35 protein-coding genes and 1 riboswitch are annotated in these 43,432 nt (G+C 39.1%); of the genes, 28 read left to right on the top strand and 7 right to left on the bottom strand.

The window, feature by feature from the left end; all coding sequences use genetic code 11:
* Positions 1–34: 34 nt before the first annotated feature.
* A riboswitch (cyclic di-AMP (ydaO/yuaA leader) is annotated at positions 35–177 on the top strand.
* A gap of 113 nt (positions 178–290) precedes the next feature.
* The 7 genes from WYK_RS15525 (at position 291) to WYK_RS15495 (ending at position 14,495) form a co-directional block, all read left to right on the top strand.
* Positions 291–2,117, top strand: a complete 1,827-nt coding sequence (locus tag WYK_RS15525; protein WP_040375377.1) for an APC family permease — start codon at positions 291–293, stop codon at positions 2,115–2,117.
* Between the two features lie 679 nt (positions 2,118–2,796).
* Complete coding sequence (locus tag WYK_RS15520) at positions 2,797–4,032, top strand: NAD(P)/FAD-dependent oxidoreductase (RefSeq protein WP_235782530.1); 1,236 nt, start codon at positions 2,797–2,799, stop codon at positions 4,030–4,032.
* A gap of 162 nt (positions 4,033–4,194) precedes the next feature.
* A complete protein-coding gene (gene yicI / locus WYK_RS15515) occupies positions 4,195–6,504 on the top strand; it encodes an alpha-xylosidase (RefSeq protein ID WP_040375375.1) in 2,310 nt (769 codons plus the stop codon).
* A gap of 45 nt (positions 6,505–6,549) precedes the next feature.
* Positions 6,550–8,583, top strand: coding sequence for a beta-galactosidase (locus WYK_RS15510; protein ID WP_040375374.1), 2,034 nt, complete (start codon positions 6,550–6,552; stop codon positions 8,581–8,583).
* 22 nt (positions 8,584–8,605) lie between these two features.
* Positions 8,606–10,903, top strand: coding sequence for a glycosyl hydrolase family 95 catalytic domain-containing protein (locus WYK_RS15505; RefSeq protein ID WP_051387562.1), 2,298 nt, complete (start codon positions 8,606–8,608; stop codon positions 10,901–10,903).
* Positions 10,904–10,934: 31 nt separating this feature from the next.
* Entirely contained in the window at positions 10,935–11,642 is a 708-nt protein-coding gene (locus WYK_RS15500) for a YesL family protein (RefSeq protein WP_040375373.1), read from the top strand.
* A 57-nt stretch (positions 11,643–11,699) separates the two neighbouring features.
* A complete protein-coding gene (locus WYK_RS15495) occupies positions 11,700–14,495 on the top strand; it encodes a glycoside hydrolase family 3 protein (RefSeq protein ID WP_040375372.1) in 2,796 nt (931 codons plus the stop codon).
* Positions 14,496–14,548: 53 nt separating this feature from the next.
* Here WYK_RS15495 and WYK_RS15490 read toward each other — a convergent pair whose 3' ends face one another.
* Genes WYK_RS15490 through WYK_RS15480 form a run of 3 tightly spaced genes read right to left on the bottom strand, consistent with a single transcriptional unit; the run spans position 14,549 to position 17,109 of the window.
* Positions 14,549–15,070: an NAD(P)H-dependent oxidoreductase gene (locus tag WYK_RS15490; protein ID WP_040375371.1), complete on the bottom strand. Its 522-nt coding sequence runs from the start codon at positions 15,068–15,070 to the stop codon at positions 14,549–14,551.
* 37 nt (positions 15,071–15,107) lie between these two features.
* Positions 15,108–16,610, bottom strand: a complete 1,503-nt coding sequence (locus tag WYK_RS15485; protein ID WP_040375370.1) for an ABC transporter permease — start codon at positions 16,608–16,610, stop codon at positions 15,108–15,110.
* 49 nt (positions 16,611–16,659) lie between these two features.
* Positions 16,660–17,109, bottom strand: coding sequence for a MarR family winged helix-turn-helix transcriptional regulator (locus tag WYK_RS15480; RefSeq protein ID WP_051387561.1), 450 nt, complete (start codon positions 17,107–17,109; stop codon positions 16,660–16,662).
* Between the two features lie 679 nt (positions 17,110–17,788).
* Between WYK_RS15480 and WYK_RS25735 the strand changes: the two genes are divergently transcribed.
* From WYK_RS25735 to pulA, 9 genes are all read left to right on the top strand, one after another.
* Positions 17,789–18,232 (top strand): cache domain-containing protein, encoded by a 444-nt coding sequence (locus tag WYK_RS25735; protein ID WP_051387560.1) that lies wholly within the window; start codon positions 17,789–17,791, stop codon positions 18,230–18,232.
* 17 nt (positions 18,233–18,249) lie between these two features.
* Positions 18,250–19,317, top strand: a complete 1,068-nt coding sequence (locus tag WYK_RS25730) for a sensor histidine kinase (protein WP_235782529.1) — start codon at positions 18,250–18,252, stop codon at positions 19,315–19,317.
* A complete protein-coding gene (locus tag WYK_RS15470) occupies positions 19,305–20,849 on the top strand; it encodes a response regulator transcription factor (RefSeq protein WP_040375369.1) in 1,545 nt (514 codons plus the stop codon). Before WYK_RS25730 ends, WYK_RS15470 begins: the two co-directional genes overlap by 13 nt.
* A gap of 154 nt (positions 20,850–21,003) precedes the next feature.
* Positions 21,004–21,963, top strand: coding sequence for an ABC transporter permease (locus WYK_RS15465; RefSeq protein WP_040375368.1), 960 nt, complete (start codon positions 21,004–21,006; stop codon positions 21,961–21,963).
* 14 nt (positions 21,964–21,977) lie between these two features.
* Positions 21,978–22,871 (top strand): carbohydrate ABC transporter permease, encoded by an 894-nt coding sequence (locus tag WYK_RS15460; RefSeq protein ID WP_040375367.1) that lies wholly within the window; start codon positions 21,978–21,980, stop codon positions 22,869–22,871.
* A gap of 29 nt (positions 22,872–22,900) precedes the next feature.
* Positions 22,901–24,568 carry an ABC transporter substrate-binding protein gene (locus WYK_RS15455; protein WP_040375366.1) on the top strand — a complete coding sequence of 556 codons (1,668 nt, stop codon included), beginning with the start codon at positions 22,901–22,903 and terminating at the stop codon, positions 24,566–24,568.
* Positions 24,569–24,649: 81 nt separating this feature from the next.
* Positions 24,650–25,414 (top strand): sugar phosphate isomerase/epimerase family protein, encoded by a 765-nt coding sequence (locus WYK_RS15450; protein ID WP_040375387.1) that lies wholly within the window; start codon positions 24,650–24,652, stop codon positions 25,412–25,414.
* Between the two features lie 10 nt (positions 25,415–25,424).
* Positions 25,425–26,444, top strand: coding sequence for a Gfo/Idh/MocA family protein (locus WYK_RS15445; protein WP_040375365.1), 1,020 nt, complete (start codon positions 25,425–25,427; stop codon positions 26,442–26,444).
* Between the two features lie 336 nt (positions 26,445–26,780).
* Positions 26,781–29,681 carry a type I pullulanase gene (gene pulA / locus WYK_RS15440; protein ID WP_407951480.1) on the top strand — a complete coding sequence of 967 codons (2,901 nt, stop codon included), beginning with the start codon at positions 26,781–26,783 and terminating at the stop codon, positions 29,679–29,681.
* 33 nt (positions 29,682–29,714) lie between these two features.
* On the opposite strand, the gene WYK_RS24975 is transcribed toward pulA, so the two are convergent.
* On the bottom strand, positions 29,715–29,864 hold the full coding sequence (locus WYK_RS24975; protein ID WP_161629142.1) for a hypothetical protein: 150 nt from the start codon (positions 29,862–29,864) through the stop codon (positions 29,715–29,717).
* 305 nt (positions 29,865–30,169) lie between these two features.
* Here WYK_RS24975 and WYK_RS15435 point away from each other — a divergent pair, with 305 nt between their 5' ends.
* The 5 genes from WYK_RS15435 (at position 30,170) to uvsE (ending at position 33,469) form a co-directional block, all read left to right on the top strand.
* Positions 30,170–30,409: a hypothetical protein gene (locus WYK_RS15435; RefSeq protein ID WP_051387554.1), complete on the top strand. Its 240-nt coding sequence runs from the start codon at positions 30,170–30,172 to the stop codon at positions 30,407–30,409.
* Positions 30,410–30,602: 193 nt separating this feature from the next.
* The gene (locus WYK_RS15430; protein WP_040375364.1) at positions 30,603–31,028 is read left to right on the top strand and encodes a ferritin-like domain-containing protein; all 426 of its coding nucleotides are present in this window, start codon (positions 30,603–30,605) and stop codon (positions 31,026–31,028) included.
* Positions 31,029–31,157: 129 nt separating this feature from the next.
* Entirely contained in the window at positions 31,158–32,186 is a 1,029-nt protein-coding gene (locus tag WYK_RS15425; protein ID WP_040375363.1) for a serine hydrolase domain-containing protein, read from the top strand.
* 76 nt (positions 32,187–32,262) lie between these two features.
* On the top strand, positions 32,263–32,424 hold the full coding sequence (locus WYK_RS24970; RefSeq protein ID WP_161629141.1) for a hypothetical protein: 162 nt from the start codon (positions 32,263–32,265) through the stop codon (positions 32,422–32,424).
* A 73-nt stretch (positions 32,425–32,497) separates the two neighbouring features.
* Complete coding sequence (gene uvsE, locus WYK_RS15420; RefSeq protein WP_040375362.1) at positions 32,498–33,469, top strand: UV DNA damage repair endonuclease UvsE; 972 nt, start codon at positions 32,498–32,500, stop codon at positions 33,467–33,469.
* Between the two features lie 45 nt (positions 33,470–33,514).
* On the opposite strand, the gene WYK_RS15415 is transcribed toward uvsE, so the two are convergent.
* Entirely contained in the window at positions 33,515–34,687 is a 1,173-nt protein-coding gene (locus WYK_RS15415; RefSeq protein ID WP_040375385.1) for an MFS transporter, read from the bottom strand.
* A gap of 348 nt (positions 34,688–35,035) precedes the next feature.
* Here WYK_RS15415 and zupT point away from each other — a divergent pair, with 348 nt between their 5' ends.
* Both zupT and WYK_RS15405 read left to right on the top strand, forming a co-directional pair.
* On the top strand, positions 35,036–35,839 hold the full coding sequence (zupT, locus tag WYK_RS15410; RefSeq protein WP_040375361.1) for a zinc transporter ZupT: 804 nt from the start codon (positions 35,036–35,038) through the stop codon (positions 35,837–35,839).
* A gap of 200 nt (positions 35,840–36,039) precedes the next feature.
* Positions 36,040–38,160 (top strand): ATP-dependent Clp protease ATP-binding subunit, encoded by a 2,121-nt coding sequence (locus WYK_RS15405; RefSeq protein ID WP_040375360.1) that lies wholly within the window; start codon positions 36,040–36,042, stop codon positions 38,158–38,160.
* Positions 38,161–38,212: 52 nt separating this feature from the next.
* Here the strand turns inward: WYK_RS15405 and yppF are convergent, their stop codons facing one another.
* Positions 38,213–38,425: a YppF family protein gene (gene yppF, locus WYK_RS15400; RefSeq protein WP_051387553.1), complete on the bottom strand. Its 213-nt coding sequence runs from the start codon at positions 38,423–38,425 to the stop codon at positions 38,213–38,215.
* 188 nt (positions 38,426–38,613) lie between these two features.
* Positions 38,614–39,375, bottom strand: coding sequence for a class I SAM-dependent methyltransferase (locus tag WYK_RS15395; protein WP_040375359.1), 762 nt, complete (start codon positions 39,373–39,375; stop codon positions 38,614–38,616).
* A gap of 218 nt (positions 39,376–39,593) precedes the next feature.
* Between WYK_RS15395 and WYK_RS15390 the strand changes: the two genes are divergently transcribed.
* The 5 genes from WYK_RS15390 to WYK_RS15370 all read left to right on the top strand — a co-directional run bounded on the left by WYK_RS15390 (position 39,594) and on the right by WYK_RS15370 (position 43,358).
* On the top strand, positions 39,594–39,860 hold the full coding sequence (locus tag WYK_RS15390; protein ID WP_040375358.1) for a hypothetical protein: 267 nt from the start codon (positions 39,594–39,596) through the stop codon (positions 39,858–39,860).
* Positions 39,861–40,123: 263 nt separating this feature from the next.
* Positions 40,124–40,948: an STAS domain-containing protein gene (locus WYK_RS15385; protein ID WP_040375357.1), complete on the top strand. Its 825-nt coding sequence runs from the start codon at positions 40,124–40,126 to the stop codon at positions 40,946–40,948.
* A gap of 121 nt (positions 40,949–41,069) precedes the next feature.
* The gene (locus tag WYK_RS15380) at positions 41,070–42,011 is read left to right on the top strand and encodes a magnesium transporter CorA family protein (protein ID WP_040375356.1); all 942 of its coding nucleotides are present in this window, start codon (positions 41,070–41,072) and stop codon (positions 42,009–42,011) included.
* 147 nt (positions 42,012–42,158) lie between these two features.
* A complete protein-coding gene (locus tag WYK_RS15375; RefSeq protein WP_040375355.1) occupies positions 42,159–42,650 on the top strand; it encodes a CarD family transcriptional regulator in 492 nt (163 codons plus the stop codon).
* Between the two features lie 504 nt (positions 42,651–43,154).
* Positions 43,155–43,358, top strand: a complete 204-nt coding sequence (locus tag WYK_RS15370) for a DUF1657 domain-containing protein (RefSeq protein WP_040375354.1) — start codon at positions 43,155–43,157, stop codon at positions 43,356–43,358.
* Positions 43,359–43,432 lie beyond the last annotated feature (74 nt).

Below are 43,432 nucleotides of genomic sequence, written 5' to 3'. Positions count from 1 at the left end.
TGGATAAGCGGGAGTATGATAATCAACAGTTTCATATTTCTTATCGCTGAATCTTAATAGAACGGAGGACCCATCGAATGCATTAGATTACTGCATGGGGTGAATCCTAATATAGGTAGGGCTCCTCTTATGGCCCGAATCCGACAGCTAACTCCGTAAGCGTAATGAAGAGAGGAAGGGTGAAGCTTGTGAGCTGAAAATAATAAGTCCACAAGGCTATTTACTATGCCTTGCGGGCTTTTTTTATGTCTGAAAACGCAGGTATATTACAGAATGTGGTGGTGTAAGTCATGTATTCCCCTATTAAACGATTTTTAATTGGCCGCCCTTTAAAGTCATCCGAGCTTGGAGAGCAAAAGTTAAATAAATTAAAGGCATTAGCGATTTTATCGTCCGATGCATTATCAAGTGTTGCATATGGTCCGGAGCAAGTATTATTAGTTCTAATGACAATTAGTGCCGTTGCGTTTTGGTTTTCGATCCCTATTGCGATCGGGGTATTGTTTTTACTGGCAGCACTGATTTTATCTTATAGGCAAATCATCTATGCCTATCCGCATGGTGGTGGAGCTTATGTAGTTTCTAAAGAAAACCTTGGAATCAATCCGGGATTAATTGCCGGAGGTTCCCTTTTAGTCGATTATATTCTGACAGTAGCAGTCAGTGTGTCCGCGGGAACGGACGCTATCACTTCTGCACTGCCATTTCTTCATTCCTATAACGTTTTAATTGCCATTTTGCTCGTCATTATCATTACTATTTTAAGTTTACGAGGGATAACAGAATCAGCGTCGATCTTAGCTTATCCCGTTTATTTATTTGTCATTGCTTTAGTCATTTTACTTGGTGCAGGTATAGTCAAGATAGTTACCGGAGATATACCATCTAATCTCCATTCACCCATCGGCACACCAGTTGCTGGTATTTCCTTATTTTTATTGATGCGTGCTTTTGCATCAGGATGTTCAGCATTGACAGGTGTTGAAGCTATCTCGAATGCCATTCCAAGTTTTAAAGATCCAGCACCAAAAAATGCAGCAAAAACCTTGACTATAATGGGAATTTTACTAGCGATTCTTTTTTCAGGTGTCATCTTTCTTGCGTACTATTATGGCGTTTCACCAAAAGAAAATGAAACAATAGTCTCGCAGCTTGCTTCACAAACCTTTGGACGTAGTTATTTGTATTACTTCATTCAGGGAACAACGGCATTGATCTTAATCTTGGCAGCAAATACGGGTTATTCAGCTTTCCCGCTTTTAGCGTTTAATCTGGCAAAGGATAACTATATTGCCCGGATGTTTTCCATTCGAGGAGACCGCTTAGGATACTCGAATGGCATTATCTTTCTTGGTGCGATGTCCATCTTGCTGATTCTAGCTTTTCAAGGAAATACCGAGAAATTAATCCCATTGTATGCGGTCGGGGTATTCATTCCCTTTACGCTGTCACAGACAGGCATGCTCGTTAAGTGGATTCGGGAAAAACCTAGCGGGTGGCAAATCAAATTAACGATTAATCTAGTGGGAGCTTTAATTAGTCTGCTTGTTCTGCTGATTTTTTTAATTACAAAATTTACTCAGGTATGGCCCGTGTTTATCTTCCTTCCGTTAATCGTTACTTGGTTTCACCAAATCAAGAAACACTATGAGTCTGTCGGTGAACAACTGAGAATCAAGGATTGTGCGGAAAGTCTGCCAATCATGGGGAATGTAATGATTATCCCGGTCGCTGGCATTACTCATGTCGTAGAAAATTCACTTGAATATGCGAAATCACTTGGAGTGGATCAAATTATCGCGGTAAATGTTTCATTTGAAAGGGAGGATGAACGGAAATTCGAAGAAAAATGGCAAAAGTGGCAGCCAGAAATCAGGCTGGTCACCTTACATTCTTCCTACCGAAGCATTATTCATCCACTAACTAAATTTATTGATACCATTGAACATAAAGCGAGCGAAATGAATTACAGAGTGACCGTCATGATTCCTCAATTTATACCAAAAAAGAACTGGCATAATATCTTGCATAATCAATCAAGTTTGCTGATCCGCGCGTATTTACTATATAAACGTAATGTCATCGTCACGACTGTACCATATCATTTGAAAAAATAACTGGGAAGATCGACTCTACGAAAAGCCATTTCTTTAGGGAAATGGTTTCAGTTTGTAGACAAAAGAGGTACGGAATGGTTCATTCCGTACCTCTTTTGGCATTTTTAACACATTTCATGGAATTTTCTCTGCTTATCAAGGCAACTAAGTCTCTAATAAGTACTGTTTTCCATCTTTAACATTGTATCTGCTTTCAGGATCACTTGTGTTCTACTTAATAATCTTTGATTCTTCCTGTTCGAACGGATTTGTCGGAAAGAGTTTTCTTCGTAATTCCCCCGATTTGGATTGATCTCCTCCTAAATTTGCTCTTGGGTAGCACGTGTTTCCATTTGAACGTCGGACTAAAATCCAAATTAAATTTAGAAAGACCGTTGATTGGAGTGTTGACGTGAAGACTCCTGCGGGAACAGCGGGACAGGTGAGATCCCGCAGGAGTGTAAGCATTGATGCGGCTCACCGCCCGCGGAAAGCGAAACGCCTTTCACTGCAATCAACAGCCGCATTTTAAAAACTAAAAAAGAAGACTGTAGACAAACTCGATTTCCACCCGAGTTTGTCTACAGTCTGAAGCCATTTCTTTAAGGAAATGGCTTTTTTCTTTGTTCAGCTTTTAGGAAGTTTGACTTAGACCAAAAAGAGGGAATAACGGAAGGTAGCTGAATTTCAGGAGGAATGGATGATGGACTTAAAGACAGGGAAAATGTTTTGGAGTGAAACATATAAGGATGCACCTAACTATCCGGAGCTTACAGAGAATATTGATTGTGATGTCTGTATTGTGGGGAGTGGGTCATCAGGCGCCCATTGTGCGTACTTTCTAGCAGAAACGGGCCTGAATGTCGTACTTGTTGATAAACGAGACATCGGAGCAGGCAGCACAATGGCAAATACGGGATTGCTGCAATATACCAATGATAAAACATTAACGTCATATATACATAGTTTTGGAGAAAAGGCAGGAGTACGTCATGTTCAATTATGTTTAGAGGCTATGAAAGTATTAGAACATACAGTGATTCCAAGTTTGGATGGCGATTCAGATTTTCGGAAGAGACAAAGTCTTTATTTTGCGTCCAGTAAAGAAGACGTGCCGATGTTGAAGGAAGAATACCAAAATCTAAAAAAATACGGTTTCCCGGTTGATTATTACACAAAGGAGGAAATCGCTGATACGTTTTCTTTTTCAAAATCTGCCGGACTTGTGACAAGTAACGATGCAGAAATTAATCCGTTTAAGCATGCACACGACTTGATTCAATATGCAGTGAATAAAGGGGTTCGCGTGTATGGGCATACAAACATTAACGGAAAAATCCTTAAAAACAATCATACTGAATTGTTCACGAGTTATGGCTGTTCAATTAAAGCAAAGTATGTAATATTTGCGACTGGGTACGAGGCACAGGAAGAAGTAAACGAGCAAAATGCAAAGGTCGTAAGCTCTTATGCCATAGCAACCAATCCTGTTGCGAATCTGGCAAATTGGAAAGAGGCGATGATGATTTGGGAAACCGCTCGTCCCTATCTCTATGCTCGACAGACGGTAGACAATCGGATTATCATTGGTGGACTTGACGAACAAACAAGGTATAGTGAAAAACGTGACTCCATGATTATTCATAAACGAGATGAATTACTCGATAAGCTGGTGGAATTATTTCCTGAACTAGCTGGACAAGTTAAAGCAGACTATTATTGGGGGGCTTCCTTTGGTGAAACGCATGATGGTTTGCCCACAATAGGCATGTATCAAGATTACCCAAATTGCTATTTCTTATTAGGCTATGGCGGGAATGGGACAGTCTATAGTGTGATATTGTCGCAGATTATCACTGATTTAATTCTAAAAGGCACGCACCCAGATCTTGATATATATCTTAAAGAACGCTCTTTTATTAAAGGGACCGCATAAGTAATCGATGTGACTAAATGCTCAGAGGCTAACTTCTGAGCATTTTCTTTTTAACTAAGATAAATCTAATTTTGCTCTGATTTTTTCAACAATTAGGTGGGTGTTTTACTCAAGAAATGAACGTTACAATTAAGAAAGGCATATACAGAATGGAGGATTACAATGAAATTTAGTAATGGAAACTGGTTGAATAAAGAAGGATATAAGCTCGAACATCCAATGGAATTATATGATGTCGAGAAAAAGGAAAGAAGTCTCACTGTTTATGCACCTTTTACGCCCATTATACATAGAGGAAAAACGTTAGACGGAGGAATGATGACTGTTGAATTATCATCCCCTTTGGAGGATGTAATTTGTGTGAAGCTGTCACATCATTCTGGAGGGATTGAGAGAGGGCCGCATTTTGAGCTTCATAAAGAAGATGTTCCTGTAGAAATTGAAGAAAATGAAGAAAAACTATTCTTCTCCAGCGGAAACCTTCACGCAGCTTTCCATAAAAAAGGCGATTGGAAACTTGAATTCTATAATGAAGAAAAGCAACTAGCAAGCAGCAGAGATATGGGAATGAGTTATATCGTGACCGACCAAAAGGAAGTCTTTATGCGTGAACAGCTTTCCTTGGATGTGGGTGAATTAATTTATGGGTTGGGTGAACGGTTTACCTCATTTGTGAAAAATGGTCAAACCGTTGATATCTGGAATGAAGACGGTGGAACTGGAAGTGAACAGGCCTATAAAAATATTCCCTTTTATCTCAGTAATAAAGGGTATGGGGTGTTTGTTAATCACCCTGAACGAGTTTCCTTTGAGGTTGGTTCAGAAAAAGTGTCAAAAGTACAATTCAGCGTTGAAGGTGAAAGTTTAGAATACTACATTATAAATGGTCCTGAACCAAAGCAGGTTTTAGAAAAGTATACGGTATTGACTGGAAAACCAAGTCTCCCGCCTGCATGGACATTTGGTTTATGGCTAAGCACCTCGTTTACCACGAATTATGATGAAGAAACGGTAACAAAATTTATAAATGGAATGGAAGAAAGAGATATTCCGTTAGATGTTTTTCATTTTGATTGTTTTTGGATGAAGGAATTTGAATGGTGTAATTTTCTGTGGGATGACCGGGTATTTCCAGAACCGGAGAAAATGCTGATGAGACTAAAAGAAAAAGGTTTGAAAATCTGTCTATGGATTAATCCGTACATTGCTCAAAAGTCACCACTGTTTAAAGAAGCAAGTGAAAAAGGATACCTTCTCAAAAAGACTGACGGAAGTGTATGGCAATGGGATAAATGGCAGGCAGGTTTAGGGATTGTAGACTTCACAAACCCGGAAGCGAGCAGCTGGTTTGAGCATAAATTGGCAGGATTGATTGATATGGGGGTCGATTCTTTTAAAACGGACTTTGGCGAGAGAATTCCGACCGATGTCTGTTATTATGATGGATCTGATCCTAAGAAAATGCATAATTATTATGCCTATTTATATAACAAAGTCGTATTTGATTTATTAGAAAAGAAGGCAGGCAAAGGTCAAGCAGCCCTATTTGCCCGCTCGGCATCAGTCGGCAGTCAGAAGCTTCCTGTACACTGGGGCGGGGATTGCTGGGGAACGTACCCGTCCATGGCTGAATCATTACGCGGCGGGTTATCGTTTGGTTTATCAGGATTTAGTTTCTGGAGTCATGATATTGCTGGATTTGAACAAGGAGCCACTCCAGATCTATACAAACGCTGGACGCAATTTGGTTTATTGTCTTCTCATAGTCGTTATCATGGCAATACAGAATATAAGGTTCCATGGCTTTATGATGAAGAAGCCGTTGATGTTACGCGTGTGTTTACAAAATTAAAAAACACCTTAATGCCTTATTTATACCGCATTGCCTGTGAATCTACTCTTACAGGGGTACCGATGATGAGAGCGATGGTACTAGAATTTATTGAGGATGAAACCTGTCATTACTTGGATAGACAGTACATGCTTGGCGATTCATTATTAGCGGCTCCTATATTTAATGACCAAGGCATCGTAAAATACTATCTTCCTAAAGGCAAATGGACGAACTTCTTAACCAATCAGGTAGTTGAGGGAGAAAAATGGCACACAGAGGAACATGGCTATCTGACACTGCCATTGATGGCTAAAGAAAATTCCATAATTGCGGTCGGGTCGGTAGAAAGCACGGCTGATTATGATTATCTTTCTGACGTTACTTTTCATGTTTTTGAATTAGCAGCTGGTTCGCTTATCTCTACGGATTTATATAGTAATACGGGAATAAAAACGGGCTGGGCAGAAGCAAAGCGAGAAGGGAATACAATCGTGTTCAAAGTGAGTGAGACGGTGAAAAATTATTCTGTTTTATTAAGAAATATCACAGAAGCATCGGTGAGCAGTGGAATCACAGAAGTTACAAACGACGGGATTGTCCTTAAGGCAGAGGAGAATATCGTTGAGATTACTCTCTAACGACAAGATGGTAAGCGCTTTCTATTAGGTGAGGAGGAAACCTGAATGATTCATGAAAAAATAAAAAAAATTGCTTTTGGAGGAGATTATAATCCAGAGCAGTGGCCAGAGGAAATTTGGAAAGAGGATATGAGGATTACGAAGCTTGCGGATATTGATATTATGACGATTAATGTTTTCGCTTGGGCGATCCTGCAACCTAATGAAGACACGTATGATTTTAGTCTGCTCGATCAAGTAATGGATATGTTGGAACAAGAACAGATAAATGTTTGTCTTGGCACAAGTACGGCCGTTCATCCTGCCTGGATGGCAGCCAAATATGAAGATGTTCTTCGGGTTGACTTTGATGGAAGGAAGCGGAAATTCGGATTGCGGCATAACTCCTGTCCTAATAGCCCGACCTTTCAAAAGTATTCGACGAAATTAGCAGAAAAACTGGCAGAACGTTATCAAAATCACCCAGCTCTTGTGCTATGGCATGTCTCGAACGAATATGGCGGGGATTGCTATTGTGATAATTGTGAAAAAGCTTTTCGCGTTTGGCTGAAGAATAAATACCAATCGTTAGCAGAGCTAAATCGAGTATGGAATACTTCGTTTTGGGGTCATACCTTCTATGATTGGGATGAAATCGTCCTTCCCAATAATTTAAGCGAACATTTAGGCAGCTATGATTATACCGCGTTCCAAGGCATTTCATTGGATTATCGCCGGTTTAATTCAGATAGTATGCTAGAATGCTACAAAATGGAGTATAATGCCTTGAAAAAATTCACACCTGACGTATTAGTAACAACTAATTTAATGGGTGCATATAAACAATTAGATTATCAAAAATGGGCGAAATATATGGATATTATCTCTTGGGACAGTTACCCATCGGTAGATTCTCAAATCAGCCAAGAGGCGATGAAGCATGATTTAATGCGCGGTTTAAAACAAGGTGATCCGTTCATGTTAATGGAGCAGACACCAAGTGTCACAAACTGGCAGCCTTATAATGCCTTAAAGAGGCCTGGTGTCATGCGGCTTTGGAGTTATCAAGCCGTTGCTAGGGGAGCAGATACCATAATGTTCTTTCAAATTCGCCGATCCATTGGTGCCTGTGAAAAGTTTCATGGTGCGGTCATTGATCATGTCGGTCATGAGCATACAAGGGTATTTAGAGAATGTGCTGCGCTCGGCCATGAGTTAACCGTTCTTGGTGATCAGATTATCAATTCGCGTATTCAGGCGAAAGCAGCCATTGTGTTTGATTGGGACAATTGGTGGGCGGTAGAGTTATCAAGCGGACCGAGCCGGGATTTGAATTATTTTGATGAGGTATCGAAATATTACCAAGCTTTTTATGAACAAAATATTCAGGTGGATATGATTGGTGTGGATGATCCAATTGATCAATATTCACTAGTCATCGCTCCTGTTCTGTACATGACAAAAGATGGTTTTGCACAAAAGATAGAAGAATATACAGCTGAAGGTGGAACGTTTGTCACCACATTTTTTAGCGGGATTGTTGATGAACATGACCTTGTGATTACAGGGGGGTATCCTGGTCAGCTAAGAAAGATTCTAGGAATTTGGGTAGAAGAGATTGATGCCCTGCCGCCCGGACGAACCAATGAAATCGTGATGCAGGAAAACAGCGTGTTAGGGAATACGCATTATTCTTGTTCGTTACTTTGTGACCTTCTTCATACTGAAGGGGCGGAAGTAATGGCAGTGTATGGACAAGATTTTTATCAAGGTACACCATGTGTGACTAGACATTCCTTTGGCAAAGGCAGTGCCTGGTATATTGCTTCAAGCCCAGAGCAGTCTTTCTTAGATGATTATATTCGCTCAATTTGTGAGGAAAGCGGAATTCAACCGGTATTAGGAAAAGCTGTACCTAAGGGAGTTGAGGTGACGAAAAGAATAAAAAATGATAAGGAACTCATCTTTATTTTAAACCATAATGAAAAGGAAGAAAGAATTGAATTAGCTGATGAATATATCGATTTAGTATCGAAAAAACACTATCAATATGCAGTAGAGATAGCAGCTAAAGATGTCCGAATTATTGTGAAAAAATAGGTGGCAAGGGAGGTGAGAGGGTATGTATGCGAAACATGGTGCGTACAGTACGGAACCGGCGGAAATATGGGAATCCGCCAATGTAACGGGAAATGGAGAAATGGGTGCCATGCATTTTGGACTACCACACAAAGAGAAGGTAGTCGTGAATCATGCTGAATTATTTTTACCGGCTGATGCTAAACAGGATATGCCTGATATGTCAGATTGTTTGGAGGAAGTTCGTCGAATCAGCCGGAACGAGGGCTATCTTGCTTCACATGAATTTTTCATCAAAAAAGGAGAAGAACGCGGTCATACCATCGTCCATACAGATTCCTTTCATCCAGGCTTTTTTCTCGAAATTGATCAAGCTCCTGTCGATACAATCGAAGACTATTTTCGAGGTGTCGATTTTTCAACAGGGGAAATCATCTCCTCATGGAGAGAGGGGAAAGTTGAGTTTAAACGAAAACTGTTTGCTTCCAGGCCGGACAAGATGATTGTTATGTCTATTACTAGTAATGAGCCGATGCCGCTAGTAGCGTTAAGAATGGAAGAGATTAATCATCCTGGTATGGAAGTCTCAATCAGGTATGAAGACGACATGATTATAAGCAGACATTTATATACCAAAGGGAGAGGAGGGTATGATAGTTTTGTTAAAATCAGTCCTATAGAGGGTGAACTTGTGACTGATCCAAATCAGATGACTGTTTCTGGTGCGAATGAAATACTAGTGATGATGAAAATCATCCCGTTTGCTGAAGGAAGCCAAACTTACTTGGTAAACTTTGAAGAACTAGACGGTAGTTATAAGGAATTGAAAGCCTCACATATAAATGTACATGGCGCCCTTTTTAATAGAGTCTCCTTGGATCTGGACGGTGGTGAGAAGCGAAGCTGGAGCACGGATGAATTGTTAGCTGCTGTTCGAAACGAAAAAGAAGTGTCTATGGCTCTGGTAGAAAAGCTGTTTGACGCTGGCAGGTATATGTTTATTTCGAGTGCGGGCCTAAGACCTCCCAACCTTCAGGGGATATGGACTGGGACCTGGAATCCTTCCTGGTCTTCTGATTATACACTGGATACCAATCTGCAGTTGGCAATGGCTTCGGTATTCAGTGGAAATATGATGGAAGGAATGAAACCATTTGTTACCTTGATAGAATCGTTTCTAGAAGACTTTCGCTATAATGCACGTATGCTTTTTGGCTGTAGAGGGATTTTATCTGGAATTCGTGCGTCAACTAGCGGAAAACATTTGCATTGGGGAGATTCCAGCTGGGGGGACCGGGAGTGTGATACCTTTTTCGGCGCTTTTTGGACGTGCGGAGCGGGGTGGCTTGCCCATTGGTTTTATGATTATTATCTATATACTGGGGATCAGGAGTTCCTAAAGGATCATACCGTGCCCTTATTAAAAGAAGTGGTACAGTTTTATGAAGATTTCCTTTATGAAGACCAAGAGGGCAGCTATCTGTTTAATCCTTCTTATTCAGCTGAAAATGGGATAGCGGCCAATAGTACCCAGGATATTGCTGTTGCAAAAGAAGTGTTGACGCATTTAATCGATTCATGCCAATTACTTGGGGTAGAAGAGAAGTCTATTCCTAAATGGAGGAATATGATTGAAAAACTCCCGCCTTATTTGATCAATGAAGAGGGAGCCTTGAAGGAATGGGCGGTATGGGATCATGAGGATAATTATAACCACCGGCATTTTTCCCATCTCTATCCTCTTTTCCAAAGCTATGAATTTTCTAAAGAGAAAACACCAGAACTGTGGGAGGCATCAACCATTGCCCTGCAGAAGAAAATGGAACATTGGCTATATAATCCGAGTACAGATACTTCTTCACATGGGCGAATGCATGCTGGACTAGCAGCTGCAAGACTTGGCATGGGGGATACGGTATGGGATATTTTACGGATGATGGCAGCAGGCGGAGCAATTTACCCCAGTCTCATGACGGCTCATTATGATGAATATAACGTATTTAATGTAGATGCGAACGGAAGTATCCCTGAGTTAATTCACAATTTATTACTCTTCTCTTTACCGGGAAAGATTGATCTTTTACCTGCACTTCCCACATTTGTCACGCGAGGGAAAATAACAGGTACTCGTTGCCGGGGGCAAATCTATGTTAATTCCTTTGAGTGGGACCTTGAGAAACGACACATAGAACTTACAATCACATCGGAAATTAATCAGGAAATAGTCATTAGTCTATTTAGAAATAATGAAGAATGGAGTTTACTAGGTGAGTCAAACCAGCCTAATGAATGGAAGATAGCATTAACAGCAGGAAAGCCTTGCACTTTAAGATGGAAATAGAATCAGACTTGCATAGAGGGAGGAGTTCATAATGGAATTGGGCAATATGATGGGCGGTTTTTACAAAGTATCGGTTTGGGTTTTACGGTTCTTGCTAACCAATTTAATTTGGCTTCTATTCAATGTCCCAATCGTTCTAGTGGGGATGAATTTCTTATCGGCTGATCTATCTGATTTACTTGTGCTGACCCTAACGATCGCTGTGTTAGCCCCATTTATCTTATTTCCTGCCACAACCGCTTTGTTTGGGGTGGTAAGAAAATGGGTGATGGGGGATGCAGAAATTCCGATTTTCACAACCTTTTTAACCTGTTATAAAGAGAATTATCTGAGAAGTATGATTGGCGGAGTGGTATTTGGCTTAGTATGGATCGGATGGGCCATGAATTATTATTTATTTGTTTATGAGAATCCTGGATTAGCAGTTGTGATCTATAGTTTATTTACCATGATTTTATTTACCTGGACTGTCTACTTTTTTTCTTACAATGTGCACTTTGAAGTTCCTTTTTTAACATCAGTGAAGAACTCGTTCATCCTTGCAGTAGGAAGACCCTTTTCGGTTCTCGGAGTTGTTATGGTGAATGGAGTGATTGTATATATCAGTACCACGTTAACTTTTCTTTTTCCGTTTTTTATCGGTTCAATTACCGCCTTTTTATCTTTCATGTTCTTTTACCGGCTGGCCCAAAAAGCGATTTACCAGCAATCTGCTAAACCCGTTATGCAAGAGTTATAGAGTATAAAAGAAAGCGCTTTACTATACTATGTTCAGGAAAAGAAAGTGAGGAAACTTATGAATCACACAGATACCTATCTTTTTCAAAATCCTGAGGCATTGCTTGAGGATCGTGTTAATCATTTAGTGTCTCTATTCACACTTGAAGAAAAGATTAATCTTATGTGTCAATATCAAGAAGAGATTCCAAGACTAGGGGTTCGTAAATATAAGCATGGTACAGAAGGCGCGCATGGGATTGCATGGCTTGGAAAAGCAACGGTTTTTCCACAGAATATCGGGTTAGCTTGCACTTGGAATGAAGAATTAATGAAGAAAGTAGGCTCGGTGATTGCAGATGAAGCACGAATTTACTACCAGCAGGATCCTGAAAAAAACGGTTTGACAATTTGGGCACCGACAGTAGATATGGAAAGAGATCCAAGATGGGGGCGGACCGAAGAAGCCTATGGAGAAGATCCATATTTAACAGGGAGACTGACGACGGAGCTCATCAAAGGGATGCAAGGCGACCATCCAAAATATCTAAAAGCAGCAGCTACATTGAAGCATTTCTTAGGAAACAATAATGAAGTGGATCGCGGCGAATGTTCGGTAAGTATCGATCCTCGTAATATGAGAGAGTATTACTTGAAGGCATTTGAGATGCAGATTAAAGAAGGAAAAGCTCAATCCATTATGACGGCATACAATGCCGTAAATGGAACGTTGTGTAACATGAATCCGGAAGTAAATAAGATCATTAAACAGGAATGGGGCATGGACGGATTTGTTGTTAGTGATGCAGGCGATGTTCTAGGTTCGGTCAATGAACACCATTATGTAGAATCATATGCAATGGCTGTCGCACTATCAATTAAAAATGGTATTGATAGTATAACGGATGACCAAGATATCTCGCTTCGGGCTATTCGCGATGCATTAGAACAAGGCTATCTTCAGGAAGAGGATTTAGATAGAGCGTTAAGAAATACATTTAGAGTCCGCTTTCGTCTCGGTGAGTTCGACCCAGACGAACTAAACCCATACAGTAACATCCCAGAAGAAAAGCTTGCTTCAAAAGAGAATGCTAGTCTTTCATTAACCGCCGCTAGAGAGGGAATTGTGTTATTAAAGAATGACTCGTTACTCCCATTAACCAAACAAAAAACCGCCGTACTGGGTCCCCTTGCTAATGAAGTATATACGGATTGGTACAGCGGGACCCCTCCCTATATGATTACGCCTCTTGCAGGGATTCAGCAAAAGCTTGATGGTGAAGTCTTATATTGTGATGGCAGTAATCGAATCAAGCTTCGTTCAAAGTTGAATGGTCAATATATCATGGTCGATCCTGAAACAAAACGGTTAGTATGTAATGAAGCTGAAGCTGAAACTGAGACATTCATTTATACCGACTGGGGCTGGGGCAATAAGACGCTGCGCGCAGAGAGTAACCATCTGTTTGTAACGATTGATGATGACGGCTGCTTAACGGCGAGTGCCGCTGAAGCAAAAGGCTGGTTTGTAAAGGAAGTTTTTCATACAAAGACGGTAAACGAGGGGATTCAGCTATTTTCATGGGATCAAAAGCCAATAAGTATGGATGAAATTGGCTCGTTACTCGTTCAAGGAAATGAATGTATAGACTTTAGTATAGAAATAGTTGAGAACGGTATTGAAACAGCTGTTGAAGCTGCAAAGAGTGCTGAAACGGCGATTGTGTTTGTTGGAAATAATCCATTTATCAATGGAAAAGAGTGTGTTGACCGTGAAGATATTACTCTGCCGCCGCAACAGGAAACCTTAATTCAGGAAGTAATGAAAGTAAATCCTAATACGGTGGTCGTGATGGTCGGAAGCTATCCATTTGCAGTGAATTGGATTCAGGAACATGTACCAGCGGTTCTGTATACCTCCCATGCAGGGCAAGAACTTGGCCGTGCAGTTACAGATGTAGTATTTGGAGAATATAATCCTGCAGGCAGAGTAAATATGACGTGGTATTCATCGATTAAACAGCTTCCCGATTTGATGGATTATGACATTATTAAAGGGAAGAGAACGTATCAATACTTTGATTCAAAACCGCTCTATCCTTTCGGTCATGGCTTATCTTATACAACATTCAGTTATCGGGATTTACAGCTTACAAAGGAATCGATGACAAAAGATGAAAAACTAACCGTGACAGTCAGTATTACGAATAACGGTGAAAGAAAAGGGGATGAAGTTGTTCAGCTCTATGTACGTGCAGACCGTTCAAGAGTAAAACGGGCGCTTAAAACATTAAAAGGCTTTAAACGGATTTCGCTTGAGCCGGGTGAAAGTAAACAGGTTACATTTGAACTGAACGCTGAAGATCTTGCTTTTTGGGATGTAACTCAAGATAGATATTGTGTCGAGGATGGTCGTTATACCATTATGATTGGAAGCTCATCACAAACAATCATTCTCGAGAAGAAATTCACGGTGGCAGGAGAACAAATTCCGCCTAGAAGTATCAGTCATCGAGTAAATGCAATAAATTATGATGATTATCAGGAAGTGTTTTTAGCTGAATGTACGGAAGGCGGTCATTCAATTAGAAACAAGGACGGGGAAAGTTGGATAACTTTTCATGAAGTAGAGCTTAGCAAGCACTATAAAACAATAAAAATTAGAGCGGCAAACGGAGGGCAACAAGCTGAGCTTGAAGTTCGCAGAGATTCAGTCACCGGCCCCTTATTGTGTGCATGCACAATTCCACCAACCGGAGGTTATCAAGCTTGGACCACGGTCGAAGAAAAAATAGCTGTAGAACAAGATAGCATTCATGATCTTTACCTGGTGTTTAAAGGGGAGATTCAATTGGCATGGATGGTGGCTGAATAGCAAAGTAAAAAGAGGCTGCCGAGTCATAGAAATGACTCGGCAGCCTCTTTCCTTTATATCATTTTTTTCGTTAATTCAGTGACACGCTTTCCTAGTGCCATCCCAAGTGCTTTATCTTGTTCGGTTATAAGTACTTCACTTTCTACTGGGCAAGAAATGCCTACACCATAATACGAACCATATAGGGCGTTTTCTGGAATGTTCCCTGGTAAACCGGTAATAATCATCCCTTGATGAAGCATAGGGGTGATTAGGTTTAATAGGGTAGCTTCTAATCCACCATGTGTGGTTGCAGTTGTGCAGAATACGGCCCCAACTTTATTAATCAATTGTCCTTTAGCCCAAAGATAGCCCAGCTTATCAATCCATGCTTTTAAACCTGCACTTATGGATCCAAAATGACCAGGGCACCCCCAAATAATTGCATCCATATTTGGTAGCTCACGTACATCCGCTTCATTAACATGTTGGATTAATACTGTTGCTTTTTCCGTTTTTTCTACACCGAGGGCAATAGCCTTTGCCAAGGCTTCTGTATGTCCGCCTTCACTATCATATACAACTAAAATATTCACAAACATACCTCCATTACTTTCGATTTTCAAAGGGACACTAGTTTTGTTTATTAATCATGATTAAAGCTTGACGAAATACATCATCATTCATGCCATTTTGAGTGGTATCGTTAGACTCCTGGACGGTAAAGTTAAGAAGCGCTTGACGATACCAATCATCATCTGTGTCATTTTGGTTTTTAGATAAAGAAATCATAGTTGCTTTAACAGATTGGGTTGAAGGTGTCTTTTCCACTAGTTCCCTCGAAATAGGAGTACTTGTTTGAACTACACGATTCGATTGTTCTTCCGTTTCTGCTTTACTAGCTTGTATTCCAGAAGGTGACGGTTCATTTTGTGCAGCCGATTCTTTTTTATGGGTACGATAAGTAAAGCTAAGGCAGATAACGATAAACACCACCAAGTAGCTAAAAAGGAACCAAAGAGCTGTGTCAAGACCCGCTTCCATATTTCCGTTGAAATAAAGTAATGATTTCAAACCGTCTTCTATATAACGAGTAGGTAAGATAGTACTTACAAAACGGTGGAAATCAGGTAAACCTGTTAATGGGACTGCTCCTCCGCTTCCGAAAATCCCTAAAATGTTTATCGGGAACATCACCAGAATTCCCCATGTTCCAAAAAATAGACTCAGCATTTTGAACATGAAAAACATTGTAAGTGTACCTAAAATCGTGAATAACCAAATCGGCCAGACGCTTATTGAATGGCTGCTATTAAAGAATCCAAATACAACAACCATTAATGCGGATGACGTTAGAATCATTAAAATAACGCCTAGAAGCATTTCGGTTAGTTGGACAGTTAATGAACTAAGGGCTAGGCCTCTTTCTCTCATTCGCTCACTTATTTTACTCATATACCCATTAATCATTTGCGTCCCCATAAATCCAGTAATAGATGCAATAAGCACCAACACGAATGGGGTCATTCCTTTATTTAGGTCCTTAGGAAGGCCAAGAACATTTGAGGATGTAGTGGTAATGGGCCGTTCTAATAAATTGGCGGCTTGTGGAGAAACTTGTTTATTAGCTTTAATCAATTCTTGCTTTAGCTCACCGCTAATATCCGCTGAAGCTGAAGCGGCCAATGATTGAAGAATGGAAGGAGCTATCGATGAGACAAGCTGTCCGCCGCCTTCGTTGAGCAAGATTTTAACCTCTACTGCTTTCGGTAGCTCTTTCCCGGACAATAAGGCATCGTGAATCTTAGTAATTTGATTAGAATAATTGGCCGGAATAATCAAGGCGCCATTTGCTTTATTTTCTTTGATAGCCTGTCTGGCTTTTTTCTCGCTTGTTTCAGACATCCATTTCAACGAATGTCCGTCTTGAGATTGAGGAATGGATGCAAAAATCTTTTTCCCATCGATTTGTTCAGAAAAATCTTTATCTTCATTAACAATAATTAATGGGAAATCGGTTAAATTTTGGTCGGCGCCTTTAAAGACAGGTAAATATACGCTAACCATAGCTAACATGATCAGCACAATTATCCAAATAGGTCTCCAAACCACTTTTATTTTTAATAAATCTTTCAAATGTATCATTCTCCTTAAAAAAAATTGAAACGAGTAGGGTGTTTAATCGTCAGGTTGGTTCTTTGAATCTCTTGTTCATAATACGCGCCATCAAATAAAGAATTTCCCGATCATCCTGATCCATGTCTTCAAAAAAAGTAATAGCAAAAGAGTTATCTACCGAGTAAGAAGCGATGCTGGTTCCATCCTCAGTTAATTGAATGCGTTGACTTCTTCTATCTTCAGGGTTGTTTACACGCTTAACTAAGCCTTTTTTCTCCAACGCATCGACTAAATACGTGATCGATGCTGCTTTTAAGTTTAAATGCTGTGCCAATTGAATCGATGAGCATGCGTTCTCCCGTTCGATATAACTTAATATTGAATATTGATTGAGCGTCAACTCATGATTTCTCAAATGGCTGGCGAATGCTTTAAACCGAGTGTTAGCCAATTTCTTAGTTAAATCAGTATAAACACTTACTAACATGTCGACTGTAATCTCCATATTCTCCTTCAAAATAACACAACCCCTTTAAAGCGATAAAATAAATAATACTTTAAATGTTCTAAGCTGTAAACAAATATTTTCCCATATTTATAATGAATGACGATAATATAGTTCGAAATGTCTAAGTTTATTGTGTGTGAATTCACAAACTGTTGTATCAAGGTATTCGCATAGGCAGGATATAGGAATATGAACCAAATTAATAAATAAATGTAGATGTTGGTGTTTGAGGAAAAAATATTGCATGAAGAAAGGACAATGATAAAGAGAGTAATTAAAAAAAATAATATATTCTGATATTAAATATAGTCATTCACTAATTTTGACATGAAAAGTTATTATATATATCCCTATTTTTCCCTATTTTAATTATATTGCAGTAAGATATAATTAACGAAAGCGCTTACTAAAAAAAGTTGGAGAATCTCTCATGCAATCTTTTATGTTAAAACGAATTAATAATATGAACATGCGGGATAAGCTGATCTTGATGTTGATTGTATCGGTGTTAATTCCCATTATGATAGTGGGCATTTTTTCTAACGTATGAATTAAGAGAAAATGCCATTTTGGATGCAGTAGATCAATCACTCACGAATGTAGAAAGGGTAAAAAAAGAACAGCTGAAGTCTTAAAAGTTCCTATCTATATTTCAGATGGACTTCAATTTGACCAGCAGCTAAGCACCTTGGCAAATACACAGTTCAAGTCGACCTATCAAGTAGTAAATGCCTATCGTGATTATGATAAGTTTTCTTACTATCTTCAGTATTATCCAGAAATCTCAAAAATTCGTTTGTATATGGATAATCCTACATTGATTAATAACTGGGACTTTATTCCTGCTGACGCAGAAATTAAAAAAAGACAATGGTTTCAAGCGGCTGAGAAAGAAGCAGGCTATATTCGTTGGTTTTATACACAAGATGAAACAAAAAATGATCAACCTTATTTAAGTCTAGTCAGACGTATTAACTTTTTAGACTATAATACGTTTGGGATGCTGGTTATTACTATTAACCCAAGTCAATTAAACTGGATATTAAATCAAGAAGCATTTCTCACCATGCTTATAGATGACAATAACACGGTGGTTGCCTCTAACCAAAAAATAAAATTGGTAAACAGTTGAATCATTTGATTGATAACATGAAGGAGAAAGAAAGTTCTATTTATGAAGGAGTGCTTGAGGGCGAGCCTTCCCAAATTATAATGGATGACTTATTTCCTGAGCAGAGTGAGAATCAATTAAAAATTGTTTCTATTTCAGCTAATAAAGAGATTGTAAAAGATGCAAATTCATTAAGTTTATTTGGGATCTCGGTAACAATCGCTGGTTTCTTCGCAGCGATGCTTATCATTATATTAGTCAGCAATCTGTTCACAAAGCGTCTTTCCAACCTCGGCACCCAAATTAACAACGTTTCAAAAGGTGACTTGAATACTCAAATTGTAATCGATGGAAACGATGAAATTGGACAGCTTTCGCATCAATTTAATGAGATGGTTGCTAATTTGCGACAGTTAATCGATCAGGTACATGAAACGAATCGACAAAAAAATATTCTTCAGTTAAGCCAAAACGAAAGCAAGTTTAAAATGATGGCTAGTCAGATTAATCCGCATTTTTTATTTAATACGCTGGAGTCAATCCGGATGAAGGCACATATAGAGGGTGTAAATGAAGTGGCGGATGTCGTTAAGAGGCTTGGTAAATTAATGAGAAAGAGTCTTGAGGTAGGACGCAGCAAAATCCCTCTTTGGGATGAAATCGAAACAGTACGCTGTTACTTGGAAATTCAGCAATTCCGATATAAAGACCGCCTTGTATATGAATTAGACATCGACCCTGACTCAAAGAACATTCTCGTAAATCCACTAACGATTCAGCCGTTGGTTGAAAATGCAGTGATTCATGGCTTGGATAATAAAGAAACAGGAGGAAAGGTAGTCGTTCTAACAAAAGTGTCCGGGTGCTATGTGCAAGTAACCGTGACGGATAATGGAATAGGGATTGAGGATAAAAGGCTGGAGGAAATTCTTCAATTTATAAATGAGGAAGACGAGGGGATTCGCATTGGTTTACGTAATGTACACCAAAGGCAAGTTCTTACATATGGGAAAAGGTGCGGTCTTCAAATTACGTCGAAAAAAGGGACAGGTACGTGCATTCAATTTATGATTCCACTAGAGGAGGAAGTAAGATGTTTGAAGTAATCATTGTTGATGATGAGCCAATGATAAGAGAAGGACTCCGAACACTTATTGCTTGGGAAACATATGGATTCAAGATAATTAATATCGCGCAGAATGGCCGTGAAGGTTTTGAAAAACATCAAGAATATAAGCCCGACTTAATGATTGTTGATGTACGTATGCCTGAAATGGACGGAATCACACTAATTGAAAAAATACGGAAAGAGAACCGGCACACTCATTTTATTATATTAAGTGGACATGCAGACTTTACCTATGCACAAAGAGCTATGGGGTGCCATGTAGACGGATATTTATTAAAACCGCTCGATGAAGATGAGTTGATTCTCTATTTACAAACGATTTATAAAAAATTAGCAGACGAAAAAAAATTGAAGCAGCTTGAAACGGAAGAAAAAATTCAGCAAAGAGAAAAACTGATTACGGCTTTATGCCAAGAGATTGACGTTCCCTTGAATAAAGAATATTTGCCTATATATGAAGAACTTAGTCATGTACAACGAAAGTTTCAGGTTCTTTTACTGAAGGTGACTGCACCAGCAGCTCATTCTGACATTAGTTTTTTGAAACAGTCAGCAAAAGAATTATTTGAATTTACTGAAAAGGGGTATGTTTTCACCAACAATTATGAAATTGGTGTTCTCTTGAGGCAATCCTATACGTCCAAACATGCTAAAGAGAATCTATATAAAGAACTGGCAGCTAGCATTGGCAGCGATAGCTTTTTTGCCGCAATAGGGGAACAGGTTCCTCTATCACACATTTACCAATCGTTTCAAACCGCTTCAATGCTCTTAACACATCATTTTTATTTTGAAAAAGGGTTGGTGATGGATAAAAGTAATCTTTCGGATCAGTGGATGATAGAAACAGACGAAAAAGGTATATTGGCGCTCGAATCGTATGTCAGTCGTCTGCAATATGCCTTTGAATCGATTAACAGTAAGACGGCTGAGAAAATGATTGATGAACTTGCAGAAGAGATGGTTCATTGCAGAATGACCGAAATGGAAATCAAAAAAGGATTTATTCAACTTTATACAAACATATTAAATAAATTGCTGCTTTCTAATAAAAATGATCAGAGTCTGACGGCCATTCATGCCCGGGCGGCTGAAATTTATGAATTACCAACCTTACCGAGTGTAAAACAATTTTTAATAAACCAATTCAATGAAATAATCGGTGTATTGGATAATGGCAATACGGACACTCAGATTAAGAAAATGATTGATTTAATTCATAAGCATTACAATAAAAACCTGCGATTAGAAACGTTAGCAGAGGTATTTAATTATAACAGTGCCTATTTAGGAAAGCTTTTTAAAAATTATACGGGAGAGTATTTTAACACGTATCTTGATAAAGTAAGAATTGAGACAGGGAAGCAGCTTTTGCAAAAGGGCAGTAAGGTCTATGAGGTGGCTGATCAGATCGGCTACGCAAATGTTGACTATTTTCATCGAAAGTTTAAGAAATATGTTGGAACCTCTCCCTCCGCCTATCGAAACCAAAGCGGAAAAATAAGCTGATTAGCATAAAACAGACAAAGTCAGTTGATTTTGTCTGTTTTTGCTGATTCACGAATCGTATACCTAAAATTTATACCTGATTTTTCACGTAATCTAGCAGGTACTGACGCAGTGAAATGTAAGGTATGATTAATGATAGAAAGGGGAGAAGTCAATGGAAATCGCCAAAAAGAAAGCGCATACATATAAACCGATCAAAAATAAAAAAAGCTTTTGGGGATCACTCATTCATCAAAGGTACTTATATTTTATGTCGATGCCCTTTGTTATTTGGGTCTTTGTTTTCAATTATTTGCCTTTATGGGGATGGACGATGGCTTTTCAAAATTATCGCCCTGGTAAGTCGATGGGCGAACAGGAATGGGTCGGTCTGCAGCATTTCATTATGCTCTTCCAAGATGAACGTTTTTATTTAGTTCTACGTAACACGCTTGCCATGAGTCTTATGGGTCTTATTTTAGGTTTTACGGTACCGATTGTATTTGCCATTTTACTCAATGAAGTCCGTAAGAAAGCCTTTAAAAGCACTCTCCAGACGATTACTTATTTGCCGCATTTTGTTTCATGGGTGGTTGTTGCTGGAATTGTGACAAAAGTATTGTCCATTGATGGAGGCGTTGTTAACCAGGTATTGACGGCGACTGGATTAGTGGATGAGCCCATACAATTTATGACCAAAGGCGGATTGTTTTGGATTATTGTCACGCTCGCCGATTTGTGGAAGGAAATGGGCTGGAACTCTATTATCTTTTTAGCTGCCATGGCTGGGATTGATCCACAACTATATGAAGCGGCAAAGGTAGATGGAGCTGGAAGGCTTCGACAAATATGGCATATTACCTTGCCTGGAATCCGACCAACCATATTAGTTGTACTTATCCTTTCAATTGGTAATCTAATTTCAATTGGCTTTGAAAAACAGTTCTTATTAGGAAATTCAACGATAGTTGATTATTCAGAAGTATTGGATTTATATGCCTTAAATTATGGTATTGGCTTAGGACGTTTTTCATATGGGACAGCCATTGGCATATTCAATTCTTTAGTTAGTATTATTCTATTATTCTTAGCGAATGGAATTTTCAAACGGTTTACAAACCAAAGTGTTATGTAAGGGGGAGAGTGACGGTGAAATCAAGTAAGGGTGACTTAATTTTTACTATCTGTAATTATACGTTTTTAACATTTGTGTTTGTGATCACCTTGTACCCATTTTTAAACGTGCTGGCCATCTCACTCAATGATGCGACGGATACGGTCCGGGGTGGTATCACGATATTTCCTAGAGAATTTACATTGGATAACTATATTACGATATTTGAATACGATAACCTGATTACAGGCTTTGTCAATTCTACCTTACGAACAGTTATTGGTACGATATTGGGCGTCATTTCATCAGCAATGGTGGCATTTACGTTAAGTCGTGCAGATTTTAAAGGTAGAAAATTCGTATCAACCACCCTTGTTTTAACATTATATTTTAGCGGTGGATTAATCCCAGGTTACATGCTGATGAGAGATTTACATCTAGTAGGTACATTTTGGGTGTATATTCTTCCAGGCATGGTGAATGCCTTCAATATTATTATTGTTCGTTCCTTTATGGACGGGCTGCCCTATGCTCTACAGGAATCAGCTAAAATGGATGGTGCGAATGACTTTTCAATTTTTTGGAGAATTATTCTCCCTTTATGTACCCCGGTCTTGGCAACGATTGCTCTCTTTATTGCGGTAGGTCAATGGAATTCTTGGTTTGATACGTACTTATATAATGGATCTAATCCTAGTTTGACTACGCTTCAATATGAATTAATGAAAATATTGCAAAATACATCGATTAGTTCTACTGATCCCAATGCCTATAGGGGAACAGAGGGAATAGAAGCAGCTAAAAATGTCTCTCCGGAATCGATTAAAATGGCGATTTCTGTGGTGACGATTATTCCAATCTTAATTGTGTATCCATTTTTACAGCGGTTTTTTGTACAGGGTATGACATTAGGAGCTGTAAAAAGTTAAGTTGATTTTATAAAAAGGGAGATGTAAAGATGAAACGAATAATAAAAAAGTCTGGCCTATTAATCGCAACAACAATGCTGGTTTTAGCTGGTTGTCAAAATGACAGTGCATCTAAAAAAGTGGATTTGGATAAAGAATCTACCGGACCAGTTTCTTTTACCTTATTCAGCGCTGACCCCCATCCACAATGGGATAAGATGGAGAGTCCAGTCAGCAAAAAAGTGAAGGAAGAAACCGGTGTTAGTCTGGAAGCGGAATTTGATGTGGCCGGCGGTGAACAAAAGATACCATTAATGATTGCCAGCGGGGAATATCCGGATTTAATCCTGCCAAAGGGGAATGCAGCTAAATTAGTTGAAGCAGAAGCGTTAATCGATCTGACGGATTTAATTGATAAATATGGACCAAATTTAAAGAAGGTCTATGGGGACTATTTTAATCGATTAAAATGGAGTAATGAAGATGAAGGGATATATATCCTGCCGACTTCACAAGTCAATCAAACCTATTGGGCACCAGGCACTGGATTCATGCTCCAAAACGATGTGGTTAAACAGCTGGGATATCCGGAAATCCGAACGGTAAAAGATTTTGAAAAAGCCATTAAAGACTATAAAGAGAAAAACCCAAGTATTGATGGGCAGCCAACCGTCGGCTTATCCCTGTTAGCAGATGACTGGAGGATACAAATTACAACGACTAATCCTGCATTTTTAGCAACAGGGGCACCAGATGACGGAGAGTTTTATATTGACCCTGAAACGTTTGAAGCAAAAATGCACTATCGTCGTGCGGAAGAAAAAGAATACTTCCGTTGGTTAAATCATATGAATGATAGCGGATTATTGGACAAAGAAAGCTTCGTTCAAAAATATGACCAATATTTAGCGAAAGTATCATCAGGACGAGTGATTGGTCTAATTGATGCAGATTGGGAAATGGCTGAGGCGCAAAGAGCATTGCGTGAAGCTGGCAAGGAAGAGCGGATGTATGGAATGTACCCGGTCACACTAACCGAGGAGTTTGAACATCATAATTTTCAAGATACAGGTTACCTAGGCGGATGGGGCATTGGCATTTCAGTTGATAACGAAGATCCGGTGCGGGCGATTAAATTCCTCGATTACCTTGCTTCGGATGAAGGTCAAATCCTTCAGAATTGGGGCATAGAAGGGGAACATCATGAAATAGTTGATGGAAAGCGTGTGATTCCAGAAGACGAAATGAAAGAACGCAACAATAATGCAAATTACGTGAAACAAACTGGAGTAGGAGCACTAAAAGGTTTCGCACCGCCGTATGGAGATGGGGTAGTGGATTCTACCGGTCAAACATATACGATTGCAAGTCCAGACCAAATTAAAGACGCGTATACAGAAACAGAAAAAGAAGTATTAACAAATTATAATGTAGAGATGTGGAAAGATTTGTATCCACAGAAAGAAGACTTCCCTGTTAAGCCTTGGGGTGCTGCATTTAATATTCCAGTACCAGGTGGTTCAGAACTCGAGCTGATTATGCAAAAAAGTTTGGATATTGTTAAAAAACGTGTACCTGAAGCAATCTTGGCTAAGCCGGATGATTTTGATAAGGTTTGGGATACATTTATGAATGATTTAGAGAAAGCAGATGTGGAGAAAGCAGAAGAGGAATATACGAAGTTAGTCAAAAGCAGATTAGAACTTTGGGGTAAATAAACACCATTCAACTGCCTAAAGAACCATTCTGATTAAGGGGTGGTTCTGATGGTATTTGTAAAGTGTGGAAATGGGGATAAAATGAAAACAACTCAAGTGGCTGTACAAATGTATACATTACGGGAAGAAAGTCAAAAAGATTTTGCTGGGACGTTAAGAAAAGTAGCCGAGCTGGGATTTGATGGCGTAGAGTTTGCTGGGTATGAAGGCTGGAATGTTAACGAACTAAAGGAATTGCTTGATGAGCTGGGGCTTCAAGCGGCAGCCAGCCATGTACCTCTTGAAGAGTTGGAGTCCAATTTAGGGCAGGTTATTGAGAATCAGAAGATACTTGGAAGCGGCTATATTGTCTGCCCATACCTAATGCCTGAACAAAGAACGGAAGAAGACTATCAAAAGCTGATCCGATTTTTAGACGAAGCGGGGGAGATTTGCCGAGGTGAAGGACTAACTCTTTGTTATCATCATCATGATTTTGAACTCGAGTGCATGAATGATGGAAGACAGGCACTTCAAGCCATCTATGAAGATACTAAAGAAGAAAACGTCAAAGCAGAACTGGATATTTATTGGCTGGCAAAAGCCGGAGAAAAACCAGCGGAATGGATGGAACGCTGCACAAATAGAACCCCTTTAGTTCATTTGAAAGATATGACCAAAGATAAAGAACAATTTTTTGCCGAATTAGGAACTGGTGGGGTAGATATCGACTCAGTACTTGAAAAAGGAAAAGAAGCAGGGGTACATTGGTGGATCATTGAGCAGGATATGAGCCGTCTCACACCATATGAAAGTATTGAAATCAGTATAAATTACTTAAGAAAACTCTTACTAAAGAAAGGATAGAGAAACGTATATGCTTAAAGTTGGAGTACTTGGATGTGGAACGATTGCAAGAGTTCGCCATTTACTAGAATATGATAATAACAAAGAAGTAGAGATTGCCGCAGTATGCGATATTGTCGAAGAACGCGCCGAAGAAATGGCAAAGCTATACGGTGCTAAAGCATTTACCGATTATCGTGACGTTCTAGAGAATAAAGAGATAGATGTGATCAGTATCTGTCTGCCAAACTATCTTCATGCTTCAGTGACGATTGCAGCCTTAAATGCAGGCAAACATGTTTTATGTGAAAAACCAATGGCTACCTCAAAGGATGAAGCAGAAGCCATGATAGCGGCAGGAAAGTTAAATGAGAAAAAACTCATGATTGCTCATAATCAACGTTTTGTTGCTTCCCATCAAAAGGCAAAAGAAATTATAGAGAGTGGAAAGCTTGGGAAAATATACAGTTTCTCCACGACGTTCGGACACCCAGGACCAGAAGAGTGGAGCATTGATGGAGCTGAAAGCTGGTTCTTTAATAAGGATCAAGCATTTATTGGTGCAATGGGCGACCTGGGTGTCCACAAAGCGGATTTAATGCGGTACCTACTGGGAGATTTCTCAGAGGTAGGTGCTTTTATTGAAACGAATGCCAAACAAAATACAGACGTAGATGATAATGCCGTATGTATTCTACGGACAGAGAGCGGAATAATAGGTACGCTTACAGCAAGTTGGGCATATGTGACCGGAGGAGATAATTCAACCATTATATATGGGGAAAATGGAACCCTGCGATTAGAAGCAGATCCAGTCTATTCACTCATCGAAGAGTATCGTGATGGAACCATCATTAACCATCAGCTTGAGAAAATTCAAACCAATGAAGAAGGCGGGCAAAGCAACTCAAGCATCATCGACTACTTTGTTACGAGTATTCTTGAAAATACTGAACCGCCTATTCCTGGCGAGGAAGGCATGAAATCGCTCGAAGTCATCCTTGCAGCGATAGAATCACAGGAAACCAGACAAATCGTCTCCTTAAAGTAGATTAGTGTGATCAGCATTCTGGTGCTGGTCTTTTTTTTAAGAGATCAATACCTATGGGGGTATATATATAACGCCAGACGGGATTATGGCCCTCTTAGACGGGAATAATCATGTTTCAGACGGGATTATCACCTTTTCCGACGGGAATAAGCCGAGGCCAGACGGGATTACCGCTAAAATAAGAATAATTTCTATCAAAAATATATGAAATACCCCCCTGCCATTATCATCCTGTTTTATATCGACAGTTAATTCATATAGTATTTTAGTATGCAAACGCTTACAAAAATACTATAATTAACATGTAGTATTTTCCAAGAAGGAGGAGAGAGTTTGATTAAACGAAAAGTAATTAGTTGGGTGACCGTCGTATCATTATTGGTTTCTATTTTACTCGTTTCATTTGTGCAACCGATTGCAGAAGCAAGCGGTACGACGAAAATCACGATTCACTATCAAGAAGCGAAGGGAAATACAAAGGACTGGAGTCTATGGGTTTGGCCTGAGGGCGGGGAAGGAAAGGAGTATTCCTTTACTGGTCAGGATGCGTTTGGTAAAACGGTAGAGATAGAACTCCCTGTTGATACGAAGAAAGTCGGATTCATTATCCGTACGGAGTCATGGGAAAAAGATGGGGAGAATGACCGATGGCTGGATGTTCAAAATGGTGAAGGTGAAGTATGGGTAAAGTCCGGTGATGAAATGACTTATTCAGAGCCGCCAGACGGGGAATATCGAGATTTCCCAGCTTATGAAAAAGTGAAAATTAAAATTCATTACTTCCGCTATGACAATCAATATAATGGCTGGAATTTATGGATGTGGCCGGATGGAAAAGATGGACAGGCCGTTCAGTTTAAGGAAGATGATGAGCTTGGCAAGGTAGCTGAAGTAGAATTAACCAATCCCGAGGGAATCAAAAAAGCTGGATTTATTATGAGGCAAAGCAAGGATGGAAACGATTGGGCGAATAAAGAATTTAATGAGCGCTTTATAACAAAATTTAAAGAAGATGGTAGTGCAGAAATCTGGCTGACACAAGGAGTTGAACGAGTGTTTTACGATCCTGCGCAAATTGACCGTTCACCCAAGATTGTCAAATCAACGATTGATAAATTGAACGAAATCACCTTAGAAACCAATTTCCCTTTCGCATTAGATGAAGAAACCAATGCGGGGATTACCCTAAATGGGGCAGACATCAAAGAAGTACTTCCATATGCCGGCAAAGAAAATGTAACGAATAAAGTCCGGATTATAACTACGAAAAATCTGGATTTATCGAAGAATTATCAAGTTACCAAGAAATTGTTTGGAACCGCTTCAGTAGACATGGGTGCAGCTATTCGAACGGACGCCTTCGATAAACTGTATGCTTATAATGGAACGTTAGGGAACATTTATCAAAAAAAGAAAACGACTTTTAAACTGTGGGCTCCGACTGCAGCTGAAGCAAAACTTGTCACTTACAAGTCGTGGAATGACTCAGAAGGTAAGGAAGTGAAAATGGAACGCGGGGACAAAGGCGTTTGGAGTACAGAGCTTAAAGGAAATCAAGATGGTTTGATTTATACGTATAAGGTGAAAATCGGAGATAAATGGAATGAGGCAGTGGATCCATATGTACGGGCAGTAACGGTTAATGGTGATAAAGGAGTCGTGACCGATTTATCGAGCACGAATCCAAAAAAGTGGAATAACAAAAAGCCGAAACTTGCCAAAGCGGAGGATGCGATTTTTTATGAATTGCATATTCGTGATCTCTCCATTCAAGCTGAAAGTGGAATTAAACAAAAAGGGAAATATCTAGGTGTAGCAGAAAGTAAGACAACCGGTCCAAAGGGAGTGAAAACAGGGCTGAATCATATTAAGGACCTTGGTGTCACACATGTTCAATTTTTACCGATGTATGACTATCGAACCGTTGATGAAACAAAACTGAATGAGCCGCAATTTAATTGGGGGTATGATCCAAAGAACTTTAATGCTCCAGAAGGTTCTTATTCTACTAATCCATATAAACCAAAGGTACGAATCAACGAAATGAAACAAATGATTCAAGCTGTTCACAATCAGGATTTACGGGTCGTGATGGATGTGGTGTATAACCATATGTATGCGGTAAATGAATCGAACTTTAATCAATTGGTGCCAGGCTATTATTTCCGCTATAACGAAGATGGAACACTTGCCAATGGTTCCGGTGTTGGAAATGATACGGCTTCTGAGCGGAAAATGATGCGTAAGTTCATTGTTGACTCAGTAAGTTATTGGGCAAAGGAGTATCATCTAGACGGTTTCCGTTTTGATTTAATGGGAATCCATGATGTTCAAACCATGAACGATGTCCGCAAAGCGCTAGATAAGATTGACCCAAGTATTATAGTTATTGGGGAGGGCTGGGATCTAAATACTCCGCTTGCCGCAAATTTTAAGGCGAATCAAAAAAATGCTGAACAAATGCCGAAAATCGCTCACTTTAATGACAGCATTCGCGATGGGTTGAAAGGCAGTGTCTTTAATGAGTTAGATACGGGCTTTGTCAACGGAAAGCAAGGAATGGAAGACATCATCAAAAAGGGCATTACCGGCGGAATCAACTATGAAAACAGTCTGGCAACATATAAAGACCCGCAGCAGTTGGTCACCTATGTTGAAGCACATGATAATCATACACTTTGGGATAAATTAGCACTGACAAATCCTAAAGATTCGCTAACAATACGAAAGCAAATGCATAAGCTTGCTTCGTCCATTTCACTGACCTCACAAGGAATAAACTTTATCCATGCAGGACAAGAATTTATGCGCACGAAAGGAGGAGACCATAACAGCTACAAATCTCCTGATGCTGTTAACCAGTTGGATTGGAAGAGAAGAGCAGAATTTTCAAAAGAAGTAGAGTATATGAAGGGACTAATACAGCTCCGGAAACAATACTCCGGTTTCCGTTTAGCGACAGCGAAGGAAATAGAAAAGAATGTAACGTTTTTTGATGCACCTAAAAACGTGATTGCCTATCGTGTAACGAATCCAGAAAAGGCTCAGGCTAAGAAACAGCTGATCGTCATCCATAATGCCAATAATAAAGATGTGAAAATTACGCTGCCGAAAAAAGGCACGTGGTCAATCCTTGTTAATGGTCAAAAAGCTGGAACGAAAGAGCTTGGAAAAATAAAAACAACCCAAGTTACCGTACCTGCATTGAGCAGTTATGTCTTGGTTGGGAATAAATAAAAAGTCAAAAACCTTGAACGGCCTTCTGGTCTTTCAAGGTTTTTTGGCAATGACCTTTCTCCATGCTGCATCTGCTAATAGCAGGCCAAGGGCTAGAGAGAGTAAACTGGCTGCTAATACTTCATAGAGTTTCGGATAGCCATAAATAAGAGCACGTATGAAATAGTAGTCGATGAAAAGCATGCAGCCCCATATGCTCCATATCGAATCACAAAATATCGTTTTCCTCGCTGTTTCAGTTCGGACCCGTCGATGATTATCCCTCCTCTATTGACTATATATTCAGCAGCATAAAGAATGGAGCTGCGAGTCATCTCCAAAATTAACTGCTTGGTTTGCATTTCTCGCTGTCCAAATTCCCTGTCTCCAAAAACTGAAACAAATCCAAGCTTAAGATTGATGCGATTCCATCATACGTAAAATGAAAAATGTAACTATTTTTAATGTGATGCGTCAGAGATTCAAAAGAATAGTTTAGGAGGGGGCGTATGAAAAGGTCTTTTCCTATCTGCTTGTACTGGTGCAAAACACAATCTTTAGAAGAGTTTTATAAGGATGCAAAAATTGAAAAGGTTGATAAAGTCATCATTCAAGATGGTTCAACAGGTGCTTCAAAAGCGATAACTGAGCAAGAGCAAATAGATGAATTTTTATCCCAGATAAAAAATATAGAGTTTTCTCCTCAAGATAATCAAGAAGAACGTGATGGATGGCGATATAGAATTTAATTTCACATTAAGTAAAATCGGTGATACCTATTACGATTCAAACCCGGATATTCATCCGTTTGTAGATAATTATTACAAACAGATGGAGACTGAATAGGCTTATGTAAACATAAAAAAACCCCATTAATAGGAACATGAAGAACAATCGTATCATAGGCTATCCTACCAGTGGCAAAGGGAAGGAGAGCTTAGTATGTATTATCAAGACCCCTATAACAGGGAGCAGGAATTAATCAAAGACCTTGAAAAAGCTATTAATGGAGAATATAGCGCGATTCAGTGTTATGAACGGTTAGCTGGAATGACTAAAGATGCTAAGGAAAGAAATCGAATCTTGGAGATTCGTCAGGATGAAATTAAGCATTTTACTGCTTTTTCCGGCATTTATGAAGCACTTACAGGTACTAAACCCACTCCACAAATTATCGGCTTCTGCCCTACTAAATATTTGGCCGGACTAGAAGCATCTATTATTGATGAACAGGAAACAGTTGATGACTACTTAAACATAGCTCAAACTGCCGAGAATCGGATGATTAAAAAAGCATTTCGCGATGCAGCAACAGATGAGCAAAATCATGCTGTTTGGTTTTTATATTTTTATACAAAAAATAAATAGGCATTTATAATAGACTGGCAGTTCCCTACATGCTGGTCTATTTATGTATTTTACTAAATTGTGGTATATTTAGAATCGACCGCCTTATGGTTGTATAAAAAATTTAAAGGGTAATGGAGTGGAGCAAGGATGTTGAAGAATAGAATGGATATTGGTCAAATAGTATCTATCCAGGCAAAAGAGGTCGGATTCTCAGGGGTAGTACTGCTAAAAGAAGAAAATGAAATTATACTTCAGGAAGCATTTGGACTAGCTGATCGTTCTAATAACCTAAGTAATACACTCGAAACAAGGTTTGGGATTGCTTCAGGTTGTAAATTGTTTACGGCTATAGCGATCTGTCAGCTGGTTGAAAAAGGAATGCTCTCATTTGATACAAAACTCAGTGACTGTTTAGATATAGAGTTTCCACATTTTAATCAAGACATAACCATACATCATCTCTTGACGCATACATCTGGAATGCCTGATTATTTTGATGAAGCGGTTATGGATGATTTTTCCGACCTTTGGAAAGCGGTTCCGATGTATACCATCAAGAGACTGTCTGATTTTCTGCCGCTTTTTCAACATCACAGCATGATGTTCAAACCTGGGGAAAGATTTCATTATAATAATGCTGGTTTTATTGTCCTTGGGTTAGTAATTGAACAACATACAGGGCTTGAATTTACTGAATATATTGAATTGAATGTGTTTAAATCAGCTAATTTGACCGATTCTGGCTATTTCGAGCTGGATCAGCTGCCTGCTAATACGGCGATCGGTTACATAGATCGAAAGAACGGTACTTGGACCACCAATATCTATTCGCTGCCCATTAAAGGCGGCTCGGACGGAGGAGCGTTTATTTCGGCTCTAGATATGATGAAGGTATGGGAAGCATTGTTTTCCTATCAGCTTCTTAGTGAAAAAATGACCGCTGCACTTTTGACACCTTATATCTGTGAAGAAGATGAGGAGTATTATGGATATGGAATCTGGATTACTAAGCGTGACGGAGATATTTTTAAGTATCACCTCATGGGATATGATCCTGGTGTAAGCTTTCATTCTTCCGTCTATCCGAATAACGGAATCAAACTGGTGATTCCTTCGAATAAAGGTAAGGGACCTTACGCTATCACGTGTGAAATTGAAAAAGCACTATCGTTATAACTAGAGGAAGAACCTGCTATATTTTGGCAGGTTCTTTTAGTCAGGTGTTTCTTAATACAATGGGGGTATATATTTTATGCCAGACGGAAATATGCCCTATCAAGACGGGAATAGCCGTGTTCCAGACGGAATTATCGCCTTCTCAGACGGGAATACGTCCACTTCAGACGGGATTATCCCAAAAACTTATCAAAAAACTGACATACCCCCACTGCAGCTGGTCTTTTCTTCTAATTAATATGATCTCCGGTAAACCTTTATATTACCTAGTAAATGAGCATACTAAGGATAAATAGGGATGGGGTGTTATATTGACATTAGTTCGGTTAGGTTTTGTTGCGATGAGTATGTCGTTGAAAAATGCATCTCCTTCACAGACGATGACATTTGCTCAGTTTTCCAAAATAAACGACCGTGAAGCGGCTATTCGTAAGCTAGAGCGAATTGCAGTCTCAAACCTTGAAAACTGTCTGCGGATTTTAAGGCATTGTGCTGTTCATGATATTGCCTTTTTTCGTTTAAGTTCTAAGCTCATTCCATTAGCGAATCATCCAGATCTTCCGGAATGGAAGTTTTTAAAGCCGCTTAGCGATGTTCTCGGGCAAATCGCTGAATTTCTGACTAAGCATCCAAAAATGAGAGTTGATTTCCATCCAGATCATTTTGTGCTTTTAAATGGATCCCAAGTAGATATTCTTACCAATTCACTTAAAACCCTTAGGATTCATCAACAACTTTTAAAGGGGATGAAGATCAATCCAGAACATCGTTGTGTTCTTCATGTTGGAGGAGGATATCAGGATAAGGAAAAAGCACTGGAGCAGTTTATCCATAATTGGGGGCTGATTTCAGTTTCCTTACAGCAAATGATTATCTTAGAAAATGATGATAAAACCTTTGGACTGGCAGATACCCTTTATTTATGTGAAAAACTAGGGATTCCGCAAGTATTTGATTATCATCACCATCTCGCCAATCATCCACCAATGCCTTCATGGGAAGAAGAGTGGGAGCGGGTCATTGGGACATGGCAGCATTCAAGTCTTCCTCCGAAGATGCATATATCAAGCCCGCGATCAGCTGAAGAATACCGTGCACACTCCGATTATATTGACAGCAAGATGTTCCTCGATTTTTTAAACGGAATGAAGGGGAGTCTTCCGCAGCTTGATTGTATGATTGAAGCGAAACAAAAGGATGAAGCGCTTTTTCAACTAATGGAAGATTTGAAACAGTATCCGGAAATTGAAATCGTTGATGGGGCAAGTTTTTTTATTAAATAGTCATAGAAAAAAGCTGTCGAGGAAAACCTCAACAGCTTTACTTCATTAATAATCTTTAATGACCTCTGGATGTCGGTGTAACGATGCATAAAGGAACAGACCAGCAATAATCAGCAAAGCACTTGTCGAGATAAAGACTGCAGATATTCCATAGAATCCAGCAATCATGCCGCCCATAATAGGTCCGATGACGTTGCCAAGGAATCGTAAACTCGTGCTGTAACCAAGAACCTCACCTTGCATGGCAATAGGAGCCTCCTGGCGTATGAATGCAATTCTGACTGGAATGATGCCGCCAATTGCAATACCGAGTGTGAACCGAACAATAACGAGCTGCCAGAAACTAGTCACAAACGCACCTGGAATATAGGCAATTCCTGCAATGAAAAGCAGGGCTAGAAGCACCTTAATATGTCCGTGTGCATCCCCAATCTCCCCCCATTTCCGCGACATGAAGAGATTTCCTACCCCTGCTACAGAAAAGGCAATACCCGCAAATAATCCGAGGTTTTCAGGACCATGAAGTTCTCCAACATATAAGGAAAGTATTGGCTGAACGCTGAAATGAGCAATTTGGACAAGCATGGAAATCAACAATACGGTTAATAATACAGGATTATGAACAATATGAGAGATAACTTCCTTACTTGAATAATTTGTTTTCGTTCCAGCTTTTACTTCCAATCGATATTCCTTTGTAAACAGTACAAGTGCTGCACATATGAAAATCGAGATTGACGTCCATCTAAAGGTAGTAGAATAACCTAACGAATCAACCAAAACACCACCTAGTAATGGACCGACTAGGGTGCCTGTAATACTGCCAGTTTGCAATGTGCCGAGAACGCGGCCAGCAATTTCTTTAGGTGTTTGTGTCGAAATAAAAGCCTGTGAAATTGAGACGAATCCGGTAAAGATCCCCATAAACAGTCGTAAAACAAATAACTGCCAGACCGATGTAACATAGCCCATTAAGAAAATGGAAATGGCCATACCAAATGCACAGAATAAGAGGATTTTTTTACGGCCGATTTTGTCGCCGATTCTTCCCCAGATAGGAGAAACAAAAAAGGCAACGACAAAGGTAACCGCAAATGTCCAGCCTGACCATTGCTGGATATATTGATCACTATAATCTCCAAATGTACCTATATATAACGAGATAAACGGAAGTACCATGGTGGTACTGCCATTAATGAAGAAGTTGGCAAACCACATGATAATTAAGTTACGTTTTGCTATTGATGAATAAATAAATGACACTTCTTTCTTTGAATATATTTCGGATTCCTAAATATTAGTATACAAAATCTTTTTGAAAAATGAAACATATAAATGATGATAAGAATTTGGATTAGTTGAATTTAACAATACATAACACCATTAAATATCTACATGCATAGGCTGTAAAAGCAAAAAACCCAGCTGAAGAGGTTTCTAGAATGGAGAATAAGGGTGAAGGTCTCTAATCGTTGACGAAAGAGTTGCCTATAAGGTAAAATGTTTCATTGAGGAAACATTTTAGCGTACGTGAAATGAGTGAAAAGAAAAAGGGGAGAAATTAGGATGTCATCAGAAATATTAATGGCTTTTGGTCTAACCTTAATGGCAGGTCTTGCTACAGGTATCGGCAGCCTACTTGCCTTTTTTACAAAGACTACGAATACGAAATTTTTATCCATAGCACTTGGGTTCTCTGCAGGTGTCATGATCTACATTTCAATGATTGAAATTTTCGTTAAAGCCAAGGATGCACTGGTTGCAGCAATGGGTAATGTTGCTGGGAATTGGTTGACTGTTGCTGGGTTCTTTGGAGGGATGTTGGTCATTGCCTTGATTGATAAATTTATCCCAAAAGCAGGAAATCCACACGAAGTTAAGAAAATCGAAGATATGAATCAGCCAGCTTCAAAGGATGCTGCCCTGTTAAAAATGGGGACCTTTACGGCCTTAGCAATTGCCATTCATAATTTTCCAGAAGGAATTGCAACATTTACTTCTGCTATCCAAGATCCAGGACTAGGGTTTGCGATTGCAGTTGCTGTAGCTATTCATAATATACCTGAAGGAATCGCTGTTTCGGTTCCCATTTATTTTGCAACCGGTGACAAGAAAAAAGCATTTAAACTTTCCTTTTTATCTGGTTTAGCAGAACCAGTCGGGGCAATCGTAGCTTATTTGTTCTTAATGCCGTTTTTAAATGATGTTATGTTTGGTATTATCTTTGCAGGTGTCGCAGGAATCATGGTCTTTATTTCGCTTGATGAGTTATTACCAGCAGCAAAGAAATATGATGAAAGCCATCTCTCTATCTATGGTCTAATAGCAGGAATGGCTGTCATGGCTGTAAGTTTACTGCTGTTTATCTGACGTATAAATGAAACGAACCGAAAGCCTGAGGCTTTCGGTTCGTTTCATTTGCTTTAGAGAAGGGAATTAAGTATCATACCCAATTAATAGATAGTTAGTTTTAAAATGTAAGCATGATACTTGAAAGTCAAAGAAGGTCAGAGTATACTATAGTCAAAGATAGTCAAACATTACAATGAAATCAAGGAGGAGTACATTTTATGTATTGTGAAAAGTGTCAAGAAAATCAAGCGAATTTTCAAGTTCGAATGGCCGTTCAAGGGCACAGATATGAAGTGAACTTGTGCTCCGTTTGTTATAAAGAGGAACGTACTAAATTAGGGGCAGCCATGAATAGCTTTAACAATGGGCAATCACCATTTGAAGCATTTGGTGGGAACCCATTTAATCATAATGAACAAAAGCAAGAAAGCAAGCAACAAGAGAAAAGCGGAGGTCTGCTTGAACAATATGGCCGAAATCTTACAGACGCTGCGAAAGCCGGCTTAATCGATCCGGTAATTGGCCGTGATGAAGAGGTAACACGGGTCATTGAGATTCTGAATCGACGGAATAAAAATAACCCCGTGTTAATTGGTGAGCCTGGGGTCGGTAAGACAGCCATAGCAGAAGGATTAGCTTTAAAGATAGCAGAAGGCAAAGTTCCAATGAAACTGCGTACAAAAACGGTTTATATGCTTGATGTAGCTTCGCTTGTGTCAAATACAGGTATTCGCGGTCAATTTGAGGAACGAATGAAACAGCTGATTGCAGAACTACAGGAAAGAAAAAATGTAATCTTGTTTATCGATGAAATTCATCAAATTGTCGGTGCGGGTTCTGCTGAAGGATCGATGGATGCCGGTAATATTCTAAAACCTGCATTAGCTCGTGGTGAATTACAATTAATTGGTGCCACAACGCTTTCCGAATACCGTAAGATTGAAAAAGATGGAGCGCTCGAACGCCGCTTCCAGTCTATTCAAGTAGATGAGCCAACACCGGAAGAGGCTTTGACTATTTTAGAAGGATTGAAGCCGCATTATGAGGCGTATCATGCTGTGACCTATAGTGATGATGTGCTGAAGGCAGCCGTCGAATTATCACATCGCTACATTCAAGATCGACATTTACCAGATAAAGCGATTGATTTACTCGATGAGGCCGGTGCTAAGCTGAATCTGACGATTGAAACAGGTCAAGAGGAGGATGTTAAGGATCGTCTTACTGAGATTTATAAAGAAAAAGAACGGGCATTAAAAGAGGAAAACTATGAACAAGCAGCTGTTTTACGAGATGAAGAAGAAAAATTAGAAAACATCCTTAAGGATGGAACACAAGCAGCCACACCAACGGTGACGGTTGCAGATATTCAAAAAATTATTGAACAAAAAACAGGCATTCCTGTTGGAAAGCTCCAGGAAGATGAACAGATACGAATGGTTCATTTGCAGGAAGAATTAATGAAAAAGGTAATCGGTCAGGAAGAAGCTGTCAAGAAAGTGGCTAAGGCAGTTCGCAGAAGCCGGGCTGGCTTAAAATCTAAGAACCGCCCAATTGGTTCATTCTTATTCGTAGGTCCTACTGGTGTTGGGAAAACCGAGCTTTCTAAAACGTTAGCAGGGGAGCTTTTTGGAGACAAAAATGCTATGATTCGTCTTGATATGAGCGAATATATGGAAAAACATAGTGCTGCGAAACTTATTGGCTCGCCGCCTGGATATATCGGGCATGAAGAAGCAGGTCAGTTAACGGAGAAGGTACGCCGCAACCCATACAGTATTATCTTGCTGGATGAGATTGAAAAAGCACATCCTGATGTCATGCATATGTTCTTGCAAGTATTAGAGGATGGACGTTTAACAGACAGTCAGGGACGTACAGTCAATTTTAAAGATACGGTCATTATTATGACAAGTAATGCTGGGGCAACGGATAAACCGAAGGTCATGGGATTTGGTGCAAGCAGTGCAGTAGAGGAAGCTACGATTCTCCAATCGTTAGGAAGTTTCTTTAAACCTGAATTCTTAAACAGATTCGACAGCATTATCGAATTTAAAGCCTTAGATAAAAAGCATCTCGTGCAAATTGTCGATTTAATGTTACTCGAATTAGAAGAAACATTAAATTCTCAAGAATTAAAACTAGAAGTAACAAACGAAGCAAAAGAAAAAATCGCAGAATTAGGATATCATCCGGAATTTGGTGCGAGACCACTTCGCAGAATCATTCAAGAACAACTTGAAGATGGAATAGCCGATTTCATATTTGAACAACCTGACGTTAAACGGTTTACGACTATAGTTGAAGAAAATCAAGTCAATATAACAGCAGCAGAATAAAAAGAGCCTCCTGCCAAGCAAAATGCTTGGCAAGAGGCTTTTTTTTTGAGGATTATTTAATAAATTTTGCTTTTTTCGCTCCTCGTTTATCGAGTTCTGAATAGAGGTGTTTGTAGTTGGCTGCAGAAAGTTTGCCGGATATATATTGTTCTTGAATATAATCTAGTAATTCATCAGCATGCGTAGGTTTCCGGTTTTTATAGGAGATAAAATGTGAGATGAGTAATTCAATAATTGGGATTAACCTCCCTTTCGTTTTTTCCAAAAAATAACTCCTCTGGAACTATAACACGTAACTAAGAGATATCTAATTTTTTCATAATTCAAACTTCAGACATTTATTTACATTTTCTGCTCGAGCTTATCTATGTAACGAAAGAGAAAAGCTCTGAAGGAATCTTTGATCTACTGGAGAGTTAGTTACTCCTCAAAGTTTCCTTCAACCAAAACAATTTATGAGTTAGTTTTGTGCCGTTGATACGGAAGATCTATTTTACCTGCTCGAAAGACACGATAACCCAGTCGATCACCATAGGAAAGGGTAAGGTTTTGATGTGTAAGAATAATGTGTTCAAGCGAAGGATCGGTGGAAAAAGAGGGTGGTGCATAGCCTTCATTTACGTCCAACTCGATATTCATGAGTTCATTAAGGACGGTATTTGCCTTTAGTATCTGAATTTGTTTAAACCCGGAACGTTTGAATGCTTGGAGCCATTCTTTTTCAGTGAGAAGGTCTTTAATTTCGTAAAATTGAATCAACTCTGTTTTTGCTTCAAGTTCAAGTTGAGGTTCGGCAGTCATATCAATGGTAAGGAGAACACCATTTGGTTTTAGGACACGAGCGTATTCATTTAGAGCTTTAGGGATGTTAGTAAAGGCCGTTGAAGATTCTGCGACAATCAAATCAAAGAAATGGTCAGAGAAAGGGAGCTTCTCGAGCGATCCTTGGATAAGGTGAATGGGGAGGTGTTCTTGTTTGAATTTGGTTTTCGCTCTCTTAAGCATGTCTGGATGCTGGTCGAGGGCATAAACCTGACAGGAAAATGTTCTGGCGAGATATGCGGAAGTTTGACCAGTACCACAGCCTGCATCAAGTACTTTTGTATAAGGAGTAATTTTCTCATCAAGAAGTAATTGTTTAGTCAGTTGAAACCCGCCTGGATGTGCGCCGTCAATTCCATAAAAAGCTATTGCATCTTGGTAAGATTGTTTCATCTATGAGTCTCCTCTCATGCACGTCGTTACATTAGACTATGTATGCATCAACAAAATGTATCATGTATTATTTATTCGTATTACAAATGAAATATTAGAGCAGACCTTGGTCGTTCATGCTAAATGGACGGTCCTTTTTCCATTTTCTGTGTGTATGTCCATGCAGGGAAATCACTTTGTACATATGATAATCGAGAAGTGAATGGAGGTTAGGTTGAATGAATCATTATCACATGTTACGTCAAGGAATAGGCAGACCAGTCGAGATACGGACGAAACAGGGTACGGTGCATAGAGGCATCGTCGATCGAGTAGATAGAAATAGAGTGTATCTTCGGCCGATGAATGGTGGAAGAAGGAACTTTGGAGGTTATGGCTACGGTTATTATGGTCCTGGCTATGGCTATGGTTGGGGAGGAGCAGCAGCAGGATTTGCCTTAGGTGCAATTGCTACGCTTGCCTTCTTGCCGTTCTTTTTCTTCTAAGAGTAACAGACTTAATTTAATGACATGAATGATACACAACTGCCTCTAATGGAGATATCTTTTTTAAGGGTTATCGACTTTAGAGGTTCTTTTTTTGATACTCTAAATGTTCTCATATAGTCACTTTGTAGGTAAAATAGGATTAACTTCCTTATAAATCAGGGTATATATCAATATGAGTTGGAAAAATGATCTCTTTGAAAAGAATAAACGAATAAAAAAACTTGTTATTGTTTCTCGATACCTGTTTGTAGGAGGATTCCATGGAAACTAACCAATTAGAAGGACAATTTAAGGCAATAACTCATACTATACTCAAAAGAAAGTCAGAACTTGCTCTGCAGCGGGAAGCAGCAGATGAGCACGTTTATAGTAAAACGATTACGGATTCTTTAACCTCTTGGAGAGAAAATTTAATTGATATTTATGGACAATCCATTTCTAAGGACCATGAAGAAACGATAGATCGATTAAAGCAGTGGGGAGGAAAGCTGGTTGATTTACTAGTTGAACTAGAGCTCCCGCTGGATGTAGCGATACAGGAAGTTCGGTTCTATCGCGACACAATTGGTCATATTATCAAAAATGAAGCGCAAAAATACCAATTTAGTCTTGATGTGTTTTACGAGGTTATTTCCCTATTCGATGCCGTAGTCGATGAGGCTGTTTACTGGCTTAGTATTTCTTATACTAGGAGTTATACGGCTAAACTTATGTCGGCAGAGTATGCAATGAATGAACTTGCGATTCCGCTTGTTCGTGTCACTCAAAAAATAGGTGTGCTTCCGATTGTTGGTGATTTAGATACAAAACGAGCACAAGTCTTAATGGACCGAGCCCTTGAACAAGGGACTCAGCATAACTTAGATTCTATTATTATTGACCTTTCTGGGGTCCCTATTATTGATACCATGGTAGCGGATCAAATTTATAAAGTGATCTCAGCATTAAAACTTGTTGGAATTGAGACGACTCTGACAGGTATCAGACCGGAAATCGCTCAAACGATGGTTGGATTCGGAATTAAATTCAATTCGATCTTAACGTTTTCCAGTCTTCATCAAGCACTTGAATATTTACGTAAATAAATAATAGAAGGCGCGCTATATGTGGCGCGTCTCTTTTTGAATAGATGTATGATAAGCTGAAAGAAAAAAATAATAAGGAAATAAGCAAGAAGATTGAATAAAAGAGATACTGGGGGAACTTATGGGCGAACATTCGTTTAATCAGAATAGATGGCAGTGGCATGAGCTTGATTTAACCAATGAATATCGATTACAGCAGTTGATTAGCCAAACCAAAAAGTGTGAACAATGGGTGGAGCATACTCTTTCTAAAAAATCCATAAATCTTGGCTTACATATAGCGGAGGAAGGAAAGGAAGCAATCTGGGGTTCACTTGTTTATATACAAGATATCGAGGAGAAAGAGAAGCAACATACGTTTCATTTTTATCTAACAAATGAGTTTTTAATCACTGGATATTTAGATTTATCTCTCATGGATGATATTAGTCAAGATGATTTATTCAACATGTTAGATCACGTAGAATCACCAATTGATGGTTTAATGATTATCTTAAGTGAAATTATTTCGTCGTTCTTAATTCAGATAGGCCATTTTGAACAGAGAATAAATGATTTATTATGGGATGTAAAGGCTAAGAATGGCAAGGCGATTTTAGAGAAAATTGCAGATTGCCGACATGAATTGTTGGTTTGGAAAAATTTAGCAGTACCAGTGAGAGAAATCATCATTGCCCTCGAGGAAGCTTTTGGGGAAGAAATCAAAGAATCAATACAGTTTAAACGGACTGAGCTTCGTCTGCAACGGACTAAGACACTTTTGCACGAATACGAACAAGAAATAGAATCGATGGTCAATCTTGAAAATGTGGTAGCATCCCTCAGAGGAAATGAAATCATGAAAACATTAACAGTATTAACCACTCTGTTTACGCCGGTTATGGCGTGGGGTGCTTTATGGGGTATGAACTTTAAGCATATGCCAGAACTTAAATGGCAGTTTGGGTACTTGTTTTCTGTAATTTTAATTGTCATTAATACATTGGCCCTTTACGTGTACCTGAAAAAAAAGGGTTGGATGGGAGATATCTTACGTGCCAGAAAGAAGAATTCGTTTTTTTGAATAGTGAGTTTAATTTTTCTGAAAAAAGTAATGAAAAAATGTTAAAAAAATAAGATTAAATGATTGACTTGATATTTGGAAATATGATATTATAAAAAATTTAGTTAAAAATAGAGAATTGTGTTATGATTAACGTAGTTACTATATATGGGGGTGCGTTATTTGTTTCAAATTGGCGATCAGATTGTTTATCCGATGCACGGAGCAGGTATAATTGAATCAATTGAAGACAAAGAGATTCAAGGAAAGGTTCATCAGTATTATGTCCTGCAGCTGCCAAATAAGATGCAAGTTATGCTTCCTGTCGGAAAAATAAAAAATTTCAGCATACGAAAAGTGGTAGATACCCTTACCCTTGAAAATGTTCTTCACTTGTTTCATAACGGTGAAACGGACAGAACCCTGAATTTTAAAGAACGTTATAAGTCGAATATGGAAAAAATGAAAACAGGTAAAATTCAAGAAGGTGCAGAAGTCTTGCGTGATTTAATGCGTATGAATAAAGAAAAAACACTCAATTCAAGTGAAAAGTCGATGCTTGGGAACGCACGGAAATTCCTTTCAAGCGAGCTTGGGCTTATAAATGGAATAACGGAAGATCAAGCAATTGATTTATTGAACTATAGAATTGGCAAATAATCACAAAAGAGGTTCGGAATGATACATTCCGAACCTCTTTTGTGTTTTAACACGTTTCATCGAAGTTTTCCTGATTCTTTTGCATCTGCGTAAACACACGCTCAATGGTTTCTTTTGGTTTCTCATAAATCTTTTTGAGTTTAAGTTTAGAAAGACAGTTGATTGAAGCGACACCGGCCAGCCGCAGAAGGCGAAGCGCTGGAACGGAAATCAATAGTTAATTTTAAAAACTAAAAAAAGAAGACTAAAAACAAGCTCGACTTCTTCGAGTTTGTTCATAGTCTAAGGAATGACTCCATTATGGGGTCTTTTTTAATGTTCAGGAATAAAAAAAACCCGCTAAAAGTAGAGGGGAAACAAATAAGAGAACGACAGCCCACATTAGCATCTTATGACAGAATGAAAATAGATATGTTTCTTGATGTGGGAAAAATTAGAAAGAATAAATTTATATGTATTTTGTCATTCTATTAAGGCAATAGAACATTTATAGGAGGAAATTATATGACAGTGATTAATCAAGTGAAAACTACGATGGCTGGACTTAAGAGTGCGCAAGCGAGTTTCGAAACCTTCGCCTTAAGTACGGATAATCAGCAAGCCAAAACATTGTATCAAGAAGCTGCTCAGCAGACTCAAGCAGTAGTAGATAGTATTTCCCCACGCATTGATCAAATTGAACAGGAAGAACCTCAATATAAAGAGTAAGTCTATGTGAAAAGGCTGGTTCACAGCCAGCCTTTTTTTTGTTATCCGCCGCATAAAAAGTGAGGTGAGTGTTT

Source organism: Peribacillus psychrosaccharolyticus ATCC 23296 (assembly GCF_000305495.1).
GTDB lineage: Bacteria > Bacillota > Bacilli > Bacillales > DSM-1321 > Peribacillus > Peribacillus psychrosaccharolyticus.
The sequence above is the reverse complement of the archived record's forward strand: the minus strand, read 5'-3'. Positions and strand labels throughout refer to the sequence as shown.

Bases quoted from the DNA above. Each gene is read 5' to 3' on its own strand.
- WYK_RS15525 (WP_040375377.1), top strand. From the start codon at position 291: ATGTATTCCCCTATTAAACGATTTTTAATTGGCCGCCCTTTAAAGTCA.
- WYK_RS15395 (WP_040375359.1), bottom strand. From the start codon at position 39,375: ATGAAACAATCTTACCAAGATGCAATAGCTTTTTATGGAATTGACGGC.
- WYK_RS15430 (WP_040375364.1), top strand. From the start codon at position 30,603: ATGTATTATCAAGACCCCTATAACAGGGAGCAGGAATTAATCAAAGAC.
- WYK_RS15370 (WP_040375354.1), top strand. From the start codon at position 43,155: ATGACAGTGATTAATCAAGTGAAAACTACGATGGCTGGACTTAAGAGT.
- WYK_RS15510 (WP_040375374.1), top strand. From the start codon at position 6,550: ATGATTCATGAAAAAATAAAAAAAATTGCTTTTGGAGGAGATTATAAT.
- WYK_RS15505 (WP_051387562.1), top strand. From the start codon at position 8,606: ATGTATGCGAAACATGGTGCGTACAGTACGGAACCGGCGGAAATATGG.
- WYK_RS24970 (WP_161629141.1), top strand. From the start codon at position 32,263: ATGCCAGACGGAAATATGCCCTATCAAGACGGGAATAGCCGTGTTCCA.
- WYK_RS15500 (WP_040375373.1), top strand. From the start codon at position 10,935: ATGGAATTGGGCAATATGATGGGCGGTTTTTACAAAGTATCGGTTTGG.
- WYK_RS15380 (WP_040375356.1), top strand. From the start codon at position 41,070: ATGGGCGAACATTCGTTTAATCAGAATAGATGGCAGTGGCATGAGCTT.
- yicI (WP_040375375.1), top strand. From the start codon at position 4,195: ATGAAATTTAGTAATGGAAACTGGTTGAATAAAGAAGGATATAAGCTC.
- WYK_RS25730 (WP_235782529.1), top strand. From the start codon at position 18,250: ATGAAGGAGAAAGAAAGTTCTATTTATGAAGGAGTGCTTGAGGGCGAG.
- WYK_RS15465 (WP_040375368.1), top strand. From the start codon at position 21,004: ATGGAAATCGCCAAAAAGAAAGCGCATACATATAAACCGATCAAAAAT.
- WYK_RS15520 (WP_235782530.1), top strand. From the start codon at position 2,797: ATGATGGACTTAAAGACAGGGAAAATGTTTTGGAGTGAAACATATAAG.
- WYK_RS15455 (WP_040375366.1), top strand. From the start codon at position 22,901: ATGAAACGAATAATAAAAAAGTCTGGCCTATTAATCGCAACAACAATG.
- WYK_RS15415 (WP_040375385.1), bottom strand. From the start codon at position 34,687: ATGTGGTTTGCCAACTTCTTCATTAATGGCAGTACCACCATGGTACTT.
- WYK_RS15450 (WP_040375387.1), top strand. From the start codon at position 24,650: ATGAAAACAACTCAAGTGGCTGTACAAATGTATACATTACGGGAAGAA.
- WYK_RS15385 (WP_040375357.1), top strand. From the start codon at position 40,124: ATGGAAACTAACCAATTAGAAGGACAATTTAAGGCAATAACTCATACT.
- WYK_RS24975 (WP_161629142.1), bottom strand. From the start codon at position 29,864: ATGCTTTTCATCGACTACTATTTCATACGTGCTCTTATTTATGGCTAT.
- WYK_RS15435 (WP_051387554.1), top strand. From the start codon at position 30,170: ATGAAAAGGTCTTTTCCTATCTGCTTGTACTGGTGCAAAACACAATCT.
- WYK_RS15445 (WP_040375365.1), top strand. From the start codon at position 25,425: ATGCTTAAAGTTGGAGTACTTGGATGTGGAACGATTGCAAGAGTTCGC.
- WYK_RS15470 (WP_040375369.1), top strand. From the start codon at position 19,305: ATGTTTGAAGTAATCATTGTTGATGATGAGCCAATGATAAGAGAAGGA.
- zupT (WP_040375361.1), top strand. From the start codon at position 35,036: ATGTCATCAGAAATATTAATGGCTTTTGGTCTAACCTTAATGGCAGGT.
- WYK_RS15375 (WP_040375355.1), top strand. From the start codon at position 42,159: ATGGGGGTGCGTTATTTGTTTCAAATTGGCGATCAGATTGTTTATCCG.
- WYK_RS15495 (WP_040375372.1), top strand. From the start codon at position 11,700: ATGAATCACACAGATACCTATCTTTTTCAAAATCCTGAGGCATTGCTT.
- WYK_RS15405 (WP_040375360.1), top strand. From the start codon at position 36,040: ATGTATTGTGAAAAGTGTCAAGAAAATCAAGCGAATTTTCAAGTTCGA.
- WYK_RS15390 (WP_040375358.1), top strand. From the start codon at position 39,594: ATGAATCATTATCACATGTTACGTCAAGGAATAGGCAGACCAGTCGAG.
- WYK_RS15425 (WP_040375363.1), top strand. From the start codon at position 31,158: ATGTTGAAGAATAGAATGGATATTGGTCAAATAGTATCTATCCAGGCA.